General features: G+C 70.6%; 56 protein-coding genes (2 of these 56 only partly in view). 25 read left to right on the plus strand and 31 right to left on the minus strand.

The window, feature by feature from the left end:
• Positions 1-859: the 3' portion of a phospholipase D-like domain-containing protein gene (locus NR792_RS01385; protein ID WP_375758275.1), read on the plus strand. It extends 695 nt beyond the left edge of the window; the window shows 859 of its 1554 coding nt (coding positions 696-1554); the start codon falls outside the window, past its left edge; its stop codon occupies positions 857-859.
• A 131-nt stretch (positions 860-990) separates the two neighbouring features.
• On the opposite strand, the gene NR792_RS01390 is transcribed toward NR792_RS01385, so the two are convergent.
• Complete coding sequence (locus NR792_RS01390) at positions 991-1182, minus strand: hypothetical protein (RefSeq protein ID WP_375758276.1); 192 nt, start codon at positions 1180-1182, stop codon at positions 991-993.
• 408 nt (positions 1183-1590) lie between these two features.
• Between NR792_RS01390 and NR792_RS01395 the strand changes: the two genes are divergently transcribed.
• From NR792_RS01395 to NR792_RS01435, 9 genes are all read left to right on the plus strand, one after another.
• A complete protein-coding gene (locus NR792_RS01395; protein WP_375758277.1) occupies positions 1591-2160 on the plus strand; it encodes a polysaccharide biosynthesis/export family protein in 570 nt (189 codons plus the stop codon).
• A 62-nt stretch (positions 2161-2222) separates the two neighbouring features.
• Complete coding sequence (locus NR792_RS01400) at positions 2223-3389, plus strand: hypothetical protein (RefSeq protein WP_375761558.1); 1167 nt, start codon at positions 2223-2225, stop codon at positions 3387-3389.
• Between the two features lie 35 nt (positions 3390-3424).
• Positions 3425-4834 carry a GumC family protein gene (locus NR792_RS01405; protein ID WP_375758278.1) on the plus strand — a complete coding sequence of 470 codons (1410 nt, stop codon included), beginning with the start codon at positions 3425-3427 and terminating at the stop codon, positions 4832-4834.
• 36 nt (positions 4835-4870) lie between these two features.
• A complete protein-coding gene (locus NR792_RS01410) occupies positions 4871-5608 on the plus strand; it encodes a CpsD/CapB family tyrosine-protein kinase (protein WP_375758279.1) in 738 nt (245 codons plus the stop codon).
• A gap of 112 nt (positions 5609-5720) precedes the next feature.
• Positions 5721-7088: a polyisoprenyl-phosphate hexose-1-phosphate transferase ExoE gene (gene exoE, locus NR792_RS01415; protein ID WP_375758280.1), complete on the plus strand. Its 1368-nt coding sequence runs from the start codon at positions 5721-5723 to the stop codon at positions 7086-7088.
• A 108-nt stretch (positions 7089-7196) separates the two neighbouring features.
• On the plus strand, positions 7197-8279 hold the full coding sequence (gene yvcK, locus NR792_RS01420) for a uridine diphosphate-N-acetylglucosamine-binding protein YvcK (RefSeq protein WP_375758281.1): 1083 nt from the start codon (positions 7197-7199) through the stop codon (positions 8277-8279).
• Between the two features lie 36 nt (positions 8280-8315).
• On the plus strand, positions 8316-9434 hold the full coding sequence (locus NR792_RS01425; protein WP_375758282.1) for a GNAT family N-acetyltransferase: 1119 nt from the start codon (positions 8316-8318) through the stop codon (positions 9432-9434).
• Positions 9422-10600, plus strand: coding sequence for a DegT/DnrJ/EryC1/StrS family aminotransferase (locus NR792_RS01430; protein ID WP_375758283.1), 1179 nt, complete (start codon positions 9422-9424; stop codon positions 10598-10600). The genes NR792_RS01425 and NR792_RS01430 overlap by 13 nt, the downstream gene beginning before the upstream one ends.
• An 80-nt stretch (positions 10601-10680) precedes the next feature.
• Entirely contained in the window at positions 10681-11877 is a 1197-nt protein-coding gene (locus NR792_RS01435) for a GNAT family N-acetyltransferase (protein ID WP_375758284.1), read from the plus strand.
• A gap of 17 nt (positions 11878-11894) precedes the next feature.
• Here the strand turns inward: NR792_RS01435 and NR792_RS01440 are convergent, their stop codons facing one another.
• From NR792_RS01440 to ccmA, 13 genes are all read right to left on the minus strand, one after another.
• Positions 11895-14183, minus strand: a complete 2289-nt coding sequence (locus NR792_RS01440; protein WP_375758285.1) for a PAS domain-containing protein — start codon at positions 14181-14183, stop codon at positions 11895-11897.
• Positions 14184-14628: 445 nt separating this feature from the next.
• Positions 14629-15183 carry a hypothetical protein gene (locus tag NR792_RS01445; RefSeq protein WP_375758286.1) on the minus strand — a complete coding sequence of 185 codons (555 nt, stop codon included), beginning with the start codon at positions 15181-15183 and terminating at the stop codon, positions 14629-14631.
• Between the two features lie 3 nt (positions 15184-15186).
• Positions 15187-15696: a hypothetical protein gene (locus tag NR792_RS01450; RefSeq protein WP_375758287.1), complete on the minus strand. Its 510-nt coding sequence runs from the start codon at positions 15694-15696 to the stop codon at positions 15187-15189.
• Positions 15697-15762: 66 nt separating this feature from the next.
• Positions 15763-16719: a tetratricopeptide repeat protein gene (locus NR792_RS01455; protein WP_375758288.1), complete on the minus strand. Its 957-nt coding sequence runs from the start codon at positions 16717-16719 to the stop codon at positions 15763-15765.
• Between the two features lie 3 nt (positions 16720-16722).
• Entirely contained in the window at positions 16723-17226 is a 504-nt protein-coding gene (locus tag NR792_RS01460) for a cytochrome c-type biogenesis protein CcmH (RefSeq protein WP_375758289.1), read from the minus strand.
• 145 nt (positions 17227-17371) lie between these two features.
• Entirely contained in the window at positions 17372-18607 is a 1236-nt protein-coding gene (locus tag NR792_RS01465) for a zinc ribbon domain-containing protein (protein ID WP_375758290.1), read from the minus strand.
• 160 nt (positions 18608-18767) lie between these two features.
• Complete coding sequence (locus NR792_RS01470) at positions 18768-19328, minus strand: TlpA family protein disulfide reductase (protein WP_375758291.1); 561 nt, start codon at positions 19326-19328, stop codon at positions 18768-18770.
• Positions 19325-21349: a heme lyase CcmF/NrfE family subunit gene (locus NR792_RS01475; protein WP_375758292.1), complete on the minus strand. Its 2025-nt coding sequence runs from the start codon at positions 21347-21349 to the stop codon at positions 19325-19327. The genes NR792_RS01470 and NR792_RS01475 overlap by 4 nt, the downstream gene beginning before the upstream one ends.
• Positions 21346-21840: a cytochrome c maturation protein CcmE gene (locus tag NR792_RS01480; protein WP_375758293.1), complete on the minus strand. Its 495-nt coding sequence runs from the start codon at positions 21838-21840 to the stop codon at positions 21346-21348. The genes NR792_RS01475 and NR792_RS01480 overlap by 4 nt, the downstream gene beginning before the upstream one ends.
• A 4-nt stretch (positions 21841-21844) precedes the next feature.
• Positions 21845-22012: a hypothetical protein gene (locus tag NR792_RS01485; protein WP_375758294.1), complete on the minus strand. Its 168-nt coding sequence runs from the start codon at positions 22010-22012 to the stop codon at positions 21845-21847.
• Positions 22013-22014: 2 nt separating this feature from the next.
• Entirely contained in the window at positions 22015-22728 is a 714-nt protein-coding gene (gene ccsA, locus NR792_RS01490) for a cytochrome c biogenesis protein CcsA (RefSeq protein WP_375758295.1), read from the minus strand.
• A 3-nt stretch (positions 22729-22731) separates the two neighbouring features.
• Entirely contained in the window at positions 22732-23436 is a 705-nt protein-coding gene (locus NR792_RS01495; RefSeq protein WP_375758296.1) for a heme exporter protein CcmB, read from the minus strand.
• Entirely contained in the window at positions 23433-24098 is a 666-nt protein-coding gene (ccmA, locus tag NR792_RS01500) for a heme ABC exporter ATP-binding protein CcmA (protein WP_375758297.1), read from the minus strand. Before ccmA ends, NR792_RS01495 begins: the two co-directional genes overlap by 4 nt.
• A 409-nt stretch (positions 24099-24507) precedes the next feature.
• Between ccmA and NR792_RS01505 the strand changes: the two genes are divergently transcribed.
• The 5 genes from NR792_RS01505 (at position 24508) to exoP (ending at position 30280) form a co-directional block, all read left to right on the plus strand.
• Entirely contained in the window at positions 24508-25746 is a 1239-nt protein-coding gene (locus tag NR792_RS01505; protein ID WP_375761559.1) for a polysaccharide deacetylase family protein, read from the plus strand.
• Positions 25743-27260, plus strand: coding sequence for an oligosaccharide flippase family protein (locus NR792_RS01510; protein WP_375758298.1), 1518 nt, complete (start codon positions 25743-25745; stop codon positions 27258-27260). The genes NR792_RS01505 and NR792_RS01510 overlap by 4 nt, the downstream gene beginning before the upstream one ends.
• Before the next feature lie 101 nt (positions 27261-27361).
• The gene (locus NR792_RS01515; RefSeq protein WP_244981928.1) at positions 27362-27892 is read left to right on the plus strand and encodes a serine O-acetyltransferase; all 531 of its coding nucleotides are present in this window, start codon (positions 27362-27364) and stop codon (positions 27890-27892) included.
• Positions 27893-27927: 35 nt separating this feature from the next.
• Positions 27928-28989 (plus strand): glycosyltransferase family 4 protein, encoded by a 1062-nt coding sequence (locus tag NR792_RS01520; protein ID WP_375758299.1) that lies wholly within the window; start codon positions 27928-27930, stop codon positions 28987-28989.
• Between the two features lie 88 nt (positions 28990-29077).
• A complete protein-coding gene (gene exoP / locus NR792_RS01525) occupies positions 29078-30280 on the plus strand; it encodes a spore coat polysaccharide biosynthesis glycosyltransferase ExoP (protein WP_375758300.1) in 1203 nt (400 codons plus the stop codon).
• A gap of 65 nt (positions 30281-30345) precedes the next feature.
• On the opposite strand, the gene NR792_RS01530 is transcribed toward exoP, so the two are convergent.
• The 6 genes from NR792_RS01530 to thiS are packed head-to-tail and all read right to left on the minus strand — an operon-like array spanning position 30346 to position 35116.
• Positions 30346-31530, minus strand: coding sequence for a DUF4350 domain-containing protein (locus NR792_RS01530; protein ID WP_375758301.1), 1185 nt, complete (start codon positions 31528-31530; stop codon positions 30346-30348).
• Positions 31527-32411, minus strand: coding sequence for a DUF4129 domain-containing protein (locus tag NR792_RS01535; RefSeq protein ID WP_375758302.1), 885 nt, complete (start codon positions 32409-32411; stop codon positions 31527-31529). Before NR792_RS01535 ends, NR792_RS01530 begins: the two co-directional genes overlap by 4 nt.
• A 6-nt stretch (positions 32412-32417) precedes the next feature.
• Positions 32418-33461 (minus strand): hypothetical protein, encoded by a 1044-nt coding sequence (locus NR792_RS01540; protein ID WP_375758303.1) that lies wholly within the window; start codon positions 33459-33461, stop codon positions 32418-32420.
• 22 nt (positions 33462-33483) lie between these two features.
• Positions 33484-34098, minus strand: a complete 615-nt coding sequence (locus NR792_RS01545) for a thiamine phosphate synthase (RefSeq protein ID WP_375758304.1) — start codon at positions 34096-34098, stop codon at positions 33484-33486.
• A gap of 2 nt (positions 34099-34100) precedes the next feature.
• The gene (locus NR792_RS01550) at positions 34101-34886 is read right to left on the minus strand and encodes a thiazole synthase (RefSeq protein WP_375758305.1); all 786 of its coding nucleotides are present in this window, start codon (positions 34884-34886) and stop codon (positions 34101-34103) included.
• A 26-nt stretch (positions 34887-34912) separates the two neighbouring features.
• Positions 34913-35116 (minus strand): sulfur carrier protein ThiS, encoded by a 204-nt coding sequence (gene thiS, locus NR792_RS01555; RefSeq protein WP_120530083.1) that lies wholly within the window; start codon positions 35114-35116, stop codon positions 34913-34915.
• A gap of 334 nt (positions 35117-35450) precedes the next feature.
• Between thiS and NR792_RS01560 the strand changes: the two genes are divergently transcribed.
• The 4 genes from NR792_RS01560 (at position 35451) to NR792_RS01575 (ending at position 38911) form a co-directional block, all read left to right on the plus strand.
• Entirely contained in the window at positions 35451-36068 is a 618-nt protein-coding gene (locus NR792_RS01560) for a hypothetical protein (protein ID WP_375758306.1), read from the plus strand.
• 221 nt (positions 36069-36289) lie between these two features.
• Positions 36290-37423 (plus strand): serine/threonine-protein kinase, encoded by a 1134-nt coding sequence (locus NR792_RS01565; RefSeq protein ID WP_375758307.1) that lies wholly within the window; start codon positions 36290-36292, stop codon positions 37421-37423.
• Positions 37424-37486: 63 nt separating this feature from the next.
• The gene (locus tag NR792_RS01570; RefSeq protein WP_375761560.1) at positions 37487-38494 is read left to right on the plus strand and encodes a dipeptidase; all 1008 of its coding nucleotides are present in this window, start codon (positions 37487-37489) and stop codon (positions 38492-38494) included.
• Positions 38495-38530: 36 nt separating this feature from the next.
• Positions 38531-38911 (plus strand): hypothetical protein, encoded by a 381-nt coding sequence (locus NR792_RS01575; RefSeq protein ID WP_375758308.1) that lies wholly within the window; start codon positions 38531-38533, stop codon positions 38909-38911.
• 11 nt (positions 38912-38922) lie between these two features.
• On the opposite strand, the gene NR792_RS01580 is transcribed toward NR792_RS01575, so the two are convergent.
• The 4 genes from NR792_RS01580 to NR792_RS01595 are packed head-to-tail and all read right to left on the minus strand — an operon-like array spanning position 38923 to position 41387.
• A complete protein-coding gene (locus NR792_RS01580) occupies positions 38923-39285 on the minus strand; it encodes a carboxymuconolactone decarboxylase family protein (protein ID WP_375758309.1) in 363 nt (120 codons plus the stop codon).
• 30 nt (positions 39286-39315) lie between these two features.
• Positions 39316-39585 carry a peroxidase gene (locus NR792_RS01585; protein ID WP_375758310.1) on the minus strand — a complete coding sequence of 90 codons (270 nt, stop codon included), beginning with the start codon at positions 39583-39585 and terminating at the stop codon, positions 39316-39318.
• Between the two features lie 34 nt (positions 39586-39619).
• Complete coding sequence (locus tag NR792_RS01590) at positions 39620-40405, minus strand: alpha/beta fold hydrolase (protein ID WP_375758311.1); 786 nt, start codon at positions 40403-40405, stop codon at positions 39620-39622.
• Positions 40406-40445: 40 nt separating this feature from the next.
• Positions 40446-41387: a magnesium transporter CorA family protein gene (locus NR792_RS01595; protein ID WP_375758312.1), complete on the minus strand. Its 942-nt coding sequence runs from the start codon at positions 41385-41387 to the stop codon at positions 40446-40448.
• An 88-nt stretch (positions 41388-41475) separates the two neighbouring features.
• Between NR792_RS01595 and NR792_RS01600 the strand changes: the two genes are divergently transcribed.
• Genes NR792_RS01600 through NR792_RS01610 form a run of 3 tightly spaced genes read left to right on the plus strand, consistent with a single transcriptional unit; the run spans position 41476 to position 44653 of the window.
• Positions 41476-42618, plus strand: coding sequence for a hypothetical protein (locus NR792_RS01600; RefSeq protein WP_375758313.1), 1143 nt, complete (start codon positions 41476-41478; stop codon positions 42616-42618).
• Positions 42615-43460, plus strand: coding sequence for an HAD-IIB family hydrolase (locus tag NR792_RS01605; RefSeq protein ID WP_375758314.1), 846 nt, complete (start codon positions 42615-42617; stop codon positions 43458-43460). Before NR792_RS01600 ends, NR792_RS01605 begins: the two co-directional genes overlap by 4 nt.
• A complete protein-coding gene (locus tag NR792_RS01610) occupies positions 43457-44653 on the plus strand; it encodes a class I SAM-dependent rRNA methyltransferase (RefSeq protein ID WP_120552329.1) in 1197 nt (398 codons plus the stop codon). The genes NR792_RS01605 and NR792_RS01610 overlap by 4 nt, the downstream gene beginning before the upstream one ends.
• Before the next feature lie 63 nt (positions 44654-44716).
• On the opposite strand, the gene NR792_RS01615 is transcribed toward NR792_RS01610, so the two are convergent.
• The 3 genes from NR792_RS01615 to NR792_RS01625 are packed head-to-tail and all read right to left on the minus strand — an operon-like array spanning position 44717 to position 46626.
• Positions 44717-45223 carry a hypothetical protein gene (locus NR792_RS01615; RefSeq protein WP_375758315.1) on the minus strand — a complete coding sequence of 169 codons (507 nt, stop codon included), beginning with the start codon at positions 45221-45223 and terminating at the stop codon, positions 44717-44719.
• Positions 45220-45648, minus strand: coding sequence for a hypothetical protein (locus NR792_RS01620; RefSeq protein WP_375758316.1), 429 nt, complete (start codon positions 45646-45648; stop codon positions 45220-45222). The genes NR792_RS01615 and NR792_RS01620 overlap by 4 nt, the downstream gene beginning before the upstream one ends.
• 36 nt (positions 45649-45684) lie before the next feature.
• On the minus strand, positions 45685-46626 hold the full coding sequence (locus NR792_RS01625) for a hypothetical protein (RefSeq protein ID WP_375758317.1): 942 nt from the start codon (positions 46624-46626) through the stop codon (positions 45685-45687).
• A 176-nt stretch (positions 46627-46802) separates the two neighbouring features.
• Between NR792_RS01625 and NR792_RS01630 the strand changes: the two genes are divergently transcribed.
• From NR792_RS01630 to NR792_RS01640, 3 genes are all read left to right on the plus strand, one after another.
• On the plus strand, positions 46803-47438 hold the full coding sequence (locus NR792_RS01630; RefSeq protein WP_375758318.1) for an alpha/beta hydrolase: 636 nt from the start codon (positions 46803-46805) through the stop codon (positions 47436-47438).
• 158 nt (positions 47439-47596) lie between these two features.
• A complete protein-coding gene (locus tag NR792_RS01635; protein WP_375758319.1) occupies positions 47597-49414 on the plus strand; it encodes a S8 family serine peptidase in 1818 nt (605 codons plus the stop codon).
• On the plus strand, positions 49411-49626 hold the full coding sequence (locus tag NR792_RS01640) for a DUF5818 domain-containing protein (RefSeq protein ID WP_375758320.1): 216 nt from the start codon (positions 49411-49413) through the stop codon (positions 49624-49626). The genes NR792_RS01635 and NR792_RS01640 overlap by 4 nt, the downstream gene beginning before the upstream one ends.
• Positions 49627-49660: 34 nt before the next feature.
• Here NR792_RS01640 and NR792_RS01645 read toward each other — a convergent pair whose 3' ends face one another.
• The 4 genes from NR792_RS01645 to argS all read right to left on the minus strand — a co-directional run.
• Positions 49661-50983 carry a PLP-dependent aminotransferase family protein gene (locus NR792_RS01645; RefSeq protein WP_375758321.1) on the minus strand — a complete coding sequence of 441 codons (1323 nt, stop codon included), beginning with the start codon at positions 50981-50983 and terminating at the stop codon, positions 49661-49663.
• Between the two features lie 72 nt (positions 50984-51055).
• The gene (locus NR792_RS01650; RefSeq protein WP_375758322.1) at positions 51056-52228 is read right to left on the minus strand and encodes a type II CAAX prenyl endopeptidase Rce1 family protein; all 1173 of its coding nucleotides are present in this window, start codon (positions 52226-52228) and stop codon (positions 51056-51058) included.
• 82 nt (positions 52229-52310) lie between these two features.
• Positions 52311-54866: a 1-acyl-sn-glycerol-3-phosphate acyltransferase gene (locus NR792_RS01655; protein WP_375758323.1), complete on the minus strand. Its 2556-nt coding sequence runs from the start codon at positions 54864-54866 to the stop codon at positions 52311-52313.
• 14 nt (positions 54867-54880) lie between these two features.
• Positions 54881-55235, minus strand: partial view of an arginine--tRNA ligase gene (gene argS / locus NR792_RS01660; RefSeq protein ID WP_375758324.1) — the final stretch only. Its footprint extends 1367 nt past the window's final position; 355 of the gene's 1722 nt are visible here — the last part of the coding sequence; its start codon lies beyond the right edge, outside the window — the gene reads right to left on this strand; the stop codon is at positions 54881-54883.

The following is a 55235-nucleotide window of genomic DNA, read 5'->3' on the forward strand; positions in this document are numbered from 1 at the left end:
CGTGGACCAGCTCATCGCGTCGCTCGCGCGCAAGCGGCTGTGGCTCACCGACGCGTACTTCGTGGGCACCGCCACCTATGTCCAGGCGCTCCGGGCCGCGTCGCGCGACGGCGTGGACGTGCGGCTGCTCGTGCCCGGCAGCAGCGACATCCCCGCGCTGCGCCCGCTCACCCAGGCCGGCTACCGCCCCCTGCTGGAGGCCGGCATCCGCGTCTATGAATGGAATGGCACCATGCTCCACGCCAAGACGGCCGTGGCGGATGGCACCTGGGCGCGCGTCGGTTCCTCCAACCTCAACCCCGCCAGCTGGCTGGGCAACTCCGAAATCGATGTCGCCGTGGAGAACGCGCCCTTCGCCCAGTGCATGGAGGACATGTACCTCCAGGACCTGGAGCACGCGACGGAGGTGGTGCTCAGCGGCAAGGCGCGGCGCTTGAGGGCCGCGTCTCCGCTGCCGCGCTCGCAGCGGGGGGCTCCCGGCGGGCGGGGCAGCATGAGCCGCGCGGCCGCGGGCGCGGTGCGCCTGGGCAACACCGTGGGCGCCGCCGTCACCAACCACCGCGAGCTGGGCCGCACTGAATCCAAGGTCGTCTTCGGCGCGGGCGTGGTGCCCCTGGTGCTCGCGGGCGTGGCGCTCTACTGGCCCCATGCCGTGGCCGTGCCGGTGGCGCTCATCTGCGCGTGGGCCGGCATCGCCCTGTGGAGCCGGGCCGTGCGCCTGCGCCGCCAGGAAGCCCGGGGCACCGAACCGCTGCCGCTGCCGGAGCACGAGGTGCCGCCGCTGCCCGCCGCGGAGCCTCGCGCCCTCCCGGAGGCTCCTGCCCCCCGCGCGCCGGAAGCCGGGCCGCACCAGCCCTGAAGAGAAGGGGAGGGCCGGACATGACAAGGGCCCACGGGCCGGGAGCGGGGGAAGTCTGGCTTCCCTCTTCGCTGATCCGGCCCGAAGGCCCGTGAATCCTTACAGCGTTTCAGCCTTCGGCTTGCGCGGCGCTAGGCCTGCTTCGCGACGCCCGCGGGCTCCGCCGCCTTGCCATTCAGGAGCGCGCTGCCCCCGTACAGGGCCAGGCCGACCATGCCCAGCACGCCCGCTTCGATGCCGTTGCTCATCGAGGCCCCCATCAGCCCCACGATGCTGGTTCCGAGCATGAAGACCACCCCCACCGCCCCTGCCACCTTGCCCATCCGCTGTCCCCCTCTGGACTGAATTGGACCCCTGAACCACTACCGCTGTTCGACGCCCAAACCCTTCTTCAAGGCGCGTGCCAGGGCGTTGGCACGGGGGCCCCAGAGGGAGTGGGAGATGAAGTGGAAGGTGCGGGGCGCACGTTGGGCAATCCTCTTCCACCCCGTGGAAGCGATCGGCAGAAAGCACAGGGGAGAACACCGGGGTGGGACCGGAATTTTTCCCGGATGCGCCCATGTGCGCCTGATGTGGCACGCCGTAACCCACTGCATTCCAAGGGTTTTCCCTCTCCCCGGTCGCTGGCACACGCGCTGCTAAGAGCCTCCGCCAGAAGCGAGCCACCCGGCCCTTCAGGGCGTGTGAACGGTGGCCCGCGCGGACATCAGTCGAACGAAGGAGAGCGGAAGATGGGAATGCGGCGCACGGGGTTCTGGACGGTGATGGGGATGCTCCTCCTGTCGGGTTGTGCTCACCAGCAGACGCTGAAGGTCGACAACGCGGAGCAGCCCTACCGCATCGGCCGCGAGGACGTGCTCGACGTGAGCGTCTGGCGTGACCAGGAGCTGTCGCGCACGGTGCCGGTGCGTCCCGACGGTTTCATCTCCATCCCGATGGTGGGTGAGATCCAGGCCGCGGGCAAGACGCCCACGGAGCTGGCGGAGGCGCTCAAGTCGGGCCTCCAGCCGTACGTGCAGGAGCCGCGCGTGACGGTCATCGTCCGCGAGGTCAACAGCAGCCGCGTCTTCGTGACGGGGGAAGTGGCCCACCCGGGCGCCTACCCGCTGCGCGGCCGCGTGTCGCTGCTGCAGGCCATCGCGCTGGCGGGCGGCTTCACGGACTTCGCCAACTCCGACGGCATCGTCGTCATCCGCACGGACGGCAAGGGCGGGCAGATCCCGGTGCGCTACAGCGACCTGGTCTCCCCCGACGGCGAGAACGTCATCCTGCGGCCGGGTGACACCGTCGTCGTCCCGTGAGGCGGGGCGGGCGCGAAGACAAAAAAGACAGACATCCGGAATCAGCGAACGTGGGCGTGGGTATGGACGGGAGGGCGGCGGTGAGGGGCAACTGGAAGCGGGCAGTGATTGCAGGCTGTCTCATCGCCGCGCCGGCCGCGCAGGCGGCCACCATCCTGGAGCCGCGGCTGCGCCTGACGGCGGAGGAGCGCTTCGACAACGACATCCGTCTGGGGTCGGGTGGAACCAACGGACAGTTCATGACGAAGCTGTCCCCGCGGGTGGGCCTGGACGTGAAGAACGAGCGGCTGACGCTCGACTCGTTCTACGCCACGGACCTGCTCGCGCGGCACGGCTCCGGCAAGACGACGGTGGACCACCGCGCCGGCATCGGCTTCCGGGACGTGCTGTCCCGCCGGCTGCGGCTGGACGCCAGCGCCAGGGTGTTCCGCGTCACCGACCCCACGTCGCTGCCGCGTGACGGCCTGGCGCGCTCCACGGCGCCCACCTTCTATGCACAGACGAAGGTGGGGCTCACGGGGCGCGTCACGGAGCGCATGGATGTGCGCGGCAACTACGCGTTCGAAGCGACGCGCATCATCGAGCCGGGACGGGTGGCGGGCTACGCGCACACCCCGTCGGTGGAGCTGTGGTACCGCACCACGCGCCGGCTGTCCCTGGGCGCCGAGTACCGCTACCAGGGCTTCCTGTACGACGCCGACTACAGCCAGGCGCACGGCGCTTCCGCGGCCCTGCGCTACCGGCTGACGCGGCCCACCACGCTCACCCTCCGGGGCGGGCCGGTGCGCTACCTGCCGTCGGACGCGTCGCGCGGCGGGTGGCTGCCCCGCGTGGCCCTGGAAGTGGTGCGTGAGGGCGAGCGCAGCGACTTCGGCTTCGCCGTGGGTCACGACCTGGTGGGCGCGAGCGGTTTTTCCGGCGCGGTGTGGGCGGACTACGCGTCGGTGATGGGGGCGCACCGTTTCACCCAGAAGCTGTCGGCCTTCGGGGCGGCCAGCTTCTTCCGGAACGGGACGGCGCCCGGTGAGAACTACACGGAGTGGCGCAACACCACGAACGTGTCGCAGGGCTATGCGGTGGGTGGAGGCGTCGAGTACCGGCTGAGCCGGAAGCTGGCGCTGCAGGGGGCGTTCGACCGCATCGCGCAGGTGGGTGCGGCGGATGTCGCTGGGGCGGGGGACCTGACACGCAACGTGTTCGCCCTCCGTCTGGTCATGACAGCTTGGTAGGCAACTTTCGGGAGTTCAAGGTGGAGGAGCGGATCATGGAGCGTGGGATGACGGCGGACCAGTTGCTTTCGGCCCTGTGGCGCCGCAAGGCCCTGGTGGGGGCGATCGCTGCAGCAATCTTCGTGTTGGGCGCGGCCATCGTGATGACCCGGCCGAGCATTTATGAAGCGTCGGTGGTGGTGCGTGTGGAGCCGCAGCGCCCCGGCGAGGAGATGGTCCAGCGCACGGTGAGCGAGCTCATCGAGCAGCGGCTGGTCACCGTCCGCCAGGAGCTCCTGGCGCGGCCGGTGCTCCAGAAGGCCATCGAGGAGATGAACCTCTACCCGGAGCTCGTGTCCGAGAAGGGCGTCGAGGCGGCGGTGGAGCAGATGCGCAAGGACCTCACCGTGCGCGTCGAGGGTGAGACGGCCTTCGAGCTCACCTACGCGGGCCGCGACCCGCAGGTGGTGGCGCAGGTGGCCAACCGGCTGCCGGCCATCTTCTCCGAGGAGACGCTGAAGATCCGCCAGACGCAGGCGGCCCGCGCCACCGACCTCTTCACCGAGGAGATGGTCGCCATGGGCAAGGCCGTGTCCTCCTGGGAGAGCAAGATCGCCAGGTTCAAGGTGGACCACCTGGGCGAGCTGCCCGAGCAGATGGAGATGAACATGCGCGGCCTGGAGCGCATCAGCGCCCAGCTGCAGACGAAGTCCGAGGAGCTGCGCTCCGCTGAAGCGCGCCGCTCCGACCTGGCCCGCGCCCGCAACGCCGCGGACAGCGAGGCCGGCCGGCTGGAGGCCACGGAGAGCGGCCTGTCCCGCACCCTCACGCAGGCCAAGACGCAGTGGACGCCGGACCACCCGGAAGTGAAGCGGATGGAGCGCGAGCTGGGTGACATCAGCGCCCAGCGCAAGGACGCCGAAGGCCGCATGTACGCCGAGCGCAACGAGCGCACCCGCGTGGCCCAGCTCATCACCAACATCCAGAAGGACATCGTGGACCTCCAGAAGCAGGCCGAGGCGTACCAGGCGCGGCTGAACAACACCCCGCGCTGGGCCCAGGAGCTGGCGGTCATGAACCGGGACTACGAAATCGCCCGCACCAAGTACCAGAGCGTGGTCAGCCGCAAGGTGGAGGCGGAGATCGCCCAGGAGCTGGAGGCCAAGAGCGCCAAGAGCCTGTTCAACGTCATCTCGCCCGCCGGGGTGCCTTCCTCCCCGGCCCGCCCGGACCGCATGAGCGGCCTGCTCATCGCCGCTCTGGTGGCCCTGGCCCTGGGTGTCCTCACCGGCACCGTGCTCGAGATGCGCGACGACAGCCTGCGCGACGGCACCGAGGTCCGTGAGCGCATCACGCTCCCTGTCCTGGCGGTGGTCCCGAACATGCAGGGCAAGACGGAGAAGCGGATCTTGATGCCGATGGCTGGGAGCAAGAACAGCGTCTCCTCGCCCACGACCCTGAATTAATTGCCGCCCTCTTACGGAAAGGATTGGAGAACTCAGATGGACTCGACGATGGAGCGGGCCGGTAACTTCCTCCCCCGCGTGGATGACAGCGCGGCTTCCAGCAACGCGGTGGACCGCCGGGTGGTGACGCTCACGGCCCCTGCTTCCGCGGCCGCCGAGCAGTACCGCACCCTGTACTACCGCCTGGAGCGGATGCGCGAGCAGCGCCCGATGAAGGTGGTGGCGCTCACCTCCGCGATGCCCGGCGAGGGCAAGACGGTGACGAGCGTGAACCTGGCCCTGGCCGCCGCCCGGGCGAACCCGGAGCGCCGCATCCTGCTGGTGGACGCGGACCTGCGCCGGGGGCAGGTGGCCCCCACGCTGGGCATGCGCAACAAGCAGGGCCTGGCGGAGCTCTTGGCCGGTGAGTGCGACGTGCGCGACGTGGTGCGCCGCTTCAACTCCACGCGGCTGGCGGTCATCCCCGCCGGCGCCACGCCGGAGGAGAGCACCCAGGTGCTGGCCAGCACCCGCATGAAGCAGTTCCTCAAGGCGGTGCGCGAGGGCTTCGACGAGGTGTACGTGGACCTGCCGCCCACGCTGCCGTTCGCGGACGCGGCCATCCTCGGCCACCAGATGGACGGCGTGCTGATGGTCATCCGCGCCAACGTCACCCCCTCCAAGGTGGTGAACCAGGCGGTGGAGCAGCTGGCGGGCGCGGCGCTGGTGGGCTGCGTGCTCAACGGCGCGGAAGTGAACGCGACCCCGTACCTGAAGAACTACGTGAAGAAGTAGCAGGCAGGCAGTCGAGGTGGAGTGTTTTCAGGGCCCGACCCGCTCCTCGCACCGATGAGGTGCGAAGGGCGGGGGGCCTGGAGCGGCGGCGGGTCGGGGTTGGAGGAGTCACGTGCTTCGCGTTTTCCATCACTACTTTTCAGCCAAGAAGTTGACGTTCTTCCTCGCCGAGTCGTCGGCGATCGCGCTGGCCTGTGTCGCGGGTGCCGCGGCCTGCGCGGCCCTCTTCGCGCCCCTGGGTTCCCAGCCCCCGTTCGCCACGATGTGGCCGACGCTGGTGGGACTGGGCCTGGCCTTCGTCGTCACCTTCCAGTTCACGCTGTACCTGTTGGACCTGTACGACCTTCGCATCGCCGCCGAGGACCGCACGCGCGGCTACCGCTTCCTCAAGGCCGCGGGCGTCACCGCGATGGTGGCGGGCGGGGTGATGCTGCTCCTGCCGCTGGCCCTGCCGGTGGTGCTGCCTCCCGGGACGCTCTTGGGCGGCGCGATGGGCGCCCTGGCCGGCACCCTGGTGGTGCGCGTCTCCATCCGGGCGCTGGTGGGTGAACCCGACGCGGTGCTCGTCGTCGGTGACGGCCTCAAGGCCCGCGCGGTGGCGAGCGCCATTGAAGACGGCGGCGAGGGGTCCTTCCGCGTGGTGGCCCTGGTGGACCCGCGCAAGGTGGAGGAGCCGCTGGACGCGATGGCGTCCCGCCTCAACGCCTCCTACGTGGTGCAGGCCGCGGATGACATGCGCGGCGCCAACTGGGTGGACTCGCTCCTGCGCTGCCGGCTGGACGGGCGGCGGGTGTACGATGCGGCGGGCTTCTGCGAGCGCGTGCTGCGCCGCATCCCGGTGCAGTTCCTGCGCGCCAGCGACTTCGCCTTCGCGGATGAGATGACGGTGTCGCCGCTGCGCCGGGCCTTCAAGCGCGTGTTCGACGTGGCGGTGGCGTCGCTCCTGCTGCTGCTGGCCTCGCCCTTCCTGGTGCTGGTGGCGCTGGCCATCAAGCTGGACTCCAAGGGCCCCGTCTTCTACCGGCAGGACCGCGTGGGCCTGGGCGGCCGCTCGTATCCGCTCTGGAAGTTCCGCAGCATGCGCACCGACGCGGAGAAGAACGGCGCGGTGTGGGCGCGCTCCAACGACGACCGCGTCACGCGGGTGGGCAAGTTCATCCGCAAGACGCGCATCGACGAGATTCCCCAGGTGTTCAACGTGCTGCTGGGCCACATGAGCTTCGTGGGCCCGCGTCCGGAGCGTCCGGTGTTCACCGAGCAGCTCAAGCAGCAGATTCCGTTCTACGGCCTGCGCGAGGCGGTGAAGCCGGGCATCACGGGCTGGGCGCAGATCCGCTACCCCTACGGGGCCTCGGTGGAGGACGCGCGCAACAAGCTGGAGTTCGACCTCTACTATGTGAAGAACGGGTCGTTGTTCCTGGACGTCGGCATTATCTTCCACACGGTCCGGCACGTGCTGTTGGGGCGGGGTGCCCGGTAGCCTGGTTCAGTAGTGAGTGATTGAGACCATCCGCGGCCTCCGGTTGTCGGGGGAGGCCGGGATGCCAAGGGTGGGGCCATGGATTGGGATGGGCGAGGGGGTCGGAACATGGTGGGCATGGACGTGGATGCGCCGTTGTCGGAGCAGTGGAGCCAGGACGACGCGCGCAACAAGCACCAGGCCGTTGAACGCAACGAGCTGCTGCAGGCGCCGAAGAACCGCCCGACGCGCATCGTCGCGATGGGCGGCGGCACGGGCCTCCCCATGGTGCTCAAGGGGCTGGCCCGCCGCGCGACCCCCAGGGGTGGCCAGCCCGGCGTGGACATCACCGCGGTCGTGGCGATGAGCGACGACGGCGGCAGCTCCGGCCGCCTGCGCCGCCAGCACGGCGTGCTGCCCCCGGGCGACATCCGCAACTGCCTGGTGGCGCTCGCGGGGGGCAAGAGCGCGCTGAAGGACGTGTTCCAGTACCGCTTCGGCGGCGCGAAGGGCCTCGCCGGCCACGCGGTGGGCAACCTGCTCATCGCCGCGCTCGCGGAGCTGAAGGGTGACTTCCTGGAGGCGGTGCGGCTGTCCGGGGAGCTGTTGGGCGCGCAGGGCCTGGTGCTGCCCAGCACGCTCGCGTCGGTGCAGCTCGTCGCCCAGATGCACGACGACACGGAGGTGGTGGGTGAGCGCAACATCTGCCGCGCCCAGGGCCGCGTGCGCCGCGTGTCGCTCAGCCCCCGCTCGCCGCCCCCGGTGGACGGCCTGCTGGAGGCCATCTACTCCGCGGACCTCATCGCCATCGGGCCGGGCTCGCTGTACTCGAGCGTGCTGCCCAACCTGCTGGTGGACGGCGTGGCCCAGGCGCTGAAGGAGACGCGCGCGCTGAAGGTCATGGTGGCCAACCTGATGACCCAGCCGGGTGAGACGGACGGCATGAACTGCCTGGACCACGTGCAGGCCGTCATCGACCACGTGGGGCCGGTGCTGGACGCGGTGCTCGTCAACGGCCGTGCTCCCTCGGAGGAGTCCATCCAGCGCTATGCGCGCAAGGGCTCCTACATGGTCACGGCGGAGACGCGGGAGCTCTTGTCCTCCGGCGTGATTCCGGTGCAGGCGGACCTGCTCAAGGAGGGGTCCAAGATCCGACACGACAGCCGCAAGGTCGCCGCCTGCCTGCTGAAGATGGCGCGCAGCGGGTTGTAGGCCGCGCTGCCCATCACCACCTTGGGGCCCGCTCACATGCAAGCCATTCCCTTTCAAGCCGCCCCCCGGGTCGAGGAAGTCAACGACCGGGCGGCCTTCATGACCCTGGAAGCCGAGTGGAACGCGCTCGTGGAGACGACCTCCAACGAGCTGTTCTACCGGCACGAGTTCCTGCGGCTGTGGCTGGACAACTTCGCCGCCGGGGCGCGCATGCGCGTGCTGCTCTTGCGCGGCGAGGACGGAACGCTCACCGCCGCGCTGCCGCTGGTGGAGGAGCGCACGTCGATGTACGGCGTGCCGGTGCGCCAGCTCACCTCCGCGGCCAACGCGCACTCCTGCCGCTTCGACGTGCTGGCGCGGGAGCCGGACGCCGCGGCCCGGGCCTTCCTGTCGCACCTTCGTGAAACCGGCGGCTGGGACGTGCTGCGGCTGACGGACGTGCCGGACGGCGGCGTGGGCTTCCGCCTGCTGGAGGCCGCGAAGCAGGACGGGCTGCCGGTGGGCGAGTGGGAGTCCCTGCAGTCGCCCTACGTGCCCTTGCCCGCGAAGAAGGACGCGTACTTCGCGAAGCTGCCGTCCAAGTTCAAGGCCAACTGCCGCCGCCGCCGCCGCAAGCTGGAGGAGAAGGGGAAGGTCACCTTCGAGCGCGTCTGCGGCGGGCTGGACCTGGAGGGCACCCTGGAGGAGGGGCTGCTCTTGGAGCAGAGCGGCTGGAAGGGCGCGAATGGCACGGCCATGGCGCAGGACGCGAAGACGCGCGGCTTCTACACGGAGCTGGCGCGCGACGCGGCCTACCGCGACCGCCTGGCGCTGTACTTCCTGCGCCTGGACGGGCGCGCGGTGGCGTTCCAGTACGGCCTGGAATACGGCGGGCGCTACTTCCTGCTGAAGCCCGGCTACGACGAGCGCCTGAAGGAGTGCAGCCCGGGGCAGCTCCTCATGGAGGAGGTGCTGGGGCACTGCCTGGAGCGCGGGCTGACCGAGTTCGATTTCCTGGGGCCGGACATGGTGTGGAAGCGCGACTGGACGGATCAGGTCCGCAGGCACACCTGGCTCTACGTGTTCAACGACACCGCCTTCGGCCGGGCCCTGTGCTCGGCGAAGTTCCGGTGGGTACCGGCGGCGAAAGAGGTGGTGGCGCGATGGAAGCGGTGAAGACGACTGCCAAGCTGTTCGTTCCGTCCCTGCCCACGCTGTGGCCGGGCATGCTGATGGCCCCGCCGCGCCCCGGGGCGCTGCCGCCGTTCTCGTCTCCCAACGCGCGCTACTTCTACTTCGCGCGCAACGCCGTCTGGCTGACCATGAAGATGCTGCGCCTGGACGGCGGCGAGGTGCTGATGCCCGCCTACCACCACGGCGTGGAGGTGGAGGCCGTGGTGGACGCGGGCGCGACGCCGCGCTTCTACCGCGTGGGCAGCCGCTGGGACGTGGACGTGGCGGACGTGGCGAAGCGGATTACGCCGAAGACGCGTGCGCTCTACCTCATCCACTACGCGGGCTTCCCGGGGCCGGTGGACGCCATGCGCAAGCTGGCGGACGAGCACGGCATCCCGCTGATTGAGGACTGCGCGCTGTCCCTGCTGTCGTCCGACGGCGCGACGCCGCTGGGCACCACGGGCGACGTGGGCATCTTCTGCCTCTACAAGACGCTTCCGGTACCCAATGGGGGTGCGCTGGTCGTCAATGGCAAGCGTTCGTACAGCCTGCCGGAGCCGCCCGCGCCGCCGGTGGCGTCCACCTTCAGCCACACCGTGTCCGCGCTCCTCCAGAACCTGGAGCTGCGCGGCGGGGCGGTGGGCCGGGGCCTGCGCGGCCTGGTGCGCTCGGTGGGGCACGGCACGGTGAAGGCCGCGAGCATCGAGCGCGTGGCCACGGGCACGCAGCACTTCGACCGGCGGCACGTGGACCTGGGCATGAGCCCGCTGACCAAGCGGATTGCCCTGGCGCAGGACCTGGAGGGCATCGTCGAGGCCCGGCGCCGCAACTACTTCCTCTTGCTGGGCCGGCTGCGCGACGTGTCTCCGCCGCTCTTCAACCAGCTGCCCGCGGGCGTCAGCCCCCTGTTCTACCCGATGGTGGTGCAGGACAAGGAGACGCTGCTGGCGAAGCTGCGCGAGAAGGGCATCGACGCCATCGACTTCTGGAAGCGCTTCCATCCCGCGTGCGACCCGACGGAGTTCCCGGAGGTCGCGCAGCTGCGGCGCACCATCCTGGAGATTCCGTGCCACCAGGACCTGTCGCCGGAGGTGATGGGGCAGGTGGCGGACGTGGTCCGGGAAGCGCTCAAGTCCGAGCGCCGTCCGAGCAAGCGCGCGTCGTGAGGGAACAGGAGCTGGCTCCCGGGTTGCAATGGCACCCGGGGGCCGGGGCAGTGCTTCGGGAAAGGCATCGGGGTGACGCGGTGATCCGCGAAGATGAGTTGACGTCGGGTCCGAGGTTGACGCCGCGGTTGGACGTGGCGGCGGTGGGCAGTGCCTCTCAGATGGCGGGGATGCGGGCGGAGTGGAACGCGCTGCTGGACGCGAGCACGGCCGGTCCGTTCAACGCCTGGGAGTGGCTGTATCCGTGGTGCCGCCGCATCGCGCCCGAAGTCCGGCCGCTGGTGCTGACGGCCCGCGACCGGCTGGGCACGCTGGTGGGCCTGCTGCCGCTGGGGCTGGAGCACCGCTGGGTGAACGGCATGCGCGTGCGGCGCCTGGGCTTCCTGGGTGAGACGCACGTGGGCAGCGACTACCTGGACGTGGTGGCGCGCAAGGGCCGCGAGGCGGAAGCCGCCCGGGCGTTCTTCAACGTGCTCCAGGGGCTGCGCGATGAGTGGGACGTGCTGGATTTGACGGACCTGCGCGAGGGCTCGACGACGCTCGGCGTGGCGCGCGAGGTGTTTGGCGACGTGCGCGTGACGGAGCGCTACGTGTGCCCGTACGAGACGCTGGTGCCGGGCGAGCCGTTCGACGCGTTCCTCAAGCGCACGGGCCGCCGGGACAACTACCTGCGCCGGCGCAAGTGGCTGGAGAAGCAGGACGGCTACCGCATCGAGCGCACGGACGCGCCGGGCCAGCTGGCCGGCCCGATGACGGACTTCTTCCGGCTGCACGCGCTGCGCTGGTCCTCGGACGGCGGCTCCCAGGGCATCAAGGGCGCCGGGGTGGAGGCGTTCCACCGGGACGCCACGCAGTGGCTGGCGGAGCGGGGCCGGCTGCGGATGTACACGATGAAATTGGGCGGCCAGGCGGTGGCGTCCGTGTACGGCATCCTGCATGGCCAGACGTTCGTGTACTTCCAGTCCGGGTATGACCCGGCGTGGCGCAACCGCAGCGTGGGCTTGGTGCTGGTGGGCGAGACGTTCAAGGACGCCATCGAGATGGGCCTCACGGAGTACGACTTCCTGCGAGGCACGGAGACGTACAAGTCCGACTGGGTGACGAAGCAGCGCCAGACGGTGTCGCTGCGCGCCCACGGGGCCGGCTTCGCGGGCGAGTGGTTCACCCGCTCCGAGGAGTGGGCCCGCCAGACGCGCAACGCGGTGAAGGGCGTGCTGTCCGACGAGCTGGTGGAGAAGGTGCGCCGCTTCCGCCGCCGCAAGGCCGCGGTGCGGTAGGGCGCGGGAAGCGCCGGTCACCGCCGCGCGTCGCGTGCGACGGTGACCGTGAACGTCGTCCCGGTCTCCGGCGTACTCTCCACCGTGACGGAGCCCTGGTGCGCCTGGGCCAGGCCCTCCACGAGGGTCAAGCCCAGGCCCCAGCCCTTCTGGGCCTGCGTGGCCTCCCGCCGGCGGTACTGCTGGAACAGGGCGCGCTGATCCTCCCGGGGAATGGGATTGCCCCAGTTGTGGACGGAGAGGGTCACCGTGTCCGGCCCGGCCTCGGCCAGGGTGACGGTGACGGGGCGGTCGTGCGCGCCGTACTTGATGGCGTTGGCGCACAGGTTCTCCAGCATCCGCCGCAGCGCCTCTCGGCTCCAGTGTCCGGGGAGCGTCTCCGGCGCGTCCAGGATGAACCGGTCGCCGTGCACCAGGGCCAGCTCCTCCAGTGTCTCCCGGGCCAGGACGGTCAGGTCGCACGGGGCGATGTCCACGGCGATGCCTTCGCCCGCGCGGATGCGATTGGCGTCCAGCAGGTCGCGGATCATCTGGTCCGCCCGGTCCAGGTTCTCGCTGATGCGCGCGACCAGCTTGTAGAGGACGGTGGGGTCGGCTCCCTTGCGGGCCAGCATCTGGGCGTTCAGCTTCGCGGCGGTGAGGGGCGTCCGCAGGTCGTGCGTGAGCGTGGCGACGAAGCGCTCGCGCAGGTCGCGCTCCTCCTCCAGCCGCGCGGTGGTCGTCTTCTGGTCATGGATGTCCGTGTTGGCGCCAATCCACTTCACCACGCGCCCCTCGGTGTCGCGGATGGCGACGCCCCGGACCAGGTGCCAGCGGTACTGGCCGTCGGAGCCCCGGCGGAAGCGCTGCTCCATGAGGAAGTCACCGCCGGTCGCCACCGCCTCCTGCACCTTCAGCCGGGTCCGCTCCACGTCCTCCGGGTGCATGGGCAGCGTGTCCACGTCATCCCAGCGGGTGTCCCGGGGCAGGCCCAGGTACTGGAACCACCAGTCGTTGTACCAGTCGACGAAGAAGCTCGCGTCGGCGGTCCAGACAATCTGGGGCAGGGCGTTGGCGATCTGCCGGAAGCGCGCCTCGCTCTCTTCCAGCAGCCGGCGGCCCTCCACCTGTGCGGTCACATCGACCATCAGGCAGCTCACGGCGCGTGGAGTCCCATGCGCGTCCTTGAGCGCGGTGTAGCTGGCGTTGAGGTAGTGCCGCCGGGGCACGCCCTGCGCGTCCGGCAGCGTCACCGGGAGCTCGGGCCAGGTGTAGGGCTGACCGGTTTCATGGACCTGCTGGACGATGGGGAGGACGCGCGTCTGTTCTTCGGGGAAGGCCGTCCGCAGGGGCACCCCGAGCACGTCGCGATTCACCAGGCGCTCGTAGGGCGGGTTCACCAGGGTGAAGCGGTGCTCGGGCCCCGACATGACCACCATGGGGGTCGGGGCCTGCATGAAGACCTCCTGCAGCTCCAGCCGGGTGGCCTTCAGCTCCTCGTCCAGGGACCGCTGATCATCCACGTCGGTCGTCGTTCCAATCCAGCCCCGCAGATGACCGTCGTCGTTGAAGACGGGGTTGCCCCGTGCCTCGCACCAGCGGAAGCCGGCGTCCTTTCGCTTCACCCGGTAGGACAGGCGCAGGGGCCCCTGGCTTTCGCGCGCCTGGCGGACCGCCTCGGACAGGGCGGACACGTCGTCGGGGTGGAGGGCCTGGGTGAAGCGGGAGCCGCCCCCTTCGGCGCCGGAGGGATGTCCGGTCCACTGCGTCCACTGCCTGCTCACGAACTCGATCCGGCCGTCCGGCGCGCAGAGCCAGACCACGTGGGGGATGTTCTCCATGAGGGAGCGGAAGTGCTCCTCGATGGAGCGCTCCCGCGACTGGACGAAGCGGATGTAGCCCACGCTGGCCTCCGCCATGCCCTGCTCGATGACGGAGAGGATGATGTCGCGCTCGGGCGGGGCGAGCGGGCCCTCCTGCTCCAGCACCTGGAAGATGACCTCGCGCAGGAGCTGGTACTCGCGGAGCATCTGCTGGAGCGAGTACTCCTTGAGTCCCGAGCGCTGCTTCCCGTGGACCTGGGCCACGGTGTTCAGGTCCTCCTCCACGGTGGAGTGATCCAGGCCCGTCTTCAGCGCCACGGCCATGCGCTCCAGGAACCGGGGCAGGCTGTCGCGGAGGTGGTGCTCATCCTGGGCACTGGCCGCCGGGATGGCCTGGCGGACGCGGTCGGTCCACCACTGGACGATGGTATCCCGATGCGCCCTCAGCCGCGCCGCCGCCGTGGTGGGCCGCGCCTCGGAGTCATGCGAGGAGCAATCATTCATCGTGCTCGCACCCTTGCTTCACGGGGAGACACCCGTCCGGACGCGCGTTCCCCTGTGATGGGCGCCATGTGTCGGCACTGGAGCGGTATCCCCGAGCGGACCTGCATGCCGCTGTTGCCTCCTGGTGAAATGCCCAAGCCCCGCGGGTAGAAGTTAGTGCCGCGCGCGGCCTGGAGGCAGAGCGCCGCCTCGGGGGGGCCCATCCGCTGTGCGGACGGGCGGGCAGGCGATGCGAAGGTTCGAGCGGGGGCGCCTGTGGTCATGGACAGACAGCGGTGTGCGGTGCTGGATGACTACCAGGGCGTTTCGACGCGGCTGGCGGACGGGTCGTCCTTGCGCGTTCGGCATGGACGTCCCAGGGGGCTGGTGGGACGCGCGGAGCTCGCGAGGATGCGACATCCGCGCGTTCCTCGACGGCGCGCCCATCCGCGGGCTGGGGTGAGGCTCAGGGGAAGTTCTCTGGCCTGCTGGTGAAGAGCGCGTGGAAGAGCGTCGTTTTCGGAGGGGACTTCCAGCCCACGAAAACAGGCGCTGGATGGTTGGCGATGGCAGGTGGCAGCAGGCTCAGCCCCATCGTGGACTCCATGAGTCTCGCCATCGTGACCGCGGGCTCTACCTCGGGAGGCTCCAGATCGAGCTGCCGGAAGACCTGTCGATCGCCAAATTCAATCAGGGCCCGGTACACGGTGTAGACCGGCGCGATGATGCTGGCGCAGCCGACGTAGACCCAGTGCAAACCGGGTGGCTCACGGCCGCGACTTGGATAGATGACGCACCAAAAGCATGCATCCGATGCGGTGGTGATGTTTCCGACGCTCTTCTCTGGGAACGCCTTTCTGAGTTGTTCGATCAAGACGTCCCAGGCACCAGGCTCTGCCAACTTCTTCTGCCAGAGCGCATGGAGCAGATGTGCTTCGGGGCTGGGTTCCTGATTGGGGTCTTCCTGCGAGGGCCAGTAGGTCCGCGCGATCTCCAGCAACTCCTCGGTGGATGGAACCATGGGTTACAGGCCTCCGCCGGTTGTTGGCCCCGTAGGGGTCACCACCACGGGCTTGATGCCCGACTTGCAGGTCCTGGTGACCTGGGCCCCCTTGATGGCGGCATCAAGCGTCAGGTTGTAGAACGTCTTGAACTCCTCGCAGGCCATCCCGATGGGCGTGGCTGGCGTCGCCCTGGAAAGGGTGGCCCTTGCTGCCTGATTCGCGCAGCTCGCGGAAAGGCTTTGCGCCTGTTCGGTGGAAATGAACCCCTGCGCCTTATTGGCGATGGGCATCTCCACGCCGAACCTGCAGAGGAACATCTCCCCCGTGTCTCGGGCGATGCCGACGTGAAGGCACGCTGCTCGCCAGCCGCCGGACTCCCCGCCGTCCCACTTCACGACTTCATGAAAGACGAAGTGACGGGGGCGCAGCGCGCCCTCCACGTACGTCGCGGAACCGCCTGTCGCGCAGGCGGATGACAACGCGACGGCGCACAGCGCGACAGCAGCCTTCCAGCAGCCGGATGCACCCATGGCCCACCTCCAGGGGTGACACTTCGGGGACCGGAAGACCGGCCCCCCACGGCGCACAGCCTACGCCTACTGCTGCGCGACCTCCGCGCGCAGCTGGGCGATGGCGGGGGCCAGCTGCGGGGGCTGCATGTTCTTGGGCACTTCCACCGTGAAGCGTTCGAAATGCGCCAGCGCTCCGGCCTTGTCGCCCCGGCGCAGCGACAGGCTGCCCAGGAAGATGAGCGCCTCCTGCGCGTCCGGCCACGTGTCCACCAGCTCCGTCAGCTCCTGCTCCGCGCCCTGGAGGTCGCCCTGCGACGCCGCACGCAGCACGCCCCGGTGCACCCGCAGCTCCACGTTGAACGGATCCACCGCGAGGCCCTTCAGCGTCACCTTCATCGCTTCCTCGAACTGCTGCTGGCGGATGAGCTCGTGGCTCAGCATCGACGCGGCCTCCACGTCGCCCGGGTTCGACGCCAGCCGCTGGCGCGCCTGCTCCAGCTCGTCGTTCGGCTCGGGCATCTCCGCCTGCTGCTGCTGGGCCATGCCCGGCGGCGTCGCGCCCGTGCCCATCTGGCCCTCCTCGCGCGGCTTCTGCTCGGAGACGAGCAGGTAGCCCAGGCCGCCGAAGAAGACGACCACGCCCGCGCCCCACATCGCGCCCACCAGCTGCGGGTTGCGCGACGCCCAGCCCGAGGGCGCCGGCACGTTGCGCGCGGGCGCCTTCGCTCCCGCCGCCTGCCGCTTCTGGTGCTCGTCCTTCGCGCGCAGCGCGGCGGCCGCTTCCTTCTCCAGCCGCGCCTTCTCCGCCGTGTAGTGCTCCGCGGTGAAGTGGTGCTTCTCCGCCTCCAGCGTGCGCAGCTGCTCGATGAGCGACTGCGCCCGCTGCGCCAGGTCATCCACCGTGCCGTCCGTCTTCGGCGACGCGTCCGGCAGCGCGCTCCCCGTCTTCATCTTCATGTAGAGGAGCCACGCGGCCGCCAGCACGAAGGCGACCGACAGGACGATGATTCCGGGCAACCAGTTGGTGGGCTCGGGCTGCATGGCTTAGCGCTCCAGCTCCCGGCGCACGGCCTGGAGGTAGGGGTCCGCATCGTCGGTGGACGGCGCGGGAGTGGAAGGGGAGGGGACCGGCGCGGCTTCCGCCGCCGTGGCGCCCTCGGGCAGGGGCTGACGCTGTTTCAGGATGACGAAGAGGCCGCCCAGCACCAGCGCCACCGGGCCCAGCCACACGAACCAGTTGAAGCCCTCCGCGCGCGGCTCCAGCAGCACCCACTCGCCGTAGCGCGCCACGAAGTAGTCGACGATCTCCGTGTCCGTCTTCCCCTCGGAGACGAGCTCGCGCACCTTGTCCAGCTGCGCGCGCGCCATGGACGACGGGCTGTCCGCCACCGACAGGCCCTGGCACACGGCGCAGCGCAGCTTCTTCGCCAGCTGCTGCACCCGCGCCTCCTGGGCCGGCGCGAGCGGGTCACTCGCGGCCTGCTGCGGCGCGAACTGCCCCGTGGCAAGGCTCAGGGCGAGGGTCAACGAGACGAGGACGGCATTCATCGGGGGCTCCAGCGGGGGCCGTCCCTAACTACCGCCCCCTGACGGGTATTGCACAGTGAAACCTGGGCCGCACGCCCGCCGCCCGGGCAGCCCCTCCGTGGGACGCTCCTCCGTGGGACGCTCCTCCGTGGGACGCTCGCGGTCTTCAGCCCCGGTAGCCCGGCTCGGGCTCGGTCTCCAGGTCCTGGTCCGGGTCGTAGGGGTCGTCCTCCGGGGGGAGCAGCCCTTGCGGCTCGTCGCGGCCCAGCGCGTGGCGCACGGCATGGAAGCCCACCGCCCCCAGGCCGAGGAGGAACGCGAACGGCCCCACCGCGAGCTTCACCCCCGCGAGCGCCCAGAGCAGGCTCACGCTCACCGCGCCCACCGGCACCCACCGCAGGAAGGCCGGGCGCTCCACGTCCGGCCGCAGCGCCGCGAGCACGAGCAGCGACAGGAGCGCCAGCAGCGGCAGGTCCGACAGCGGCAGGTCCCAGCCCGAGCGCGACGCGACGCCGCCCCCCAGGCTGTAGAGCGAGTCATCCGAGGGCCGCGTCGTGGGCAGCACGCGCAGCTCCGGCGGCGCGCCGCGCACGCTCCCCGGCACCGGCGCGTTGTCCGGCAGGGGCGACCCGTCCGCCATCACCGTCCCCCAGGGAAGGAACAGCGCCACCACGCACACCGCCACGCCCGCCAGCGCCAGCACCCGGGGGAAGCCCAGCAGCGAGCGCGGGTCGAAGTCGCGGCCCACGCCGTCCGGCCCCGCGATGACGAGCTTGGACTGCTCCAGGGCGATCAGCAGCGTGCCCGCCGCCCACAGGGGCAGGAGCAGGTTGAAGCCCGACAGCAGCCGCACCGTGAGCGCCACGAGCAGCAGCGTGAACGCGGCGGGGACCTCCGGCCGCATCAGCACCAGCGGCACGTGGTCCACCCAGCCCGGCGCGTTGCCGTCACGGCGCAGCTCGCGCGCGACCAGCGCCACGCTCCCCACGAGCGTCAGCAGCGTCCCCAGCACGCCCACGCTGGGGAAGAAGGGGAGGATGGACAGCACCAGCGAGAACGTCACCAGCCCCACGCCCACCACGCTCCGCGAGTGCCCCGGCACGTCCTTCAGCCAGCGCGGGCCCGTGTAGGAATCCTCCTCCTCGTACGCGTCCGGCGGGGGCTGCGCCTTCGAGCCGCGCGGGGGCGCGGCGCCGGTGCGACCCTGCTGCCGGGCGTCCTCCTCCTCATCCAGGATCTCCGCCGCGTAGGCCGGCTCGGTCATGGGGCGGCTGGGGCGCTGGCTCTTCGCGCTGCTGGCGCGGGGCGGGGCCGCGGGACGCGCGGGCATCTTCGCGCCGCAGTTCTCGCAGTACATCAAGCGGACGTCCGCCGCGCTCTCACCGCACTCGGGGCACTGCATGGAGGACCACCTCGCTGGAGCAGGGGCCGGGGGATGCCCCCGCGAACGACGCCGGCAGCAGGGATCTACTACGGATTCCAGGCCTCCCGCGAGGCGGCCCCGGGAATGCGGCTCCAACGCCGGCTCCCGGGTGCCTGCCTTCCAAGCGGGCGGTGCCAGCTCAGGGCTGGCGCGCGGCTTCCGCGGTGGGAGCGGTGGCCGGCTGGGTCAGCTCCTTCACCCGGGCCGCCAGGATCTGCGGGTTGATGGGGCCCACGTGCTTGCCGCGGATGACGCCCTGCGCGTCGATGAAGTACGTCTCCGGCACGCCCGCGACGCCGTAGTCCACCGCCATGCGCGAGCGCTCGTCCATCAGCTGCGGGAAGCTGGCCCCCATGCGGCGCAGGAAGTCGCGCGCGTTGGGCTCCGTGTCCTCGAAGACGACGCCCATGAACAGGGCCTGGGCGCCCATCTCCCGCGCGCCCCACTCGAGCACCGGGTGCTCGTACTTGCAGGGCCCGCACCACGACGCCCAGAAGTTGATGACCACCGGGCGGCCCTTGAGGTCCGCGAGCTTCACCGGGTCGCCGCCGTCCAGCGGCTTGAGGGTGAAGTCCGGCGCGGGCGCGCCCTTCAGCATGAAGGGCACCTCGTGCGGGTCGCGCCCGAAGCCCTGGAAGAGGACGAAGAGCAGCGCCGCACCGACGGCGGCGAACACCAGGGGAAGCCGCCAGCGCTTCATGCCGCACCCCGCTCGGCGTCCGTGCCCGGAAGGGGAGGCGCCGCGCCCACCGGCGCCGCGTCCGTGCGCAGCACCGCGGCCTTGCGCTGCGGCCACACCGCGATGAGCGTGCCCAGCATCAGGAGCGGCAGGCTGTACCAGATCCATCCCACCAGCGGGAACACCCAGACGTTGAAGCTCGCCGTGCCCGTCGTCTCGCTGAAGGCCATCAGCGAGATGTACAGGTCCTCCTGGGGCGACTCACGCACCGCGGGCGTGCCCACGGGGTCTGTGCTGCGCTCGTAGTAGTTCATGCGCGGGCGCAGCTCCGACACCTTGCCGTTGGGCGCCGTCACCTCCAGGCGCGCGGCGACATAGGTGCGGTGCGGCTCCTCGCCGCTGGACAGGCCCAGGTACTTCAGCTGGTAGCCGTCCAGCATCATCGTGCCGTCCTTCTTCAGCGTGCCGGACGTGTGCTTCACGTACGCGCTGGAGGCCGCCACGGCGACGATGATGATGACGATGCCCAGGTGCACCACGTAGCCGCCGAAGCGGCGGCGCGCCTTGCTCGTGGCCGTGGCCACCGCCGTGACGAAGCCCTCCTTGCGCTCCGTCATGCGCACGCGCACCGGCACCACCAGCTCGCGCAGGGTGATGACGGTGACGAAGCCGCCCAGGCCGAAGGTGAGCAGCGGGTACACGCCGCGCAGCCCCGCCGCGTAGCAGGCGACGGTGATGACGATGCCCACCGCCGCGGGGATGATGAACTGCCGGCGCAGCGTGGCCTTGTCCGGCGTGCCCCAGGGCAGCACCGGGCCCACGCCCATGAGGAAGAGCACCGCGATGCCGCCCGGCACCGCCATCTTGTTGAAGTACGGCTCGCCCACGCTCACGCGGATGCCGCGCACGGCCTCCGACACCAGCGGGTAGAGCGTGCCCAGGAGCACCGTGAAGGTGATGGCCACGAACACCAGGTTGTTCACCAGGATGCTCGCCTCGCGAGACATCATGGACGAGAGCCGGCCCTCCGGCGCCAGCAGGTGGCCGCGCGTGGCCAGCAGGCCAATGCACACCACCAGCAGGACGGCGATGAACACGAGGAACGTGGGCCCGATGTCCGACTGGGTGAACGAGTGCACCGAGTTGAAGATGCCGGAGCGGGTCATGAACGTGCCCAGGATGGTGAGCACGAAGGACGCCAGCGCGAGGCTCAGCGTCCACAGCTTCAGCATCCGCTTGCGCTCCTGCACCATGGTGGAGTGCATGAACGCCGTCGCGGTCAGCCACGGCAGGAACGACGCGTTCTCCACCGGATCCCACGCCCAGTAGCCGCCCCAGCCCAGCACCGCGTACGCCCACCAGGAGCCCAGCACGATGCCCAGCGTGAGGAACATCCATGCGATGAGCGTCCAGCGCCTCAGCGGCGCCATCCACGCTTCACCAATCTCCCCGCGCAGCAGGCCCGCCACGGCGACGCCGAACGGCACCGTCATGCCCACGTAGCCCGCGTAGAGCATGGGCGGGTGGATGATCATCAGGAAGTGGTTCTGCAGGAGCGGGTTGGGCCCCGGGCCGTCCGCCGGCACCGGCGACACGGCGCCCCAGGGGTTGGCCGGGCCCGCGATGAGGAAGGCGAAGAAGACGCCCACGGCCAGCATGGTGCCCAGCGCCAGCTGCATGTAGCGCGCGTGTTCCTTGCGGTGCACCCAGGCGAACGCCGCCAGGTACACGCCCATGATGAGGCCCCAGAAGAGGATGGAGCCTTCCAGCGCGCTCCACAGCGACACGATGGTGTAGATGAGCGGCGTCGCGCGGCTGCCCACCTGGGCCACGTACTTCACGCTGAAGTCGTGGTTGATGAGCGCTTCCACCATCACCAGGTTGCTGCCAATCATGCACGCGGCGAAGCCCCACACCGCGCGCAGCACCCAGGGGTAGCTGGCGTCCGTGCGGCGCAGGCCGCCCACCAGCCCCAGGATGGCGCCGAAGGCGGCGAAGGCCAGGCCCGCGAGGACCAGCCCATAGCCCAGCATTCCGTTCACGGCGCCCCCGGCGGCGTCACGGTCGCGGTGGTGGCACCTTCCGCGAGCGTGTCCTGCCACTTGCGCGGCTCCTCGCCTTCCTTGGGAGCGCGGTACTCGTTGGAGTGGTTCACCATCAGCCGGTTGGACGTGAAGACGCCGGACTTGTCGTAGGTGCCCTCCACCACGACGCCGATCTTCTCGCGGAACATCTGCGGGGGCGTCTCCAGCGAGCGCACGTGCACGCTCTTGGCGTCCGCCTCCGGGCCGTCCGCCACGCGGAAGTCCAGCGTGGTGTGGCCCTCGTTCCACTGGATGCTGCCCGGCTGCACCACGCCGCCCAGGCGGATGGTGGCCGTGTAGGCCTTGTCGCCGTTGGAGATCAGCTCCGACGGGCTCCAGTAATAGACGAGGTTGTCGCCGATGTTGCCGAAGGCGATGAAACCGAGGCCGGCGCCGGCGAAGAGCAGGGCTCCCAGCGCGATGAGACGGTTGCGGTTGACGGGCGTCATGGGCTCACTCCTTCGAATCGGCGGCGCGGGGACGGCGCGCCCAGAGGGATACCGAGTAGAGCACGAAGGCGGCCACGGTGATGCCGTAGCAGGCCCACACATAGCCCCAGCCACCCTGGAGGCGGCCACTGCCCACCTGGGCCAGGAGCATCAGCGACGTCAGCGAGGTCATGTTCAGGCCACCTTCGAGGAATGGGACGCGCGCAGCGCGGGGTCATCCGTGGGCAGCGCCTCCGGCAGCGCCACCTCCGCCTTCCGCTCCGCGAGCGCGGTGCGGTAGCGGTGCACGAGGAAGACGATGAGCAGCGCCAGCATGCCGAACGCCGCCACGCGCAGGGGCAGCACCATCTGCGGGTCCACCGTCTTGGGGCTGGACTGCACCTGATGGAGGCTGCGCCACCAGCGCACGGAGAACCACACGATGGGCAGGTTGATGGCCCCGATGATGGCCACCACCGCGCTCCACACCGCGCGCTTCTCCGGGTCCTCGACGAAGCGCCGCAGCACCAGGTAGCCCGTGTAGGAGACCAGCAGGATGGCCTCCGACGTCAGGCGCGGGTCCCAGGACCAGTACACGCCCCAGGTGGGGCGGCCCCAGATGGCGCCGGTGATCATGCCCAGCGTGCCGAAGAGCAGGCCGACCTCCGCGGAGGCCTCCGCCATGGCGTCCGTCTTCCACGACTGACGCATCAGGTACGTCACCGCGGCCACGAAGTTGATGAACATGGCCAGCATGGCCATCCACTGGAGCGGCACGTGGACGTACATGATGCGCTGCACCTCGCCCATCTCACGGTCGGGCGGCGCCCACGCAAGGCCCAGCCACCAGCCCGCGCCCAGCAGTGCCAGCGTCAGCGCCGGCAGGCCAAACTTGACGAACTTGTTCATCCTTCAGTCCTCGATGACCCGGGGAAACAGCACGAAGCCCACGCCCCAGTAAATCAGATTGAACCCCAGCAGCAGCCCCTGCCATGAGCCCAGCTGCTGCATCGGGTCACCCTGGAGTACGAGTGTGGTCCCCTTGGCAGCGGACAGGAGGGCCGGGATGACGAGCGGGAACAATAGCAGAGGCAGCAACACATCCCGGGCCCGGGCATTGCTTGAGATGGCCGCATAGACGGTCCCCGGGGCGCTCAGCGCCAGGCTGCCCAGGACCAGGATGCCCGCCAGGTCACCGACCCCGGTGACGATGCGCACCCCGTACAGGGCCACCATCACGGGCACCAGCACCACCGACAGCGCCAGCAGCAGCAGGGCGTTGCCCAGCGCCTTGGACAGGAAGATGGCGCGCGCGTCCGCCGGGGCCAGCCGCACGCCGTCCAGGCAGGCGTTCTCCGTCTCCACGCGGAAGGACTCGCCCAGGGACAGGACGCTGGCGAAGAGGATGGCCAGCCAGAGGTAGCCGCCCGCGTTGCGCTCCAGGAGCTTCGTGTCCGGGCCCAGCGCGAAGGAGAAGAGCAGCAGCGTGGCCATGGCGAAGAACACCAGCGCGTTGAGCCGCGCGCGGGTGCGCCATTCAATGAGCAGGTCCTTGCGGAGCAGGACGAGCGTCGTCGCGAAGAGGCCCGGGGGGCGCTTCGTCTTGGGCGCGCTCATGCCGCCACCGCCCGGCCGTCCTGCAGGTGCAGCCGCTCCTCGCACAGGCTCAGGCCCTGTTCGATGAGGTGCGTGGCCAGCACCACGGTGGTGCCGCCCGCCTTGAGCTCCGCGATGACGCCCTCCATGTCCTGGATGCCGGCGGGGTCCAGCTCGCCGAAGGGTTCGTCCAGCAGCGCCAGGGCCGGGGCCTTCATCAGGAGCCGCGCGATGGCCAGGCGCTTGCGCATGCCCGCGCTGAAGCCGCGCACCGGGCTGTCCGTGCGGCGGGTGAGGCCCACCTTGTTGAGCAGCGCGTCCGCGACGTCCTGGGGCGCGTCCACGCCCAAGAGGCGCCCCAGCACCATCAGGTTCTGCTGCGCGGTGAGGTCCTCGTAGAGGAAGCTGGCGTGGGACAGGAGCGCCACGTCGCGGCGCACCGCCTCGCGATCCAGGACGGCGTCCCGGCCCAGCACCTCCACCCGGCCCGCGGTGGGCCCGAGCGCGGTGGCCACGAGGCGCAGGAGCGTCGTCTTCCCGGAGCCGTTGTGGCCGGTGAGCAGCAGCGAACGGCCGGCGGGCAGCGTGTAGGTGAGCCGCGCCAGCGCCCACCTGCGCCCATAGCGCTTGCTCACGTCATGGAGGGCGAGCGCGGGGGCTGATCCAGAGGGGGGAGGGGGCATCGGCGGGCCGTTTCGTAGCCTTAAAAGCCCCTGTTCACCAGTGAAACCCCTGGGGTCGCCCGCCGGAGGACAAGAAGTTTTTACGCCTGCTTCTTCCGTCGCTTTCGCCGGGGGACTGAAAGGTTTTCGCCATGGGTGGGCGCCCGACTGCCCTGGTGCACCCAGGTAGGACCCCTTCAGGGGCATACATGCCCCGGAAGGCACGGGGTTTCACGGGGTTGCGGGGGATTTCCACCACCTACCTGCCCTGGCATCCAGCATGCACACACGCGGGCGGGGCCCGGTCCAATGGGGGGAGCGGGCAGACGGCGAAAGCCGCGAGGGAGGCGTGATGGCTGGGAAGGTGTTGCGGCGGGCGGCGAAGGCGGCGGCGGCGGGTTTCCTCCACTACAGCGGGGTGCGCAAGGCGATGGCGGCGTACCGCCGTTCGCAGTCGGGGGGACGGCGCATCCTCATCGTGAGCTACCACCGCGTGGTGAGCGACTTCACGGGGGAGCTGCAGCGCTCCATCCCGGGCCTGCTCATCTCCCAGGAGACGTTCCGCCGTCACCTGGAGGAGGCGCACGCGGCCGGCTTCGAGCTGGCGAGCCTGGGGGACGCGGTGGACGTGATGGCGGGCCGCCGCACCGCGAAGAAGGACCTGTTCGTGGTGACGTTCGACGACGGCTACCGCGACGTGTACCGGTACGCGTACCCGGTGCTCAAGCAGATGGGCGTGCCGGCCATCACCTACCTGCCCACGGCCTTCATCAACACGGACAAGCGCTTCAACCACGACCGGCTGTTCCACCTGCTGCGCTGCGTGCAGGAGCGGAAGTTCCGCCCTGACTACGACACCATGCCCACCCCGTCGGTGCAGCTGTTGGGGCCCATCCTCACCGGGCGCAAGACGGTGTCCGCGGCGCTGGACGACTTCATCGGCGAGCACCCGACGCGCGTGCTCACGGGCATCATCGACTCGCTGGAGCAGCAGCTGGGCGGCGGCGCGGACCTGGTGCCGGAGCAGGGCGACGTCATGAACTGGGACGAGGTGCGCCAGATGGCGCGCGACGGCTTCGAGTTCGGCGCGCACACGCTGGGCCACACGGTGCTGACGCTGGAGCCCACGGAGGTGGTGGAGAAGGAGATCGTCGAGTCCAAGGAAACCATCGAGCGCGAGGTCGGCGTCCAGGTGAAGGACTTCGCGTACTGCAACGGCTGGTACTCGGATGAGATGATCCGCGTGCTCAAGCAGCACGGCTTCCGCTCGGGCGTCACCACGGAGGACCTGCCCAACCGCGTGGGCGGCGACCCGTTCGCCCTCAAGCGCAAGGTGATGTGGGAGAACTTCAGCCTGGGGATGATGGGGGACTACTCGTCCACGCTCACGGTGTGCCAGTTCGATGACTGCTTCGGCGTGCTGGGCATGAGCCACCCGGTGCTGGGCCACCGGCCGCACATCCTGACCCCGATGAACACCGCCAACGTGCTCGTCGAGGAGCTGGACTCGGCGCTCGCGAAGGCGACCCCGGTGGAAGTCGTGGACGTGACAGCGCCGGTGATCGCGACGGAGCCCCGGGTTGCGCCCCTGGCGGCGGGTGCGCAGGTCGTGGTGGCGTCGAACGTGGCCCTTGCCCCGGAGGCGGCGCAGCCGGAGGAGCTCCAGTGAGTGTGTCACCCAAGCCGGCCTCGGCCCCGTCGTTCCTGGGGCGGGCCGGCCCGTTGGTGTTGGCCCGGTTGTTCACCGCCGGGCTGACGCTGTCCATTCCGCTCGTGCTCGCCCGGGTGCTGCACCTGGACGAGTACGGCACCTACTACCAGCTGTTCCTCATCGCCACGACGCTGTCGTACGTGCTGCCGTTCGGCGTGGCGCAGAGCCTCTACTACTTCCTGCCCCGCGCGGAGGCGAAGCGGCCGTACCTGGGCCACGCGCTGCTCTTCGTCACGGGCGCGGGCATCGTGGCGGCGGGGCTGGTGTGGGCCTTCCTGGGCCACGTGGCGGCCTACTTCAACAACCCGGCGCTGATGGAGCACCGCGCGGCGCTGGCGCTCTACACGGCGTTCTTCCTGGGCAGCTACCCGCTGGAGATTTCGCTCACCAGCCAGGGGAAGACGAAGGCGTCCGCGGTGGTGTACCTGGCGTCCGACGCGGTGCGCTCGGGCGTGATGGTGCTGCCGCCGCTGCTGGGCTTCTCCCTGCACGGGATGATGATCGCCGTGGCCTGCTTCGCGGGGCTTCGCTACGCGGCCACGTGGGTGGTGTCGCTGCGCGGCTCCACGGGTCCGCTGGTGGACTGGAAGCTGTTCAAGGAGCAGCTGGTGTACGCGGCGCCGTTTGGGGCCGCGATGTGCCTGGCCATCCCCCAGCAGAACGCGCACATGTACGCGGTGGCGGGCGTGGTGGCCCCCGCGGTGTACGCGCTCTACCGGGTGGGCTGCTTCCAGCTGCCGGTGGTGGACCTGCTCTACACGCCCACCAGCGAGGTGCTGATGGTGCGCCTGGGTGAGCTGGAGCGCGAGGGCCGGCTGGAGGAGGGCGTGGAGGCCTTCCGGGAAGCGGCCGGCAAGCTGGCGTACGTGTTCCTGCCCTTCGCGGCGTTCCTCTTCGCGGCGGCGCCGGAGTTCGTGGGGGCCATGTTCGGCCAGAAGTTCCTGCCGGCGGTCCCCATCTTCCGGGTGAGCGTGCTGGGCGTGGTGCTGTCCATCCTGCCCATGGACGGGACGCTCCGGGCCCGGGGCCAGACGCGGGCCATCTTCAACTCGTACCTGGTGAAGGCGGTGGTGACGGTGCCGCTGCTCTGGGTGGGCGTGAAGTACTTCGGGATGATGGGCGGCATCGCGTCCTGGGCGCTGGCGGAGGTCGTGGGCAAGGGGATGCTGCTCGTGCGCGTGCCCCAGGCGCTGTCCACGCCGGAGCGCAAGCTGGGCCTCAAGGACGTCATCCCGTGGCGGGAGCTGGGGCAGGCGTCGCTGGCGGCGTTCGCGGCGGGCGGGAGCATCTTCCTCCTGCGCACGGGCGTGCACGACACGTGGATGAACCTGCCCACGGGCTTCTTGTGGCGGGTGCTGCCGCTGGCGGTGGCGGGGCTGCTCTTCGTCGTGGGGTACGTGGTGGGCCTGTATGCGCAGGGCGTTCGCCCCTTGAGCGCGCTGCAGTCGCTGCGTCCCCGCCGGGCGGTCTGAGCCACCGTCGGGAATTGAACGCGTGGGGAGCACTTCCCTCCCCACGCGTGGGTACTTACCTTCCAGGCGTCACGGAATACGGGCGGGCGAGGAGAGGCGTGATGGGATTCGACGCGATGACGTTGTACCGGCTGGCGCATGGTCTCAAGCAGCGAGGGGTGCCGTTGCTGCCGGCGGTGCTGCGCAAGGCCATCTACTACCTCCACAGCTCGTACATCCCCGAGGACGCGGAGCTGGGGGAGGGGACGCAGCTGGGCTACGGCGGCATCGGCGTGGTCATCCACAAGGCGGCGAAGGTGGGCCGTCACGTCCTCATCTCGCAGCAGGTGACCATTGGCGGGCGCTCCGGGCTGGAGGGCGCGCCGGTGATTGGCGACTACGTGCGCATCGGCGCGGGCGCGAAGGTCCTGGGCAACATCCAGGTCGGCGACTTCGCGGTGATTGGCGCCAACGCGGTGGTGGTGAAGGACGTGCCCGCGGGCGCGGTGGTGGCTGGCGTGCCGGCGAAGGTCATTCGCCAGGATCCGGATCCGCTCACCACGTACCAGCGCGAGATGGGCCTCTTGCCCGCGCGGACGCCGCCGAAGCTCACCCAGGTTCCACGCCCCTCCGCGCAGGCTTCCGCGCGCTAGGCACTCACGCTTCGCTGGAGAAGAGGGCTTCCTTCATGCGCGTGCTGCTCGTCGGGGACTACCCGCCGCCGTACGGGGGCGTGGCCATCCACGTCCGTCAACTTCATCAATTCCTTCGCGACCGCGGGGTCGAGGCGAAGGTGCTCGACATCGGGAAGGGTGGCCGGCCGGCTCCGGACGTCCTCCCCGTGCAAGGCGCCGCCGCCTTCGGCCTGCGGCTCGCGGGATTCACCTCCGCGGGCTGGACGGTCCACCTGCACACCAGCGGCAACAACCCAAAGGCCTGGGTGCTGGCGGCGCTGGTGGGCAGCATGCCCGGGCCTCGTTCGCCGCGCGTCATCACGCTGCACTCGGGACTGATTCCAGACTACCTGGCGGAGTCTCAGGCCCGGCGCGTGTTCGCGCGCACGGCGCTGGCGGGCTACGCGCGGGTGGTGGCCGTGTCCCCGGCGGTGCGCGACGCGGTGGTCGCGTGCGGCGTGCCGGCGGAGAAGGTCCTGGTGCATCCGGCCTTCTGCGCCTCTCAGGTGCAGCCCGGTCCGGTGACGCCGGAGGTGGAGGCCGCGCGCGAGCGGCGTCGTCCGCTGCTCGCGATGGCGCACCACCCGTCGCCCGTGTACGGGCGCAAGCAGATGTTCCGCGCGCTGAAGCTCGTCGCGGAGACGCACCCGGACGTGGGCCTGGCGCTGTTCGGCCCGGGCACGCGCGCCGAGGAGTTCATCCGCGACGCGCGCGAGCTGGGCGTGGCGGGGCTCCTGGAGGACCTGGGCGAGCTGGAGCACGCGAAGGCGCTGGGGCTCCTGTCCCAGAGCGACGTCTTCATCCGGCCCACCACGCACGACGGGGACTCCATCTCCGTGCGCGAGGCGCTGGCGCTGGGCGTGCCGTGCGTGGCCAGCGACGTGTGCGCGCGGCCGGAGGGCACGCGGCTGTTCAAGGGCGGAGACGAGCGGGCGCTGGCGCAGGCGGTGCGCGACGCGCTGGCGGCGGGCCCGGCGAAGGTGATGGCCCCGGATGCGGGGCCGGTGATGCTGGACGTGTACGCGGAGCTGCTGCCGTCCGGCATGGCAGGTGCAGGAACCGTGAACGCGGCGTGACGGAGTGGGGACGGGTTGGGGCGCCTTCGGAGACGACAGGCGCGCTTCAGGGACTTCAGCACTGAACTTTTGACTTCAGGAGTGGACGATGCGGCGCAGTGAAGAGATGGACTTGTCGAAGCGGGCCCTTCGCGGGCGGGACCTGGTGGTGTTCTCCAACGACTGGGACGGCGACCCCCTGTCGAAGGTGCACATCATGCGGATCCTCTCGCGGGACAACCGCGTGCTGTGGGTGAACAGCATCGGCAACCGCGCGCCCAAGGCGAACGCGCACGACGCGCAGCGGATCATCAAGAAGCTGAAGACGTTCACGCAGGGCATCAAGGAGGTGGAGCCCAACCTGCACGTCCTGGCCCCGCTGGCCATTCCGTTCTACGGCTCGGAGACGGTGCGCCAGGCGAACCGCCACCTGCTGCGGCTCCAGGTGCTGCGCGCGATGAAGCAGCTGAAGTTCGAGCGCCCCATCTCCTGGAGCTTCCTGCCCGCTTCCGCGCCGGTGTCCGGCACGCTGGGCGAGGACTTCGTCGTGTACCACTGCGTGGATGAGTTCTCCGCGTTCAGCGACACGAACGGCAAGCACATCGCGGAGCTGGAGGAGCGCCTCCTGCGCCGCGCGGACATGTGCATCACGTCCGCGGAGCGCCTGTATGAGAACAAGAAGCGCCTCAACGCGCGCACGGTGCTGGTGCGCCACGGCACGGACTTCTCGCACTTCGTGAAGGCGTGCGACCCGGAGACGAAGATTCCGGACGACATCGCGAAGCTGCCCAAGCCCATCATCGGCTTCTTCGGGCTGGTGGCGGACTGGATCGACCAGGACGCCATCATCGCGTGCGCGAAGGCGCACCCGGAGGGCTCGGTGGTCATCGTGGGCAAGACGACGCCGGACTGCGACGACAGCCGCCTGCGCGCCATTCCCAACATCCACATGCTGGGCCGCAAGCCGTACGCGGACCTGCCGGGCTACAACAAGGCGTTCGACGTGGCGCTCAACCCGTTCGTCATCAACGAGCTGACGCTCAACTCCAACCCGCTGAAGGTGCGCGAGTACCTGGCGTCCGGCCTGCCGGTGGTGTCGTCTGATTTGCCGGAGGTCCGCAAGGTGGGGCTGTGCCGCATCGCCACCACGCCCGAGGACTACGTGAAGCAGGTCAACGCGGCGCTGGCGGACAACCCGGGCCCGAACCGGGAGCGCGCGGAGAAGATCTTCCACGAGAGCTGGGAGGCGCGCGTCGCGGAGATCCGCCAGCACGTGGGTGAGGCGATGCTCGCGGCGGGCAAGAAGCTGTAGGTCCGGTCGGGCGGCAGGAGGGCGCGGGTCCGGGGCGTGTGCGCGCACCGGGCACCGCGCCTTCGTCATTCGCGCGGGTCGTCCGCGCGGCCCGTCACGCGGCGCTCCAGGAGGGCGTAGCGGCGGGCAAGCCGGGTGTAGTCGGCGGGGCGGATGGGGGTGCGCTCCCGCGTGCGCAGGAGGTCCTCCTTCGCGTCCAGGTAGTCGCGCGCGGGCACGCCGCAGGTCTCCTCCAAGAGGCGCGCGGCCTCCGCATCCGGCAGGGAGGGGGTGATGCCCAGGCGCTCGTGCATCAGGCGCCGCAGGGCGGTGTCGAGCTCCGGCAGCAGCTCCGCCTCCACCTTCGCGCGGCGCATGAGCCAGCCCATGGAGCGCACGTATTCGCGCGACGAACGGTGCCGCTCCACGCGCACGGGCCGGGGCGCGCCGAAGCGGGTGCCTCGGGAGACGACGTAGACGAGCCCCACGGCGAGGCTCTGCGCGATGAAGACCCAGAGGCCCTGGGACAGGGGCGGGCGGGTGACGACGGCGTGGTGGAACTCGTCGAAGCGCAGGGGCCCGCGCGCGGCGAGCGCATCCCAGAAGCGCAGGTTGTCGAGCAGCTCCAGGCGCCGGTTCTCCGCGAGGTCCGGGCCCGCGACGACGTAGACCTCGCCCTGGCCCAGGCCCCAGCGCCACACCACGCCCGCCGCGCCCAGCCCCGCGAGCGGCACCGCGTCCTCGTGCTCCATCCGCAGGCTCCGGTCCCGGGCCACGCGCAGCAGCGACAGGTCGCGCAGCGCGCCCGCGGGAAGCCACACGTCCACGGTGACGCCGGCGGGGTCCACCCATTCGGAGGCGAGGCCCTGGTGGTTGGTGCCGGGCAGGGCTCCGGTGGTGATGCGTAGCCATTCCTCCAGGCCCGGCTGGTGTTCGCCCAAAGCGTGCGGAGACAGATACACGAGCGTGCCGCCGCCCCGGACGAAGCGCTCCAGCGCGGCGACCTCCTCCTTCGTCACCGGCTGGGCCTGCGGCGCGGCGATGATCAGCGTGCGCGTGCCGGAGGGGAGCGACTCCAGCGAGGCCGTCTGCTCGCTGACGTCGCGTCCGCGCTCGCGCAGGTAGACGAAGAGGGCCTTGAGGCCCAGGGGCCCCGGGTTCGTGATGGACGGCACGGGGGAGTCCGGCGGGGCCTCATGCGAGGCAAGGCCCACCGCCAGCGCCACGGCGATCAGCACTCCCAGGACGACCGTGACGCGCGCGTTCCTCACGGCCGGCCCTCCGCGAGCGAGCCGTGCAACTGCTCCACGGACTCCACGAAGCGCGCGGCTTCCTCACGCGACACCGGCTCCAGTGAGTAGAAGGCCTGGTCGTACCAGCCGACCAGCCGCTCCACCTCACCCGTCACGCGCGCGGGGGCGCCTCGCGTGGGCAGCTCCGCGGCCAGCTCGCGGTTCGTCTTCACCCGGTCGGGCCGTGCCAGCTTGCGCTGCTCCAGCGTGGACAGCAGGCCCAGCAGACCCTCGCGGATGGCCTCGCGCGCGTCCTCCGTCTCCAGCGCGGTGCGAGCCCGGCCCAGGTGTTCTCCGGGCGTGTCCAGCTCCAGGGGCGCGGCCTCGCTTTGCACACCCGGCGCGGTGACGGGCTTCCTGCTCCGGCGCCAGCGCACCCGCAGCACGCCGAACAACACCACCGCCAGGGCCACGCCCAGCATCACCGCGCGCGTGGCCACCGCGAAGCCCTGCGCGCCCCTGGATTCGAAGAGCCCCTCCAGCCAGGTCTGCAGCTCGCGCAGCAGGCGCGTCAGCAGGTCGCTGTTGCGCTGCCGGGCCTTCGCGAACTCCGGCCGGTCGAGGATGGCTCGCAGCCGCTCGGGTTCACTCGTCACGCCGGGCGCCGCCGTCGGTTCCGCGTCCAGCCTGCACACGGCCTCCAGGTACACCGTGAGCTGGCGGGCCCGGTCCGGCGCTGTCTGTCCGGAGGTCCCAGGCGGAAGGGGCACGCCGTCCAGGGCCTCCACCAGCCGGTTCACCTCCGCGTTGAGCTCCTGGGGCCGGGAGCTCGCCGTGTCCTCCAGCCGTCGCGACACGGCCTCCCGGTCCGCGCACGGGGGCAGGGTGGCCAGCAGGAGGAACAGGGGCAGGGCGGGCACGGGATGTCAGGGGGACGGCGTCGCCGGCTCCGCGGTCGCGATCCGCCGCTCCAGGTCCAGGCCTTCGCGGCGCACGCGCATGTCCACGTAGAAGAACGCGGACACCACGAAGCTCAGCGGCGTGAAGAAGGACTGTCCCACCACCTGCAACAGCTCCGCGGGGACGAGCAGCGCCTGCGGGATCGCCGCCTGGGCCGCCGGGTCCAACAGGTTGCCACCGTAGGCGAGCCGGACGATCCACGCGGGCAGCCCCGACACCAGGCTCACCGCGATGAGGATGCCGCCCACCACCGTGGACAGCACCATGGCGCGCACCGTGCCCCGGCCAAAGAACCCCGGCTCGACGCGGCCCTTCAGCAGGGCCCCGGAGCGCTTGAACGCCGCCCACGCCCCCACGTCCTCCATCGCCAGCACCGGCGGCAGGAGCATGAAGCGCAGGAAGTACCAGAGCACCGCCGCCAGCGCGCCCAGCCCCAGCACGATGGCGCCGATGATGATCAACGCGATGCTCACCGCCGTGCTGCCGCCGGAGCCCTTGCCGGTGACGGCCGCGACCACGCCCAGCCCCATGACCACGGAGCCGGGCAGACACAGCAGGAGCGTCACGCCCACGGACCACAGAATCGACAGGAGGTAGGTCGCCGTCAGCGTGCCCAGGCGCGACACCGCCCGGCGCAGTCCGTCCGAGGGACGCACGGGTTCACCCAGCCGCGCGGGCACCACGTACCGGGCCGCCGCCGTGGTGGCCACCCAGAAGTTCCACACGAGGAACACGTACAGCACGAGCATCAGCCCCAGCATGATGCCGGACTGGCTCAGCGCCTGCGTGGGGTCCGTGCCCTCGGGGGCCTTGCCCAGCCCGGGCAGCACGCCCACCGTGCGCGTCATCACGACGGTGAACGCCTTGACCGCGATGTAGTTGAGCAGGTCGAACCCCAGGCACAGCACGAACAGGGGCTTCAGGTGCGCGCGCCAGAACGTCGCCGCACGGTCGATGATTTCTCCGATGGCAAGGGGGCGCAGCTCAACGGAGGTCGGGGAAGGCGTCACGGCCGCGCAGCATAGCCTCGCCTCAAGCCCGCTGGGGCACGTACGCGTCCAGCAGCGCCCGGGCCGCCACGCGCGGATCCCCGGCCTCCAGCACGGCGGAGATGACCGCGACGCCCCAGGTCCCCGGCACCTCCCGGGCACGCTCGGGCGTCATCCCTCCCAGCGCCAGGGCAGGGCAGGGCAGCCGCTCCGAAAGCTCCCTGAACCCGCGAGGCCCCAGCGTGTCGCGCGTGTCCCCGGGCTTGGAGCCAGGCGCGAACACCGGGCTCACCAGCGCCAGGTCCGCGCCCACCGCGTCTTCCGCCTCGCGCGCGTCGTGCACCGCCACGCTCACGAGCCGGCCGGACGGCAGGAACGGGCGCACGTCACGCGGCGAAGGTCCCGACGCCGGCAGATGCAGGTGCGCGCCCACGAGCAGCGCGACGTCCAGCCGCCCGTTCACGAACAGCGCCCGGCCCCGGCACACCTCCGCCAGGAGCCGCGCCTCCTCCAGGAACAGCCGCCCGGAGGCCTCCGGATGACGGTGCTGCACGGCGACCTCCGGCCCCGCCTCCAGCGCCCGCTCCAACGCGGTCAACAACCGCGCCCGGGGCAGCCGCCAGTCCGTGATGACCACGAGGCGGGGCAGGGCGGGCACCGCTACTCCACGAGCCCTTCGATGGGGCTGGACGCGGAGCCGTACGCCTTGCGCGGGATGCGCCCCGCCAGGAACGCGTCACGGCCGGCCTCCACCGCCTTCTTCATCGCCACGGCCATGCGCACCGGATCCTTCGCGCCCGCGATGGCGGTGTTCATGAGCAGCGCGTCCACGCCCAGCTCCATCGCGATGGCCGCGTCGGAGGCCGTGCCCACGCCCGCGTCCACGATGACCGGCACCTTCACCACCTCGCGGATGAGCCGCAGGTTGTGCGGGTTGCGGATGCCCAGCCCGCTGCCGATGGGCGCCGCCAGCGGCATCACCGCCGCGCAGCCCGCGTCCTCCAGCTTGCGCGCCGTGATGGGGTCGTCGCTGGTGTAGGGCAGCACCGTGAAGCCCTCCTTCACCAGGATGCGCGCCGCCTTCACCGTCTCCTCGACGTCGGGGTAGAGCGTCTTCTCGTCGCCCAGCACCTCCAGCTTCACCCACTTGCTCATGCCCAGCTCTTCGGCCAGCCGGCACGTGCGCACCGCGTCCTCCGCCGTGTAGCAGAGCGCCGTGTTGGGCAAGAGGCGCATCTTGTCGCGGTCGATCCAGTTCATCAGCGACGCCTCGCCCGTCGCCTTCAGGTCCAGCCGCCGCACCGCCACCGTGACGAGCTCCGCGCCCGACGCTTCGTGGCACTGCTTCATCACCTCGTGGCTGGGGTACTTCCCCGTCCCGACGATGAGCCGCGAGGTGAACGTCACCCCCGCCAGCGTGAAAGGCTTGTCCGCGATGCCGCTCATGACCGTCTCCTCTCCAGGGCCTGCGCTCACCCGCCACCGACGAAGGTGACGATCTCCACCCGGTCCCCGTCCTGGAGCCGGTGCTCGGGATGACGGGCGCGGCGCACCACCTCCGCGTTCACCTCCACCGCCACCCCCGGGCCGCTGCCCAGCTCCAGCAGCGCCAGCAGGGACGAAAGGGTGCTGCCCTCCGGCAGCGTCCGCGCTTCTCCGTTGACCCACACGTTCACGGCTTCACGGCTCCTTCCGGCCCCCTTCGGACGGGACCCGCCGGTGCCAGTACAAGGGCGGTTCTGCCCTGTCAACGCACAGCCTCCCCTGCGCGACAGGCCTGCTACAGCGCGCGGGAACGGATTTTTCGCGCTCGGATGCGTTTTGTTCCGCTTCCCCAGCAGGCAGGGAGCCGGGCCCTCCCTCTTGCGCAGGCCGCCCCTGGGCATTGGACGAACGTCCGACAAGCGCTGTGCAGGTACGAGGCCAGCAACCAGTTTCTGCCCAACGCCGGGGAACAAAAAGCCCGGCCTTGAGAACACACTCACAGGGGGCACTCACATGCGGAAGCTCATGATTGCGGTCACGGCGGTCGCGGGTCTGACGATGGTCACCGGCTGCAAGAAGGATGACGTCCAGTCGCAGCGCGAGGATGTCGCCGAGGCCCGTCAGGAAGCGGCGCAGGAGACGGCGGAGGCCCGTCAGGACGAGAGCAGGGAGCTGGCGTCGGCGCAGCAGGGCGCCAACGAGGACGTCGCGGAGGCCCGTCAGGACGCGAACGACAAGATCGCCAGCGCCAACGAGGAGGTCCGCGACGAGGAGCAGGACCTGGCCGAGGCGCAGGCCAACCGCAACGAGGACCTCGCCGAGGACCAGGCCAACCGCAATGAGGACCTGGCCGCGGGCGGCTCCGGCATGGCCGGCACCACCTCCGCCGCCGCCGCGACCACCGTCAACGGTCGCGTGCTGTCCAAGTCCGGCGACACGCTGACGCTGGTGGACAGCTCCAACAAGGAACTGAAGATCAAGACCAACGACAAGACGGCCGTCATGGACAACGGCAGCCGCGCCGTGAAGCTGGACGACATCCAGGAGGGCTCGCAGGTGCGCGCCTCCTACGTGATGGACGGCAAGGACATGGTCGCCAAGGACGTCACCCTGGTGGCGCCCGTGAAGAAGATGGACAAGTAATCCCCGCGCCTCACGCGCACCTGTCCTTCGCGGACTGGGGAAATACTTGAAGGCGGCGGCTCCCACCCTCTCGGTGGGGGCCGTTTCCTTTTTAGTCGGGGAAACACCCGGTGGGGTCGGATGGGGATGTCTGACCCGGGTGGTAGGACGCGGGCGTGAGGTCTTCCTCATGCCTTCCCGCCCCCGGGAAGCGTCCTTCCGAGTCAGGAGCGTCAGCCACGATGGCCACCCATCCCCCCGCGTATTCCGCGTCCCGGCCCTTCATCCTCTTCTCCACCGGGGCCACGTCCTATGAGCTGGTGCGCTACCTGGGGTCGCGCGCCGGAGGGGAGCTGCTGCTCGCCCGCCGGCACTACGCGCGCACGCCGGGCGGACTGGTGCTCATCAAGCGCCTGCGCGACGTGACGGATGACGTGGCGCGGGCGCGGCTGCGCGAGGAGGTGAAGCTGCTCATGCGGCTGTCCCACCCGGCCATCGCGCCGGTGTACCTGGTGCGGGTGCACGACGGGGCGCCCCACCTGGTGACGGAGTACGTGGATGGGCCGTGCCTGGAGACGCTGTCCAGCTTCGCGGCGCTGCGGCGGCGGCCCTTCCCGGAGGCGTTCGCCGCGTACGTGGGCGCGGAGGTGGCGGACGCGCTCCACCACGCCCACGCGCTGGAGGACGCGCGCGGCCTGCCCGTGGGGGTGGTGCACCGCGACGTCAGCCCCCGCTCCGTGCGCGTGGACGTGCACGGGCGGGTGCGGCTGTCGGACTTCGCGCTCGCGTGGTCGCGGCTGCCCGGGCGCGTGGTGACGGAGCCGGGGCTCGTGCGCGGGGACGTGGCCTATGCCTCGCCGGAGGCCCTGGAGGGCCAGCCGCTGGATGGCCGCGCGGACCTGTTCTCCCTGGGGATGGTGCTCCTGGAGCTGCTCACCGGCCTGCACCTGCTGGACCTGGAGGACGTGGAGCGCGCCGCGCAGCAGGTCCAGCCCCTGCCCGGGACTCGCGGGCTGTGCGCGGAGACGCCCAGCTGGCTCCCCGCGCCCCTGATGGCCGCGCGCATGGCGTGCCTGACGCCAGCGCACGTGGAGCAGGCGACGCGCGGCCTGTCGCCGGGCATGCGGGCAGTGCTTCAGCGGGTGCTCCAGCGCGACCGCGACCTGCGCTTCCAGACGGGCGCGGAGCTTCGGGACGCGCTCCGGGGGCTGCTGAACGCGGAAGGCCGGCCCTATGGCCCTCCCGAAGCGCTGCGCGAGGTGGCGGAGGTGCGCACCGACGCGCTCGTGGGCCCCCTGGGGGAGGCGGAGGCGGGGCTCCCGCTGGAGGACGACCTGTGGGACGGCTGCGACGACGACGGCGCGGACTGGACGTGAGCCCACCTTCCGGACGTCCCGGGGTGCTTGTCATCGTGGGAGGCCGTGGCGAAGACTGCTGGCATGGGTGACGTGAAGGAGCTGCACCGTCAGTGGTGCATCGCGGACGGGCACGCGGATTCGCTGATGTGGAACCGCGACCTGTGCGAGCGGTCGACGGAGGGGCACGTGGACTTCCCCCGCCTGCGGGAGGCGGGGGTGAAGCTGCAGTGCTTCACGCTGGTGACCCGGGGCTTCCCGTTCATTGGCGGCTTCCCGCTGTTCGCCGCGTGGCGCAAGTGGCCCCGCGAGGCGCGCGGCGGCGAGTGGTCCCGCGCGCTCTGGCAGATTGAGCAACTGGACGCGTTCTGCGCGCGCTCCGGGGACACCGTGCGCGTCGCCACCACCGGGGCGGGGCTGGAGGACAACCTCGCGAACGGGCGGCTGTCGGCGGTGCTGGGCGTGGAGGGCGGCCACGCGATTGAAGGCCAGGTGGAGCGGCTCGCGGAGCTGCACCGGCGCGGGGTGCGCTTCATGGGGCTCACGCACCTGTCCAACAACGACCTGGGCGGCTCGTCCTTTCCCATGATGGGCAACCGGGGGCTGACGCCGCTGGGGCACCAGGTGATGGAGGAGATGGCCCGCCTGGGGCTGAGCGTGGACGTGGCGCATGCCTCCGAGCAGACGCTCACGGACCTCTTCGCGCACCCCACCGTGCGCTACTTCTGCTCGCACACCGGCGTGCGCGCGGCGGGCGGCGGCTGGCGCAACCTGTCCGACGCGGCGCTGCGCACCATCGCCCAGCGCGGCGGCGTGGTGGGCATCATCCTGGCGCCGGTGTACCTGGGCGGCGACACGTGGGACGACGTGGTCCGCCACGTGGAGCACGCGGTGGACGTGATGGGGGAGGAGGGGGTGGGCGTGGGCTCGGACTACGACGGCATGGTGGCGCTGCCCCGGGGCATGCGGGACGTGACGGACCTGCCCCGCCTCACGGAGGCGCTGCTCAAACGACACCCGGAGTCCTGGGTGGAACGTGTGATGGGTGGCAACTTCCGGCGTTACTTCCGCGAGACGCTCGGCGGCGGTTGACAGCGAAATACCTGTCGAAAAGAGTCGCCGGCACCCATGAACCGTCTTCCCCTCGCGCTCTTGTCCCTCGTCGGTTTCCTCCTCCTTTCCGGCTGTGGCGGGCCGGGCTCGGGCGACTCGTGTGACGGCGGCGACTACGTGTGCCAGGACGACGCGCAGGCCCTGGAGTGCCGCAACGGCACCTGGCGTCCGCTGGCGTGCCGCGGGCCGCTGGGCTGCCGGGAGCTGGCGGACAGCGTGCGCTGTGACACGTCCCTCAACCAGGAGAACGACGGGTGCGCCACGGACGCGGAAGGCAAGGGCGTGTGCAGCCCGAACGGCGTCGCGCTCCTCACGTGCCAGCAGGGCGTGCTGGTGAAGACGGCGGATTGCTCGTCCTGCGCCGTGCAGGACTCGCAGGCCGTCTGCCAGCCCTGACTTCGGCGACTTCAGCGCTCCGGTTCCCCGCCTGAGGAGGGCGGTGGGGTGCCGGGGGGCGGCGCGGGCAGGTAGCCGCCCGCGGCCATGCGCTTCGCGGACCGTTCGTACATGGCCGGTGAGAGGCCCTGGACGCCGGTGCCGTCAATCCACCGGTTGTAGAAGTTGAACAGCGCGCAGACGGAGACCGCGTCGTAGACGGCCTCGTCCGTCCAGCCGGCGGCCTTCAGGCGCTCCACGTCCTCGCGGCGCACGTCTCCCGGCGCGTCGTTGAGTTGGTCCACGAAGGCGAACAGCGCCTTCTCGGCCTCCGGGATGGGGGCCGTCCTCACATCGTCCAGCACCGCCTGGACGCGCTCCGTGCTGCCCAGCAATTCCGCCGCGACCGCGGCGTGGGAGCCCGTTCAAAACACGCAGGCGTTGCGCCGCGACGTGTACGCGGCGATGAGCTCCCGCAGCCCGGCGGACAGCGGGGACGGGCCGCGCATCACCTCGTGGGTGAAGGCGGACAGCGCGTCCGTCATGCGCGGCTTGAACGCGAACAGGTGCCAGATGCCCGGCGGCGTCATGCCCCCGGCCCGCGCCATGGCGATCATCTTCCCGTAGTGCCCGTCGGACTCGTGCGACTCGACGTCGGGCAGGTACATGGCTTCCGGGGCGGGGGACTTCATCATCGCGCACTTCCCTGGCTTTGAACGGGGACGCCCATCAGGCCAGCGACGCGAGGAAGCTGTCCAGCACCGTGTTGAAGGCCTCCGGCTGCTCCTGGTTGGGCAGGTGCGCCGCGCCGGGGATGACCTCCAGCCGCGCGCCCTGCACCAGGTCCGCCATCTGCTTCGCCTTCGCCAGGGGCGTCACCGTGTCGTGCTCGCCCACCACGACGAGCGCGGGGCCCGCGTAGCGCGCGAGCAGGTCCTTGCTGTCCAGCCGCAGGCCCATGCCCCGCTGCGCGGCGGCGATGGACTCCGGTGACACGGCCAGGCCCAGCCGCGTCACCTCGCGGCCCACCGGGGACTCCGGCCCCGCGTGCACCAGCTTGGGGACCAGGCCCTGGACGACGGACGCCGTGCCTTCCTTCAGCGCCTGCTGGGCGGTGGCCTCGCGCTTGTCCCTTCCGGCGGCGTCGTCCGCGGTGCACTGCGTGTCCACCAGCACCAGCCCGCGCACCCGGCCCGGGTCCTCGCGCAGGAGCGCCAGGGCCGCGTAGCCCCCCATGGACACGCCGCCCACCACCGCCGCGTGGAGGTTCAGCGCGTCCAGCAGCGCGAGCGCGTCCTGCGCCAGCGTCCGCATCTCCGTGGGGCCTTCACCCCACCGGCTCTGGCCAAAGCCGCGCAGGTCCGGCACGAGGAAGCGGTAGCGCCCGGACAGCGCGGCCACCTGCTGGTCGAACGCGGAGCCATCCAGCGGGAAGGCGTGCAGGAGCAGCACCGGCAACCCCTGGCCCACGTCCCGGTAGTGCAGCGGAATCCCATCCACGGTGACCGTCAGCATGCGTCCCTCCCTCGGGCCGTCAGGCCGTCCAGGTGCGGCGTCAGATCCACTTCTTGTACTTGAACCAGCCAACGAGCCCCATGGGGAAGCCCACCATGGTCACCCACATGGCGGCGTACCAGCCCGGTCCCGTCAACTGTTCGAAGTTCTGCCCGAAGAACCCCACGATGAAGGACAGGGGCAGGAAGAGGGTGGCGAAGATGGTGAGCTGCTTGCTGATGTCGTTGGTGCGCTGGGCCACCATGGACAGGTAGCCGTCCATCACGTTGCCCACCACGTCGCGGCTGGCGTCTATCTGCTCGTAGAGCCGCACCAGGTGGTCGTAGACGTCGCGGAAGTACAGCGTCGTCTTCTCCTGAATCTGCGGAATGCCCCGGCGCGACAGCATGCCCACCACGTCCCGCTGGGGGGACAGCACGCGGCGCAGCGTCACCAGCGCGCGCTTGAGCTGGAAGATGCGCTGGAGTTGCTCCGGATCCGGCTGGGCGAAGATGGCGTCCTCCAGCTCATCCAGCCGGTCGCCGAAGTCGTCCATGATGGGGAACTGCGCGTCCACGAGCGCGTCCGCGAGCAGGTAGAGGATGACGTCCACGCCCCGGCCCAGCGTGCCCGCGGGGTCGTCCTTCACGCGCCGCAGGACGGCCTCATGGCTGGGCAGCCGCAGCGCGTGCACGCTGATGAGCCAGTCCTGCGCGAGGAAGAAGTGCTGCTCGTGCAGCGTGAGCTCCGTGACGTCCGAGCCGCAGCTGAAGCCCTGCATCACGATGAACTGGTGGTGCGGGTACTCCTCCAGCTTGGGCCGCTGGTCCAGGTGCAGGCAGTCCTCCACCGCCAGGCGGTGCAGCTGGAAGCGCTCGGCCAGCCGGCCCAGCACCTCCGCGTCCGGCTCCAGGACGTCGATCCACTTGGGCCCTGGCCGGTCGAGCAGCTCGTCGCCCCCCAAGACAGCCCTGCCGTCCTCCCACAGACAGACCTGGATCATTTCCGTGGACTCCCCGGCCCACCTGTCGGGCCCGGGACGCTTGCTAGAACTCCCCGGACGCGATGTCGAGCGGTAGAGTGGGGGCAACGTGTCCGCTGCCGCCGAGAATCCTCCGCCGGCCTCCTTGACCCCGAGGCTCGAACAAATCCTCCAGTCGCTGCCCGACCGCGCCTTCGCCGCGCGGCTGCGCGCGGTGTATCTCGCCGCGGCCCAGGCCATCTCCCGGCTGAGCGACCTGGACCTGGTGAAATACGAGACGCCCGTCGTCGACGCCAGCCCCGACCTGTCGCTATGGGAGGAGATGGCGCCCGTCATCCGCGACACGGTGATGGACGTCAACGCGCTGCTCAACGTCATCCGGGAGCAGTTCCCCGGCACGGCGCAGGCGTCCGCGGCCCGCAAGGGCCCCGGGGACGTGCCAGGCATGCTCCAGGAGGGCATGGCGCGGCTGGCCCAGAGCATCACCCAGCTGGGCGAGGCCATGCGCAACCCGTCCGTGGTGAGCGACCGCTGGCAGCTGCTGGCGGAAATCCAGCGCTTCCGGTCCGACTACCGCGAACAGATGAGCCAGCTCGTCTTCGAGTCCGCGAGCACCTTCGGCGAGGTGTCGCGCGCCCAGGTGGTGCCCGGCTACGAGGCGGAGGTGAAGGCGGCCGTCACGGTGCGCGCCATCACGTCCGACCTGTCGCGCATCGTCGCGGCGCGGCTCAACAAGGTGCGCGACGCGAAGCCGGAGGAGGTGCTGTGGAACGCGCAGCAGCTCCAGACGGAGCTGGACGCCTTCGGCCGCACCGCCGCGTACCGGAACCTGCGCGCGCAGGACAAGCGCCACATCGTCGAGGCCCGCGCGGAGATTGGCGCGCTCGCGCTCGAGTCCGCCCCGGAGCAGGCGCGGCTGCTGGCGGTGACGGAAGGCCTGGACGCGCTGGTGCGGAGCCTGTCCGCGGTGAACCAGCGCCAGCTGCTCATCCTCCACGACCGCGAGGTGTGGGCCGCGTGCGGCGTGCGCCTGGAGCGCGCGCTGTCCCAGTCGAAGAAGGACCCCGCCGCGTCCGCCAAGGCGCTCGCGGAGGCCGCGGCCAGCGCGCAGTCGCTCTATGGCCGGGACGCGACCATGGATGCGTTCCTGCGCAAGGCGCGCAAGCTGAAGCTCGCCACGCTCACGGGCCCGGAGCTGCTCTCCACCATCGAGTCCTTCCAGGCCCAGCTCGCGCAACTGGACGTGATGTGACGACCGTCCGAGCGAAGGTCGCGGAGCCGCGCCCCCTGCGGCAGGCGGACCTGTCCGGCGTGCAGGGCGTCTTCACCGACGTGGACGGCACGCTGACGACGGGCCACAAGCTGCGCAGCCAGACGGTGCGGGCCCTGGAGCAGCTGTCCGCGTCCGGCCTGCGCGTGGTGCTGGTGAGCGGCCGTCCGGCGGGGTGGGGCGAGGCGTGGGCCCGGCAGCTCCCGGTGGACGGCGTCGTGGTGGAGAACGGCGGGCTGTTCTTCCTCAAGGACGCCAAGGGGAAGCTGCGCAAGGTGTACCTGGAGCCGCCGGCCCAGCGCGTGGCCAACCGCCAGCGCCTGGAGAAGGAGGTCCAGCGCGTGCTCGCCCAGGTGCCTGGCGCGCGGCTGTCCGTGGACAGCCGCTACACGGAAGTGGACCTGGCCGTGGATTACAACGAGGAGGCCCGGCTGGGCGACGAAGGCGCCTCCCGCATCGAAACGCTGCTGCGGGCGCGGGGCGTGACGGCGGTGCGCTCGTCCGTCCACGTCAACTGCTGGCTGGGCCGCTTCGACAAGCTCTCCGCGTCGCGCCGCTTCGCGAAGGTGGCGTGGGGAGAAAAGCTGGAGCCCGCGGACGGCCGGTACGTCTACGCGGGGGATTCTTTCAACGACGCTCCGATGTTCCAGGCGTTCAAGCTGGGCGTGGGCGTGGCCAACGTGCGCGCGGTGCTGGACCGCATTGAAGCGCCGCCGGCCTTCATCACCCGGGCGCCCGAGGGGCGGGGCTTCGAGGAGCTGGCGCGTGCCCTCCTCGCCCGCCGCCGGCAGGCCCGCAGTCGCAGTCGAGGAGTTTCAACGTGAATGTCGTGAAGCTGGAGCTGGCCCGGGGCCTGGGGCGTCACCTGCGCGCGGGGCACCCGTGGGTGTTCCGCAAGGCCCTGGAGCACATGCCGCGAATCCCGGCCGGCAGCGTGGTGGACCTGACGGAGAACGGGAAGTTCGTCGCGCGCGGGTACTACGACCCGCACTCGGCCATCGCGGTGCGCGTGCTGACGCGGGACTCGCGCGAGACGGTGGACTCGCGCTTCATCACCCAGCGCGTGCAGCGCGCCCTGGCCGCGCGCACGGCGCTCATCGACCTGAAGGACACGGACAGCTACCGCCTCATCCACGGCGAGGGTGACGGCCTGCCCGGCGTGGTGGTGGACCTGTACGCGGGCTGGGCGGTGATGAAGCTGTACTCCGCGGGCCTCACCCCCTACCGCCCCCTCATCGTGGAGGCGCTGAAGGCGGGCGTCCCGGGCTTGAAGGGCATCCTCGGCCGCGACGAGGTGGGGCGCGACGACGTGGAGGAGGATGACGGGCGCGGCAGCGGGAAGATGCTGTGGGGCGAGGAGGCCCCGGAGCTCATCCCCATCCGCGAGCGCGGCGCCATCTTCCTGGTGGACGCGTGGAAGGGGCAGAAGACGGGGTTCTTCCTGGATCAGCGTGAGAACCGCTACCTCATCCGCCGGCTGGGGCAGGGCAGGGACGTGCTCAACTGCTTCAGCTTCAGCGGCGGCTTCTCCGTGAACGCGGCGCTGGGCGGGGCCAACAGCGTCTTCTCCGTGGATCAGGACCCGGAGGCCATCGCCCTGGCGCGCGAGAACTTCACCCGCAACGGGCTGCCCGCCGCGAAGCACGACTTCCTGGCGGCGGACGTGTTCGCGCTCATCCAGTCGTTCAAGGAGGAGGGCCGCACGTTCGACCTCATCATCCTGGACCCGCCCGCGTTCGCGAAGAGCCAGCGCGCGGTGGAGGCCGCGGTGGACGGCTACGCGTCGCTCAACCGGCAGGCCCTGGCGCTCCTGCGTCCCGGCGGGCTGCTGGCCACGGCGTCGTGCTCCGCGCGCGTGACGGGGGACATGTTCATGGGCGCCGTGCGCGAGGCGGGCTTCAAGGCCGGCGTGGACCTGGCGCTCGTGGAGGAGCGCTACCAGCCGCCGGACCATCCCGTGCGCCTGCAGTTCCCGGAAGGGAAGTACCTCAAGTTCTACGTGATGCAGTCGGTATAGCGGACCGCCCGGCCCCGGGGCGCGCCCGTCATGGGGCGCGCCTCCCGTGGGGCTCGGGAGCGCTCAGGTACCGAAGACCTTGTGGGCCACGCGGTCCAGCACGTCCTTGCCCCAGACGACGCTGGCCTTGCCCAGCCGGTCCAGGTCGCGGGTGAACTCGCGGCCGTCCGGCACGACTTCGTAGGTGCGGGTCAGGAAGAGGCTGCCGCTGCCGGGCTCGAAGTCGACGTTGCCGCCGCCGGTGTCCGTGCCCTCTTCCTGCTGCTGCCGGAAGCCCTCGATGATGCCGGGCTTGGGCGGTTCACGGAACCGGTAGATGAGCGCGCTGCACTTGAGCGCGAGCGGGGACTCGACGTGCTCGAAGGCGTACTGGCCTTCGCCGTTGAGCATGCCGCCCAGTCCCTGTTCGTTGAGGCCTTCGCTGACGCCGGCGCCCTGGGACTGGAGGTACCACTTCACCAGCTGCCGGGCCGCGTCGCGCGTCATCGGTCCGCCCGCGGACGGCGCAGGACGCGCCATGCCCATGGAGGACAGCAGCCACTGCAGCTTGCTGGTAAAGGAGCTGATCACTTCGCGGGGATGACGCGATCCGCGACGCGGTTGAACACTTCGTCGCCCCACACGAGGCTGGCTTCCACGAGCCGGTCGACGTCTTCCTTGAACTGCTGCTCCGACGGCACCACGCCGTACGTGCGGCTCAGGAAGAGGCTCTTGTTCTCGGTCTCGTAGTCCACCTTGCCGCCGCCGGTGTCCGTGCCCTTCTTCTCTTCGTCACGGAAGCCGTCGATGACGCCCGGACGGGGCGCGTCGCGGAAGCGGTAGATGAGGGCGCTGCACTTCAGCGCCCCCGAGTCCTTCACATGCTCGAAGTAGACCTGCGCGTCGCCAAGCGCGGCGCCGCCAAATCCCTTCGCGTTCAGCCCGGAGGCCTGCGCATCGCCTCCGTGGGCCCGGATGAATGACTGCACCAGTCGCTGGGCTTCTTCGAGCGTCATACGTGCAGTCATACCAGTCCGGACCCGGGATGAGAACTAGCCGGCGCGCGCCTGGTCGAACGGGACGCGCTGGTTGAGGTACGTGTCGTTGATGTTGTGCGCGCCAGAGAAGATGCTCTTCTCGGAGAAGTAGCGGATCTTCGCGTCCTTGCCCGCGTGCTTGAGCAGGTCCAGGGGGCCCTTGCCGCTGGTGCCCAGACCGAAGAGGCCCGGCACGGGGTCCTTGTCGTTGACGTAGTGGACGTACTTGGGGCCGTCCGGGTAGGTCGCCGCCGCGGCGCCGAAGGTCTCCACGGAGACCTTGCCCAGCTTCTCCTGCACCTGCGCGGGGGACAACCCGTCTTCGATGCGCAGCCGCTTGGCCACGTCGTTCAGCGCGCGGCTGGTGATGAGGCCACCCTGGCTGTGCGCCATCAGGTGCACGTCACGGCCGGCCTTCAGCTCGTTGTAGAGCGAGTCCGCCAGCGTATCCACCGCCGGGTTCTTGCCCTTGTCCATCTTGTCCGTGATGCACTGGCCCAGGTCCTTGAAGAAGCCCTCGGTGGAGTTGTGGATGCCGATGGTCTTCTGGCCCGTCTTGTCCGCGATGGCCTGCAGCGTGGTCTCCTGACCCGCCTTGTCCGTCATCATCCCGTTCACGTAGATGATGGTGCCGGGCTGCTTCACGCCGCCCTTGGGCTCGTAGGCGGGGACCTGGCTCAGCGGGGTGCTGGCGTCGAAGGCCTGCCCGCCCTTGCCCATGATCTTGCCGTCATAGGCCTTGTCCTTCGCGCCCGCCGGGGCGGTGAACACGGCCGCGGGGGCCGCGGTGCGCACCGCGCTGTTCGTCGCCTTGGCGTCGAAGCCGTCCTTCACGGTGTTGGCCGGCTTCGCCGTGGCCGCCGCGGTGGCAGGCTTCGCCGCGGGGGTCGTGCCAGCCGCACCCGTCGTGGTGGTGCGCGCGATGTTGTTGTTGGAGGTGCGCCCGATGGTTCCCATGGCTTGAGGCTCCTGCGGTTTGCGGATTTTTGAAGGGGGGAGGGAAAGCTTGCTGCGTTGATCCATTCTCACCCGAAGCGCCGAAAAGTTGCGAGCCGGTCACCGAATGTGTGCAACGCGCTGCGTTGCGGACGTCTGGACAGGGTGGGACGGGAGGGGGCGGTTAAGGTGGGGGCATGGTCCAGAAAGGTCAGTTCCTGGAGCGCTCCACGCTCATCCCCGTGGGGTCGGACGGCGCGGTGATGGAGGGCACGGTGCACCGGGGCCAGAAGTCGCCGCCGCTGCTCATCCTCCCGCCCCGGCCGGAAGAAGGGGGCGGGATGGATCACGTCGTGGCGGCGGAGCTGGCCTTCGCGGTGGCGCGGGCGGGCTTTCCCACCCTGCGCTTCAACCACCGGGGCGTGGGGGCCAGCCAGGGTGTCCGGGGCACCGGCGGGGCGCTGGTGGAGGACGCGGAGGCCGCGATGCGGGTGGCGCTGGAGAACGCGGGCACGACCGCGCTCGCGGTGGCGTCGCTGCACGGCGGGGCCCGGGTGGCGCTGGCGCTCCAGGAGCGGCACCCGGCGGTGGGCGGACTGTGTCTGGTGGCGCCGGATGTGGACCCGCTGTCGCTCGTGCGACTGTCATGTCCGCTGCTGGTGATTGTCGGGGCGGAGGACACCCGGGTGCCCCGGGCGGCGCTGGCCGCCGCTGTCGCCGAGGCCGGGGGCGATTTAGAGGTCATCGACGATGCCGGGGCGACCTTCCATCGCAACCTTCCCCAGGTGGGCCGGGCGGCGGCGGCGTGGCTCCAGCGGCTGGCAGGCGGGTAGGGCGGGGGCGTGCAAGCCGGCGGACTTCTTGACGTTTCTTCATCCCCGGCGCCTTGCACGGCCGGCCGGGGGGCGGACAGACTGAAAGCGCAGACCCAATCGTCCCGCCGTGCGTTCGTAGTGGGTCTTCGAGGCGTCTTCGTTCAAGGAGTGTCCCGATGCGGATGAGGCGATGGAACGTGGTTCTCGCGGCGCTGGCCCTGTCGGCCTCGGCGTGTGCTTCCGCGTCGCGGGAGCCGGAGGCCCCGGCCGGGCAGGACCTGGCGGCCGCGGAGGCGGAGGTGGCCCGGGCGGTGGCGGAGGGCTCGGATGACGTGGTGTCCGGCGCCATCGTGGTGGACTTCAAGGACGGCACCACGAAGGAGCAGTTCGACGCCTGGGAGCAGGAGTGGGGCGTGGACCTGGAGTTCAACTCCCTGGAGGGCCCCCGGACGGGCGTCACGCTGGCGGTGGGCGTGGACGACGTGGAGGACGTGCTCCAGCGCGTCCGCCAGAACCCGGCGGTGGAGTCCGCCGAGCCGCTCATGCAGGTGCGCACCAGCTACACGCCGAACGACCCCCAGTTCGAAGCCCAGTGGAACCTCCGGATGATCGACATGCCGAAGGCCTGGGACGGCAACCGGGGCAAGGGCGTGGTGGTGGCGGTCATCGACACGGGCATCGCCTACGAGGACCACGACGACTTCAAGCAGGTGCCGGACCTGAAGGGCGTGTCGTTCGTGAAGGGCTATGACTTCGTCAACGACGACGAGCACGCCAACGACGACCACGGCCACGGCACGCACGTGGCGGGCACCATCGCGCAGGCCACCAACAACGGCGAGGGCGTGGCGGGCGTGGCATTCGACGCGACGCTGATGCCCCTCAAGGTGCTCAACCACTTCGGCAGCGGCACCTCCGCGGACATCGCGGACGCCATCCGCTTCGCGGCGGACCACGACGCGAAGGTCATCAACATGTCGCTGGGCGGAGGCCTGTACTCGCAGGTCATGGCCAGCGCGGTGGACTACGCGCGCAAGAAGGGCGTCACCGTGGTGGCCGCGGCGGGCAACACCGGACGCGGCAAGGTGGAGTTCCCCGCGGCGTACCCGGGCGCGGTGGCGGTGAGCGCGGTGGGTCCGTCCGGCTCGCGCGCGCCGTACTCGTCCTACGGCAAGGAGCTGGACATCGCGGCGCCCGGTGGTGACAAGCGCCAGGGCGACTCCGGCGGCATCCTGCAGAACACCATCGACCCGCGCGACCCGTCGCGCTCCATCTACGCCTGGTACCAGGGCACCAGCATGGCCGCCCCGCACGTGGCCGCCGTCGCCGCCATGCTCTACGGCGCGGGCGCCGCCTCGCCGGACGAGGTGGAGCAGGCGCTCTACGCCGGCGCGAAGGTGGCGGAGAACCAGGCCTGGTCGGAGGAGTACGGCCACGGCGTCCTCAACGCCAACGCGTCGCTGCAGGCCTTCAACAAGGGCGCTTCTCCCCGGTGGCCGTCGCTGGCCTGGGCGGCGGCGCTGCTCGCGGTGGTGCTGCTCACGCTGCGCGGCCGCGAGCGTCCGGGCTACCTCAACGTGCTCTTCCGCCCGGCGTTCCTCGTGCCGCTGGTCCTCTCCACGGTGGGCTTCTTCTTCCTGCGCACCTGGTTCGCGGGCGCGGCGGGCACGGCCCAGGACGTGGTGAGCGTGGCGTCGCTGCCCATCCCGGACTGGCAGCGCATCATCTTCGGCCGGGGCACGGTCAATCCGCTGTTCTACAGCGCGCTCATCCCCCTGGTGCTGTCGCTGCCGGCCATCGCGTGGCGGGGCTTCCGTCCGGCGGTGGGCGGCCTGGCGTTGGGCTTCGCGGGCTTCCTGGCCTACGCGGCGTGGGCGGGCGCTCCGGCCCTGGCGTGGATGCCGTTCACCTTCCTGGCGAAGCCGTGGCTGGGCTTCAACACGGTGGTGTGCCTCGTCATCGCTCGCGCGATGCTCAAGCGGGAGGACGCATGAAGCTCTCCGGCACGGTGCAGTACCAGGACCTGGAGGGCGGCGTGTGGGTCCTGAAGGCCGACGACGGCCGGACGTACCAGCTGGCGGGCGGTGACCGGAAGATCAAGAAGGACGGTCAGCGCATCTCCGCCGAGGGCAGCATCCAGCGCGACACCCTCACCGCCGCCATGGTGGGGCCGGTGTTCCACGTCACCTCGTACACCGCGGACTGAAGGGGCGCCCGGGGTGAGCGCCCCTTGGAGGGCCTCACCCCGCGAGGGCCCGCGCGGCCTGCCGCTCCGTCACGGCCTTCTGGAGGTGCCGGGCCAGGCGGGAGATGCCCACGTCGATCTGCTCCGGCGTGAGGTAGCTGCACGACAGCCGCAGCTCGTGCTCGCCGCCTTCGCCCAGGTAGAAGTAGCGCATGGGCGTCCAGAGCACCTGGAAGTCGCGCGCGGACTCCTCCAGCAGCGCCTCGTCCACTTCGATGGGCAGCTTCATGACGAGGAAGAAGCCCCCGTCCGGCACGTTCCACGTCACGTCGCGAGCCCAGGCCGCGCTCCGGGGGAAGGCGCGCTCCAGCGCCTGGAGCGTCGCGTCCATGTTGTTCTTGTAGAAGCGGATGGCCTCCTGGTTCGCCTCCAGGAGCCCGCCGTCGTTCAGCACCAGCATGCCGCCCACGATGGCCTGGCACAGCGACGACGTGTTCACGGTCAGCAGGCTCTTGATCTTGGAGAACGCGTCCGCGAGCAGGTGCGTCTTGCCGTCCGGTCCGGCGACGCGCTGATCCACCACGGCGAAGCCCAGGCGCAGGCCGGGGAACGCGGACTTGGAGAACGAGCCCAGGTAGATGACCTGCTGGCGCTCATCCAGCGCCTTGAGGGTGGGCTTGCGCGAGCCCTCGCGCGAGAAGAAGCCGTAGGGGTTGTCCTCCAGGATGAGGAACTGCTCGCGCGCGGCGATGTCCAGCAGGCGCTGGCGTGACGCCTCCGGGAGGCTGCGTCCGGACGGGTTGGCGAAGTCCGCGACGAGGTAGAGCGCGCGGGGCCGCTTGCCCTCCGCGCGCAGCTCCCTCAGCCGCGCCTCGAGCGCATCCAGGTCCAGCCCGTCCTCGCGCTCGGGCACCGGGGCGACCGCGATGTCCAGGAGCCGCGCCGCGCCGGTGATGCCGATGTAGCAGGGCATGCCCACCAGCAGCACGTCCTCCGGCTGGGAGAAGAGGGCGCGCAGGGAGAGGAACATGCCCTCCTGGCAGCCGACGGTGACGACGATGGACTCCGGCGCCGCGCGGATGCCCTCGTCCTTCTCCAGCATCCGCGCGAGCAGCTCTCCGATGTGGCCGTTGGTCCGGCCGTACTGGAACAGGAGGCTGGTGACCTTCGCCTCGCTGAGGCCCCGCTCCTCGCGCAGGTAGCGCTGGTAGGCGTCCAGGTACGTGGCGATCTGCCGGGAGTCGTAGAACTTCTCGTTCGGCCTGCCGGGCGCGAAGGAGATCGCCTCCGGGAACCGGATCGCGATCTCGTTCAGGAAGTTCATCACGTCCAGGAGCGGATCGGCCAGCGAGGCGTGCAGGAGGTCAGGCGTGAGCATGGCGGACGTGGACGATAGGAGGCCACGGCCCGCCAGTGCCAGGGTCCCCCTGGAATCGCTTCCGGTGCCCCCTCAGCGGCGGGGCTTGCCCTTGCCGGGGCCATGTGCCTCCGACTGCCGGAGCCGCTCCTCCTCGTAGGCCTCCATGGGCACCTCGCCCCTGCGCACGGCGTCGCGAAGCTGTCGCAGGGCCTTGCGCTCGGCCTGGAGCGCCGGATCCGCGTTCTTGCCCAGCGGCTCCACCGGGTGCTGGACGTCGTAGACGCTCAGGGACACGCCGCGCCCATCCACGAGTGCCAGGGCCACCAGGGACAGCGTGGCGGCCGTCACCCAGGGCAGCAGCTGCACGGCGAAGAGGGGCACGGGCTTCGTGGCGCGCACCTCCTCGTCTCCGGGCATCGTTCCGCGTCCCCAGACCGAGGGGAAGTGCCGGGACGCGGCGCGCAGGCCCAGCATCGCCGTCCACCCCACGAGCGCCAGCCCCAGCACGGCGCGCCAGTCCGTCACGTCGTCCGTCGCCCCGTCCTTCGCGAGCCCCGAGTGCGTGGCGACGAGGAACAGCACCGACGACACGATGTTGTTGGCCGCGTGCGCCGCGATGCCCGGCCACAGCGAGCCGGTGCGCAGGAAGAGCCAGCCGAACAGCAGCCCCAGCTCCGCCCGCGCGAGGAAGCCCACCGGATCCAGGTGGAACGCGCTGAACACCACCGACGTGATGATCAGCGCGCGCCACGGCGAGGCCGGGGCGGGCGGCGTCAGGGCCCGCTGGAAGAGACCGCGGAAGAAGACCTCCTCGCACAGCGGCGCGGCCACGGACACGCCGCCCAGCAGCAGCGCCAGCTCCACGGGCGCCTGGCCCTCGAAGAGGCGCGAGGCGTCGAACAGCTCGCGCAGCCACGCGGGGGCCACCCGCTGCGCGAGGAACTGCACGGGCACCACCACGGCGAAGAAGTTGGCCACGCCCAGCAGGAAGCCGAACAGCGCGGCAGGGCCCGGGAACGGGGTGAGGCCCACGTAGGCGGCGGGCCGGTACCCCGAGCGGCGCAGCATGATCCACGCGAGGCCCAGGAAGAGGAACACTTCCGTGAACCACACGCCGAACGCGGGGTTGAGCAGCTGGGTCAGCGCTCCCAGCGTCAGGAAGAGGCCGAAGGCCAGGGCCGCGGCGAGCACGGGGTGGGGCGGCGACAGCGGCGCGGGGGCCTCCGCCGGCCGCGGGTCGCTGGAAGGGGAGGCTTCGTCCACCGTGTCGTCTCCTGCCCCCTCTTTCCGCCAGGCGGAAGAGGGGTGGGGTGCCGCGTTCGCTTCGAGGCGCTGATGGCGCTGCTCAGGCCCGGTGGAGATAGCCGCGGATCTGCTCCGCGAGCGGGTTCTTCCGGGGCAGCTCCGCCGCCGCGGCCGGATCTCCCAGCCGCAGCTTCTTGTCCTCTTCCACGAGGATGCGCTGATCCAACAGGTACTCCACCGCGTTCTCCAGCGTCGTCTTCGCCAGGGACTCGGCGGCGGTGATGCGGCCGGCGTTGTACTCGAGGCGCCCGGTCTCCAGCGCCAGCTTGACGAACGTCTTGCGGTCGGTGGCCACGCCCGCGGCCACGTCCGGCAACGTCATGGCGGCCAGCAGGTAGGCCTCCAGGAAGTCGCGCAGCAGGTCCGCGAGGAACTCCAGGTCCGGCTGCGCGTGGGCCTCCGGCGCGCGCGTGAGCGTGTCGCCCTCGTGGATGACCAGGCCCATGCGCACGAGCCGCTCCACGCACTCGGAGAAGATGGTGTCGAACGACGCGCCCACCCGGTAGATGAACTCCACCTTGAAGAGGCGCGACAGGAACAGCGCGCGGGCCTTCACGGTGTCGTACGGCGCGGGCGTGCCCGCGAGCAGCGCGTTGGCCACCAGGCTGCGCGCGGCCACCAGGTTCATCAGTGTGTTCTTGTAGAAGGACATCTCCGGGCGGCGCGCGTCCTCCACCTGGTAGCTGACCTCGCCGCGCGCCTCCTTCGTGCGCACCATCTCGTCGGAGATGAACTCGCGCATCGCGTCCTGGATGGGGCCCAGCGTCTCCGGGTTGCTCGGCGCGTTGGCCAGCTCCTTGGACAGCCGCGCGCCGTCCTCGGAGGCGATGCGGCGCAGCAGGCTGATCCGGTCCGTGAGCTCGCGCTGGGTGAGGCCGCGCCGGCGGTGGGCCAGGAGCGACGCGCTCACCAGCGCGTGCGGCGTGACGGTGGACACCTTGCTGATGCCGTACATCACGCGGTTGCCCAGCGCGCGCACCAGGCCCTTCTTCTGCTCGTCCGTCACCGGCTCCTGCGGCGACAGGCCACGCGCCTTCATGAACTCCACCAGCGACAGCGGCTCGTCGAAGGTGAGGTGGATGCGGCCGTAGCGCGCCGCCAGCACCTTGGGCGCGCTCAAGAGGGCCTTCAAGTCCTCCGGCTTCTTCTCCCCGCCGGCCAGCTCCTTCGAGTAGCTGTCGGACTCCACCACCTTCTCGTAGTCGATGGAGACGGGCACGAAGTAGAGGTCGTTGCGAGCGCCGTCCAGCACCGCCTCCACCTGCCACGTGAGCATGCCCAGCTTGGGCGTGAGCAGCTTGCCCGTGCGGGAGCGTCCGCCCTCGGGGAAGAACTCCTGGTGGATGCCGTCGTGCACCAGCTTCTTGATGTACGCCTTGAAGGACGCGGCGTAGACCTTGTCGCCCTTGAACGACCGGCGCAGGAAGAACGCGCCGCAGCGGCGGAACAGCGGGCCCAGGGGCCAGAAGGACAGGTTCGCGCCCGCGGCGACCAGCGGCGCGGTGTAGCCCCGGTTCCACAACACCCAGCTCATCACCAGGTAGTCCACGTGGCTCTTGTGGCTGGGGCAGAGCACCACCGGCGCCTTGCCCGCGGCCTTGAGCGCGCGGTGCAGGCCCGCCTCGTCCACGCCAATGCCGTCGTAGATGCGGTTGAACACCCACTCCAGCACCGGCGCGATGAGCGCCAGCACGGACGGGTTGAGCCTGGCCGCGATGGCCTCCAGGTTGCGCTTCGCCTCGCGCTGCACGCTCGTGGGCTTGCGGCCGGTGGCGGCGGCGTGCTCGTCCAGCACCTTGCGCAGCTGCCGGTCGCGCAGCGTCTCCTCGATGAGCCGGTCCGTGGGCTTCTGCGGCGGACCGAACACCGCGCGCGTCTCACGCGCCAGGTACACGTGCAGCGTGCTGCGCACCTTGCGCGCCAGCACCTCGTCGCTGACGCCCGGGTTCTCCTCGATGAAGCGGCGCAGGTCGATGGGCTCTCCCACGCGGAACTGCGCGCGCTTGTAGTTGCGGAAGAAGGCCACCATGGAGTGCACGAAGCCCGGTGCCTCGGGGCTTCCGAACACCACGTCGCGCCAGCCCGGCTTGAGCTTCGCGGCGCGCTTCTCCCAGACGAACAGCTCCGGCACCAGGAACACCGGCCGCTCGGATCCGCGCGCCAGCCGGACCAGCTCGGGGAAGGGATCCTCGCGCGTCTCCTTGCCGGAGGCGTGCAGGAGCGCCGTGCGGCGCAGGAACACCAGGCCGCTGCCGCCCTGCTCGCGGGCGTAGCGGAAGCGCTCCTCCACCGCGCCGCCCTGCGCCGTCTGACGCCAGGGCCGGGTGAACCACGGGCGCAGGTTCACCACCGCGCGGATGGGCGGCATGGCCCGGCGGACCATGGCCCACGCGATGTAGAGGAAGTTGATCCACGCGGTGGTGCGCATGACGTGCACCACGAAGCCCCGGGCGCTGAGCGCGCGCAGCTCGTTCTCGGCCTCGGGGGGGAAATGCACCCCGTCGAAGTACCGTGCCCCGAGCACCCGGGACATGGGACCGAATTCCTCCTTCAAGGCCTCTCCTTGCGTCGCGGTCTGCGCCAGCGCGGTGTCCATCGCAGCCCCCCAGGCTACATGTTTTCCGGCGTCGGGATGCCCAGCAAGGTGAGCCCCGCCGCCAGCGTGATGCGAGTCGCGTCCGTGAGCGCCAACCGCGCCGCCCGTACCGCGTCATTCCCTTCGACGAGGATGCGCTTGTCGCGGTCCTTGTTACCCGCCGTGTAGTAGCGGCTGTACGCCGCCGCGACGTCCAGCAGCAGCCGCGCCACGAGGCTCGGCTCGTACTGCTCCGCCGCCGCCTTCACCGTGTCCGGCAGCCGCATCAGCTCGCGCACCAGGGCCTGCTCCTCCGGGAGCGTGAGCAGCGCGGGGTCGTACGCCGTGGGCACGCCGCCGCCCTTGCGCAGCACGTTCGCGCTCCGGGCG

Source organism: Corallococcus exercitus, from assembly GCF_042231735.1.
Classification (GTDB): domain Bacteria; phylum Myxococcota; class Myxococcia; order Myxococcales; family Myxococcaceae; genus Corallococcus; species Corallococcus exercitus_B.

What these genes read in the sequence shown, in the direction of transcription:
- NR792_RS01390 (WP_375758276.1), bottom strand. Translation starts at nt 1,182, where the DNA reads ATGGGCAAGGTGGCAGGGGCGGTGGGGGTGGTCTTCATGCTCGGAACC.
- NR792_RS01395 (WP_375758277.1), top strand. Translation starts at nt 1,591, where the DNA reads ATGGGAATGCGGCGCACGGGGTTCTGGACGGTGATGGGGATGCTCCTC.
- NR792_RS01400 (WP_375761558.1), top strand. Translation starts at nt 2,223, where the DNA reads ATGGACGGGAGGGCGGCGGTGAGGGGCAACTGGAAGCGGGCAGTGATT.
- NR792_RS01405 (WP_375758278.1), top strand. Translation starts at nt 3,425, where the DNA reads ATGGAGCGTGGGATGACGGCGGACCAGTTGCTTTCGGCCCTGTGGCGC.
- NR792_RS01410 (WP_375758279.1), top strand. Translation starts at nt 4,871, where the DNA reads ATGGACTCGACGATGGAGCGGGCCGGTAACTTCCTCCCCCGCGTGGAT.
- yvcK (WP_375758281.1), top strand. Translation starts at nt 7,197, where the DNA reads ATGGTGGGCATGGACGTGGATGCGCCGTTGTCGGAGCAGTGGAGCCAG.
- NR792_RS01425 (WP_375758282.1), top strand. Translation starts at nt 8,316, where the DNA reads ATGCAAGCCATTCCCTTTCAAGCCGCCCCCCGGGTCGAGGAAGTCAAC.
- NR792_RS01430 (WP_375758283.1), top strand. Translation starts at nt 9,422, where the DNA reads ATGGAAGCGGTGAAGACGACTGCCAAGCTGTTCGTTCCGTCCCTGCCC.
- NR792_RS01440 (WP_375758285.1), bottom strand. Translation starts at nt 14,183, where the DNA reads ATGAATGATTGCTCCTCGCATGACTCCGAGGCGCGGCCCACCACGGCG.
- NR792_RS01445 (WP_375758286.1), bottom strand. Translation starts at nt 15,183, where the DNA reads ATGGTTCCATCCACCGAGGAGTTGCTGGAGATCGCGCGGACCTACTGG.
- NR792_RS01450 (WP_375758287.1), bottom strand. Translation starts at nt 15,696, where the DNA reads ATGGGTGCATCCGGCTGCTGGAAGGCTGCTGTCGCGCTGTGCGCCGTC.
- NR792_RS01455 (WP_375758288.1), bottom strand. Translation starts at nt 16,719, where the DNA reads ATGCAGCCCGAGCCCACCAACTGGTTGCCCGGAATCATCGTCCTGTCG.
- NR792_RS01460 (WP_375758289.1), bottom strand. Translation starts at nt 17,226, where the DNA reads ATGAATGCCGTCCTCGTCTCGTTGACCCTCGCCCTGAGCCTTGCCACG.
- NR792_RS01465 (WP_375758290.1), bottom strand. Translation starts at nt 18,607, where the DNA reads ATGCAGTGCCCCGAGTGCGGTGAGAGCGCGGCGGACGTCCGCTTGATG.
- NR792_RS01470 (WP_375758291.1), bottom strand. Translation starts at nt 19,328, where the DNA reads ATGAAGCGCTGGCGGCTTCCCCTGGTGTTCGCCGCCGTCGGTGCGGCG.
- NR792_RS01480 (WP_375758293.1), bottom strand. Translation starts at nt 21,840, where the DNA reads ATGACGCCCGTCAACCGCAACCGTCTCATCGCGCTGGGAGCCCTGCTC.
- NR792_RS01485 (WP_375758294.1), bottom strand. Translation starts at nt 22,012, where the DNA reads ATGACCTCGCTGACGTCGCTGATGCTCCTGGCCCAGGTGGGCAGTGGC.
- ccsA (WP_375758295.1), bottom strand. Translation starts at nt 22,728, where the DNA reads ATGAACAAGTTCGTCAAGTTTGGCCTGCCGGCGCTGACGCTGGCACTG.
- NR792_RS01495 (WP_375758296.1), bottom strand. Translation starts at nt 23,436, where the DNA reads ATGAGCGCGCCCAAGACGAAGCGCCCCCCGGGCCTCTTCGCGACGACG.
- ccmA (WP_375758297.1), bottom strand. Translation starts at nt 24,098, where the DNA reads ATGCCCCCTCCCCCCTCTGGATCAGCCCCCGCGCTCGCCCTCCATGAC.
- NR792_RS01505 (WP_375761559.1), top strand. Translation starts at nt 24,508, where the DNA reads ATGGCGGCGTACCGCCGTTCGCAGTCGGGGGGACGGCGCATCCTCATC.
- NR792_RS01515 (WP_244981928.1), top strand. Translation starts at nt 27,362, where the DNA reads ATGGGATTCGACGCGATGACGTTGTACCGGCTGGCGCATGGTCTCAAG.
- NR792_RS01520 (WP_375758299.1), top strand. Translation starts at nt 27,928, where the DNA reads ATGCGCGTGCTGCTCGTCGGGGACTACCCGCCGCCGTACGGGGGCGTG.
- exoP (WP_375758300.1), top strand. Translation starts at nt 29,078, where the DNA reads ATGCGGCGCAGTGAAGAGATGGACTTGTCGAAGCGGGCCCTTCGCGGG.
- NR792_RS01550 (WP_375758305.1), bottom strand. Translation starts at nt 34,886, where the DNA reads ATGAGCGGCATCGCGGACAAGCCTTTCACGCTGGCGGGGGTGACGTTC.
- NR792_RS01560 (WP_375758306.1), top strand. Translation starts at nt 35,451, where the DNA reads ATGATTGCGGTCACGGCGGTCGCGGGTCTGACGATGGTCACCGGCTGC.
- NR792_RS01565 (WP_375758307.1), top strand. Translation starts at nt 36,290, where the DNA reads ATGGCCACCCATCCCCCCGCGTATTCCGCGTCCCGGCCCTTCATCCTC.
- NR792_RS01570 (WP_375761560.1), top strand. Translation starts at nt 37,487, where the DNA reads ATGGGTGACGTGAAGGAGCTGCACCGTCAGTGGTGCATCGCGGACGGG.
- NR792_RS01575 (WP_375758308.1), top strand. Translation starts at nt 38,531, where the DNA reads ATGAACCGTCTTCCCCTCGCGCTCTTGTCCCTCGTCGGTTTCCTCCTC.
- NR792_RS01585 (WP_375758310.1), bottom strand. Translation starts at nt 39,585, where the DNA reads ATGATGAAGTCCCCCGCCCCGGAAGCCATGTACCTGCCCGACGTCGAG.
- NR792_RS01590 (WP_375758311.1), bottom strand. Translation starts at nt 40,405, where the DNA reads ATGCTGACGGTCACCGTGGATGGGATTCCGCTGCACTACCGGGACGTG.
- NR792_RS01595 (WP_375758312.1), bottom strand. Translation starts at nt 41,387, where the DNA reads ATGATCCAGGTCTGTCTGTGGGAGGACGGCAGGGCTGTCTTGGGGGGC.
- NR792_RS01620 (WP_375758316.1), bottom strand. Translation starts at nt 45,648, where the DNA reads ATGACGCTCGAAGAAGCCCAGCGACTGGTGCAGTCATTCATCCGGGCC.
- NR792_RS01625 (WP_375758317.1), bottom strand. Translation starts at nt 46,626, where the DNA reads ATGGGAACCATCGGGCGCACCTCCAACAACAACATCGCGCGCACCACC.
- NR792_RS01630 (WP_375758318.1), top strand. Translation starts at nt 46,803, where the DNA reads ATGGTCCAGAAAGGTCAGTTCCTGGAGCGCTCCACGCTCATCCCCGTG.
- NR792_RS01635 (WP_375758319.1), top strand. Translation starts at nt 47,597, where the DNA reads ATGCGGATGAGGCGATGGAACGTGGTTCTCGCGGCGCTGGCCCTGTCG.
- NR792_RS01640 (WP_375758320.1), top strand. Translation starts at nt 49,411, where the DNA reads ATGAAGCTCTCCGGCACGGTGCAGTACCAGGACCTGGAGGGCGGCGTG.
- NR792_RS01645 (WP_375758321.1), bottom strand. Translation starts at nt 50,983, where the DNA reads ATGCTCACGCCTGACCTCCTGCACGCCTCGCTGGCCGATCCGCTCCTG.
- NR792_RS01655 (WP_375758323.1), bottom strand. Translation starts at nt 54,866, where the DNA reads ATGGACACCGCGCTGGCGCAGACCGCGACGCAAGGAGAGGCCTTGAAG.